The 57,671-nt window shown below is 50.2% G+C and carries 53 protein-coding genes and 1 tRNA gene (1 of these 54 running past the window's edge); 51 read left to right on the top strand and 3 right to left on the bottom strand.

From position 1 onward, the window contains the following. On the top strand, positions 1-723 hold the 3' portion of the coding sequence (locus EKM91_RS03020; RefSeq protein WP_125749588.1) for a glycosyltransferase family protein. It extends 147 nt beyond the left edge of the window; the window shows 723 of its 870 coding nt (coding positions 148-870); its start codon lies beyond the left edge, outside the window; its stop codon occupies positions 721-723. Between the two features lie 70 nt (positions 724-793). Here the strand turns inward: EKM91_RS03020 and EKM91_RS03015 are convergent, their stop codons facing one another. Beyond that, positions 794-1,798 carry a glycosyltransferase gene (locus EKM91_RS03015; RefSeq protein WP_125749585.1) on the bottom strand — a complete coding sequence of 335 codons (1,005 nt, stop codon included), beginning with the start codon at positions 1,796-1,798 and terminating at the stop codon, positions 794-796. Between the two features lie 145 nt (positions 1,799-1,943). Between EKM91_RS03015 and EKM91_RS03010 the strand changes: the two genes are divergently transcribed. The 5 genes from EKM91_RS03010 to rfbD all read left to right on the top strand — a co-directional run bounded on the left by EKM91_RS03010 (position 1,944) and on the right by rfbD (position 6,937). Further along, positions 1,944-3,374 carry a flippase gene (locus EKM91_RS03010; RefSeq protein ID WP_125749582.1) on the top strand — a complete coding sequence of 477 codons (1,431 nt, stop codon included), beginning with the start codon at positions 1,944-1,946 and terminating at the stop codon, positions 3,372-3,374. Positions 3,375-3,492: 118 nt separating this feature from the next. Next, entirely contained in the window at positions 3,493-4,368 is an 876-nt protein-coding gene (gene rfbA / locus EKM91_RS03005; protein WP_125749579.1) for a glucose-1-phosphate thymidylyltransferase RfbA, read from the top strand. Further along, the gene (gene rfbC / locus EKM91_RS03000; protein ID WP_125749576.1) at positions 4,365-4,937 is read left to right on the top strand and encodes a dTDP-4-dehydrorhamnose 3,5-epimerase; all 573 of its coding nucleotides are present in this window, start codon (positions 4,365-4,367) and stop codon (positions 4,935-4,937) included. The genes rfbA and rfbC overlap by 4 nt, the downstream gene beginning before the upstream one ends. 1 nt (position 4,938) lies before the next feature. Next, complete coding sequence (rfbB, locus tag EKM91_RS02995; protein WP_125749573.1) at positions 4,939-5,964, top strand: dTDP-glucose 4,6-dehydratase; 1,026 nt, start codon at positions 4,939-4,941, stop codon at positions 5,962-5,964. Positions 5,965-6,091: 127 nt separating this feature from the next. After that, positions 6,092-6,937, top strand: a complete 846-nt coding sequence (gene rfbD, locus EKM91_RS02990; protein WP_125749570.1) for a dTDP-4-dehydrorhamnose reductase — start codon at positions 6,092-6,094, stop codon at positions 6,935-6,937. Positions 6,938-7,015: 78 nt separating this feature from the next. Here rfbD and EKM91_RS02985 read toward each other — a convergent pair whose 3' ends face one another. Then, positions 7,016-7,648: a YigZ family protein gene (locus EKM91_RS02985; protein WP_125749567.1), complete on the bottom strand. Its 633-nt coding sequence runs from the start codon at positions 7,646-7,648 to the stop codon at positions 7,016-7,018. 12 nt (positions 7,649-7,660) lie between these two features. On the opposite strand from EKM91_RS02985, the gene EKM91_RS02980 reads away from it, so the two are divergent. From EKM91_RS02980 to EKM91_RS02815, 34 genes are all read left to right on the top strand, one after another. Then, positions 7,661-8,911 carry a helicase-related protein gene (locus EKM91_RS02980; RefSeq protein WP_125749564.1) on the top strand — a complete coding sequence of 417 codons (1,251 nt, stop codon included), beginning with the start codon at positions 7,661-7,663 and terminating at the stop codon, positions 8,909-8,911. A gap of 29 nt (positions 8,912-8,940) precedes the next feature. Next, the gene (locus EKM91_RS02975) at positions 8,941-9,570 is read left to right on the top strand and encodes a ComF family protein (protein WP_225419439.1); all 630 of its coding nucleotides are present in this window, start codon (positions 8,941-8,943) and stop codon (positions 9,568-9,570) included. Between the two features lie 135 nt (positions 9,571-9,705). Next, positions 9,706-10,254, top strand: a complete 549-nt coding sequence (gene hpf / locus EKM91_RS02970) for a ribosome hibernation-promoting factor, HPF/YfiA family (protein ID WP_125749561.1) — start codon at positions 9,706-9,708, stop codon at positions 10,252-10,254. A 268-nt stretch (positions 10,255-10,522) separates the two neighbouring features. After that, complete coding sequence (secA, locus tag EKM91_RS02965; RefSeq protein WP_125749557.1) at positions 10,523-12,892, top strand: preprotein translocase subunit SecA; 2,370 nt, start codon at positions 10,523-10,525, stop codon at positions 12,890-12,892. Positions 12,893-12,985: 93 nt separating this feature from the next. Further along, positions 12,986-14,102, top strand: a protein-coding gene (prfB, locus tag EKM91_RS02960; RefSeq protein ID WP_125749554.1) for a peptide chain release factor 2 whose coding sequence is annotated in 2 segments (ribosomal slippage) — positions 12,986-13,057 and positions 13,059-14,102 — 1,116 coding nt in all. Because the reading frame shifts where the segments join, the coding sequence is not laid out codon by codon here. A 115-nt stretch (positions 14,103-14,217) separates the two neighbouring features. Continuing rightward, positions 14,218-14,904 (top strand): cell division ATP-binding protein FtsE, encoded by a 687-nt coding sequence (ftsE, locus tag EKM91_RS02955; RefSeq protein ID WP_125749551.1) that lies wholly within the window; start codon positions 14,218-14,220, stop codon positions 14,902-14,904. Next, a complete protein-coding gene (gene ftsX, locus EKM91_RS02950) occupies positions 14,888-15,781 on the top strand; it encodes a permease-like cell division protein FtsX (RefSeq protein WP_125749548.1) in 894 nt (297 codons plus the stop codon). The genes ftsE and ftsX overlap by 17 nt, the downstream gene beginning before the upstream one ends. 161 nt (positions 15,782-15,942) lie before the next feature. After that, positions 15,943-17,058, top strand: coding sequence for a PDZ domain-containing protein (locus tag EKM91_RS02945; RefSeq protein WP_125749545.1), 1,116 nt, complete (start codon positions 15,943-15,945; stop codon positions 17,056-17,058). Beyond that, complete coding sequence (locus tag EKM91_RS02940) at positions 17,055-17,771, top strand: response regulator transcription factor (protein ID WP_125749541.1); 717 nt, start codon at positions 17,055-17,057, stop codon at positions 17,769-17,771. Before EKM91_RS02945 ends, EKM91_RS02940 begins: the two co-directional genes overlap by 4 nt. Continuing rightward, complete coding sequence (gene pnpS, locus EKM91_RS02935) at positions 17,764-19,416, top strand: two-component system histidine kinase PnpS (RefSeq protein WP_125749538.1); 1,653 nt, start codon at positions 17,764-17,766, stop codon at positions 19,414-19,416. The genes EKM91_RS02940 and pnpS overlap by 8 nt, the downstream gene beginning before the upstream one ends. Positions 19,417-19,613: 197 nt before the next feature. Next, the gene (locus EKM91_RS02930; protein WP_274379971.1) at positions 19,614-20,453 is read left to right on the top strand and encodes a phosphate ABC transporter substrate-binding protein PstS family protein; all 840 of its coding nucleotides are present in this window, start codon (positions 19,614-19,616) and stop codon (positions 20,451-20,453) included. A 9-nt stretch (positions 20,454-20,462) separates the two neighbouring features. Then, positions 20,463-21,383 (top strand): phosphate ABC transporter permease subunit PstC, encoded by a 921-nt coding sequence (gene pstC / locus EKM91_RS02925; RefSeq protein ID WP_125749535.1) that lies wholly within the window; start codon positions 20,463-20,465, stop codon positions 21,381-21,383. Continuing rightward, positions 21,383-22,267, top strand: coding sequence for a phosphate ABC transporter permease PstA (gene pstA, locus EKM91_RS02920; protein ID WP_125749532.1), 885 nt, complete (start codon positions 21,383-21,385; stop codon positions 22,265-22,267). The genes pstC and pstA overlap by 1 nt, the downstream gene beginning before the upstream one ends. Before the next feature lie 23 nt (positions 22,268-22,290). Then, positions 22,291-23,100 carry a phosphate ABC transporter ATP-binding protein PstB gene (pstB, locus tag EKM91_RS02915; RefSeq protein ID WP_125749529.1) on the top strand — a complete coding sequence of 270 codons (810 nt, stop codon included), beginning with the start codon at positions 22,291-22,293 and terminating at the stop codon, positions 23,098-23,100. 17 nt (positions 23,101-23,117) lie between these two features. Then, positions 23,118-23,879: a phosphate ABC transporter ATP-binding protein PstB gene (gene pstB, locus EKM91_RS02910; protein WP_125749526.1), complete on the top strand. Its 762-nt coding sequence runs from the start codon at positions 23,118-23,120 to the stop codon at positions 23,877-23,879. Positions 23,880-23,920: 41 nt separating this feature from the next. Further along, positions 23,921-24,598 (top strand): phosphate signaling complex protein PhoU, encoded by a 678-nt coding sequence (phoU, locus tag EKM91_RS02905; protein ID WP_125749523.1) that lies wholly within the window; start codon positions 23,921-23,923, stop codon positions 24,596-24,598. 212 nt (positions 24,599-24,810) lie between these two features. Next, positions 24,811-25,713, top strand: coding sequence for a phosphate ABC transporter substrate-binding protein (locus tag EKM91_RS02900; RefSeq protein ID WP_125749520.1), 903 nt, complete (start codon positions 24,811-24,813; stop codon positions 25,711-25,713). 313 nt (positions 25,714-26,026) lie between these two features. Continuing rightward, positions 26,027-27,490, top strand: a complete 1,464-nt coding sequence (gene liaX, locus EKM91_RS02895; protein ID WP_125749517.1) for a daptomycin-sensing surface protein LiaX — start codon at positions 26,027-26,029, stop codon at positions 27,488-27,490. A gap of 23 nt (positions 27,491-27,513) precedes the next feature. Next, positions 27,514-27,792, top strand: a complete 279-nt coding sequence (locus EKM91_RS02890; RefSeq protein ID WP_125749514.1) for a hypothetical protein — start codon at positions 27,514-27,516, stop codon at positions 27,790-27,792. Then, the gene (locus tag EKM91_RS02885; RefSeq protein WP_125749511.1) at positions 27,792-28,130 is read left to right on the top strand and encodes a phage holin family protein; all 339 of its coding nucleotides are present in this window, start codon (positions 27,792-27,794) and stop codon (positions 28,128-28,130) included. The genes EKM91_RS02890 and EKM91_RS02885 overlap by 1 nt, the downstream gene beginning before the upstream one ends. A 208-nt stretch (positions 28,131-28,338) precedes the next feature. Further along, positions 28,339-29,274 carry an HPr(Ser) kinase/phosphatase gene (gene hprK, locus EKM91_RS02880; RefSeq protein WP_125749507.1) on the top strand — a complete coding sequence of 312 codons (936 nt, stop codon included), beginning with the start codon at positions 28,339-28,341 and terminating at the stop codon, positions 29,272-29,274. Positions 29,275-29,349: 75 nt separating this feature from the next. Beyond that, positions 29,350-30,177: a prolipoprotein diacylglyceryl transferase gene (gene lgt, locus EKM91_RS02875; RefSeq protein ID WP_125749504.1), complete on the top strand. Its 828-nt coding sequence runs from the start codon at positions 29,350-29,352 to the stop codon at positions 30,175-30,177. Positions 30,178-30,197: 20 nt separating this feature from the next. Further along, positions 30,198-31,238, top strand: a complete 1,041-nt coding sequence (locus EKM91_RS02870; RefSeq protein ID WP_125749501.1) for an NAD(P)H-dependent glycerol-3-phosphate dehydrogenase — start codon at positions 30,198-30,200, stop codon at positions 31,236-31,238. A gap of 48 nt (positions 31,239-31,286) precedes the next feature. Beyond that, entirely contained in the window at positions 31,287-32,234 is a 948-nt protein-coding gene (gene trxB, locus EKM91_RS02865; RefSeq protein ID WP_125749498.1) for a thioredoxin-disulfide reductase, read from the top strand. 143 nt (positions 32,235-32,377) lie between these two features. Beyond that, positions 32,378-34,105, top strand: coding sequence for a phospho-sugar mutase (locus EKM91_RS02860; protein ID WP_125749495.1), 1,728 nt, complete (start codon positions 32,378-32,380; stop codon positions 34,103-34,105). A gap of 155 nt (positions 34,106-34,260) precedes the next feature. Further along, the gene (locus EKM91_RS02855) at positions 34,261-34,905 is read left to right on the top strand and encodes an HD domain-containing protein (protein WP_125749491.1); all 645 of its coding nucleotides are present in this window, start codon (positions 34,261-34,263) and stop codon (positions 34,903-34,905) included. Between the two features lie 103 nt (positions 34,906-35,008). Further along, entirely contained in the window at positions 35,009-37,021 is a 2,013-nt protein-coding gene (uvrB, locus tag EKM91_RS02850; RefSeq protein ID WP_125749488.1) for an excinuclease ABC subunit UvrB, read from the top strand. 1 nt (position 37,022) lies between these two features. Then, positions 37,023-39,887 (top strand): excinuclease ABC subunit UvrA, encoded by a 2,865-nt coding sequence (gene uvrA / locus EKM91_RS02845; protein ID WP_125749484.1) that lies wholly within the window; start codon positions 37,023-37,025, stop codon positions 39,885-39,887. Positions 39,888-40,047: 160 nt separating this feature from the next. After that, positions 40,048-40,587 (top strand): HdeD family acid-resistance protein, encoded by a 540-nt coding sequence (locus tag EKM91_RS02840; protein ID WP_125749480.1) that lies wholly within the window; start codon positions 40,048-40,050, stop codon positions 40,585-40,587. 125 nt (positions 40,588-40,712) lie between these two features. Further along, positions 40,713-41,600: an RNase adapter RapZ gene (gene rapZ / locus EKM91_RS02835; protein ID WP_125749477.1), complete on the top strand. Its 888-nt coding sequence runs from the start codon at positions 40,713-40,715 to the stop codon at positions 41,598-41,600. Beyond that, a complete protein-coding gene (locus EKM91_RS02830) occupies positions 41,597-42,631 on the top strand; it encodes a gluconeogenesis factor YvcK family protein (protein WP_125749474.1) in 1,035 nt (344 codons plus the stop codon). Before rapZ ends, EKM91_RS02830 begins: the two co-directional genes overlap by 4 nt. A gap of 4 nt (positions 42,632-42,635) precedes the next feature. Further along, complete coding sequence (gene whiA / locus EKM91_RS02825) at positions 42,636-43,583, top strand: DNA-binding protein WhiA (RefSeq protein WP_125749470.1); 948 nt, start codon at positions 42,636-42,638, stop codon at positions 43,581-43,583. A gap of 60 nt (positions 43,584-43,643) precedes the next feature. After that, positions 43,644-44,093 carry a MarR family winged helix-turn-helix transcriptional regulator gene (locus tag EKM91_RS02820; protein ID WP_125749467.1) on the top strand — a complete coding sequence of 150 codons (450 nt, stop codon included), beginning with the start codon at positions 43,644-43,646 and terminating at the stop codon, positions 44,091-44,093. A gap of 58 nt (positions 44,094-44,151) precedes the next feature. After that, positions 44,152-44,223, top strand: a tRNA-Arg gene (locus EKM91_RS02815). A gap of 128 nt (positions 44,224-44,351) precedes the next feature. Here EKM91_RS02815 and EKM91_RS02810 read toward each other — a convergent pair. After that, positions 44,352-44,912, bottom strand: a complete 561-nt coding sequence (locus EKM91_RS02810; RefSeq protein WP_125749464.1) for an Ltp family lipoprotein — start codon at positions 44,910-44,912, stop codon at positions 44,352-44,354. Positions 44,913-45,140: 228 nt separating this feature from the next. Here EKM91_RS02810 and clpP point away from each other — a divergent pair, with 228 nt between their 5' ends. From clpP to smpB, 11 genes are all read left to right on the top strand, one after another. Beyond that, positions 45,141-45,731, top strand: a complete 591-nt coding sequence (gene clpP, locus EKM91_RS02805; RefSeq protein WP_125749461.1) for an ATP-dependent Clp endopeptidase proteolytic subunit ClpP — start codon at positions 45,141-45,143, stop codon at positions 45,729-45,731. 395 nt (positions 45,732-46,126) lie between these two features. Next, positions 46,127-47,164, top strand: coding sequence for a sugar-binding transcriptional regulator (locus tag EKM91_RS02800; protein ID WP_125749458.1), 1,038 nt, complete (start codon positions 46,127-46,129; stop codon positions 47,162-47,164). Positions 47,165-47,201: 37 nt separating this feature from the next. Beyond that, a complete protein-coding gene (gene gap / locus EKM91_RS02795) occupies positions 47,202-48,224 on the top strand; it encodes a type I glyceraldehyde-3-phosphate dehydrogenase (protein ID WP_125749455.1) in 1,023 nt (340 codons plus the stop codon). A gap of 218 nt (positions 48,225-48,442) precedes the next feature. After that, a complete protein-coding gene (locus EKM91_RS02790; RefSeq protein ID WP_125749452.1) occupies positions 48,443-49,633 on the top strand; it encodes a phosphoglycerate kinase in 1,191 nt (396 codons plus the stop codon). A gap of 73 nt (positions 49,634-49,706) precedes the next feature. Further along, on the top strand, positions 49,707-50,462 hold the full coding sequence (gene tpiA, locus EKM91_RS02785) for a triose-phosphate isomerase (protein ID WP_125749449.1): 756 nt from the start codon (positions 49,707-49,709) through the stop codon (positions 50,460-50,462). A 117-nt stretch (positions 50,463-50,579) separates the two neighbouring features. Continuing rightward, positions 50,580-51,896 (top strand): phosphopyruvate hydratase, encoded by a 1,317-nt coding sequence (eno, locus tag EKM91_RS02780; RefSeq protein WP_125749446.1) that lies wholly within the window; start codon positions 50,580-50,582, stop codon positions 51,894-51,896. Between the two features lie 103 nt (positions 51,897-51,999). Then, positions 52,000-53,541 carry a ClC family H(+)/Cl(-) exchange transporter gene (locus EKM91_RS02775; protein WP_125749442.1) on the top strand — a complete coding sequence of 514 codons (1,542 nt, stop codon included), beginning with the start codon at positions 52,000-52,002 and terminating at the stop codon, positions 53,539-53,541. Positions 53,542-53,645: 104 nt separating this feature from the next. Beyond that, positions 53,646-53,882: a preprotein translocase subunit SecG gene (gene secG / locus EKM91_RS02770; RefSeq protein ID WP_125749439.1), complete on the top strand. Its 237-nt coding sequence runs from the start codon at positions 53,646-53,648 to the stop codon at positions 53,880-53,882. Positions 53,883-53,926: 44 nt separating this feature from the next. Beyond that, on the top strand, positions 53,927-54,655 hold the full coding sequence (locus EKM91_RS02765; protein WP_125749436.1) for an alpha/beta hydrolase: 729 nt from the start codon (positions 53,927-53,929) through the stop codon (positions 54,653-54,655). Further along, positions 54,656-57,049: a ribonuclease R gene (gene rnr / locus EKM91_RS02760; protein ID WP_125749433.1), complete on the top strand. Its 2,394-nt coding sequence runs from the start codon at positions 54,656-54,658 to the stop codon at positions 57,047-57,049. A gap of 33 nt (positions 57,050-57,082) precedes the next feature. Further along, a complete protein-coding gene (gene smpB, locus EKM91_RS02755; protein WP_125749430.1) occupies positions 57,083-57,556 on the top strand; it encodes an SsrA-binding protein SmpB in 474 nt (157 codons plus the stop codon). Positions 57,557-57,671: the final 115 nt, after the last annotated feature.

Here is a 57,671-nt window from a genome sequence, read left to right as displayed (position 1 = left end):
GTGAGGGTTTTGGCGCTTGGCGGCAATCAAGGGATCGCAGCCGCGCATAATGCCGGGATTGCGGCACTTGCGGCTGCAGGGGTGGCGCAGGCGTTTTTGATGGATCAAGATTCCAGTGCCGACGGAGATTTTTTTACGGCGATGTGGGCGCAATGGCAGACACTGCAGCCCCAAGTGCCTCACTTAGGCATGTTGAGTCCCTTGATCCGCGATGTGCACTTGCAAAAGCGTTTGCCGCTGTTTCAAATCAAAGACCACGCGATCACAACGGTGCATCCGCAACCTGCAAGCGCAGGTTATTTGACAGAGACCTTGCCGATCGCTTCGGGATGTTTAGTCGCGCTGCAGGCTTTTGAAGCTGTTAAGGGTGAAAAGGCCGATTGGTTCATCGATTGGGTGGATTTTGAATTTGCCTTGGCCTTGCGGCAGTGTGGTTGGGCAGTGATCACGACCACTGCGGTGGAAATGGCACACCAGATCGGTCGCACTGAACCGCGACATTTTCTCGGCAAGACGATTTATCCCTCGAATGCCCCGGTGTTTCGCGACTATTATTATGTGCGCAATGGGCTTAAGTTAGCGCGTGCCTATGGTCAAGAAATCACTGGATTGAAGCGGTTTGTCTATAAAAAAATTGCCAACCGCTTCTTGTTTGCTTTTTATGAAGATCAGCCGTTCAAACGGCTTGGACGGCTGATCAGCGGGGTGTTTTCAAGTAAATAATACGGCTAAAAACGGCTCTGCACCACGCATCTTAAAGGGCGTGGTGCAGAGCCGTTTCGGCTGTGAAATTTTAATTTTGAGGCAGTTGATAGGGTTTGGTGACGTTGGTGACCATTAATTTCGCGACGTTCAACCAGGGATGCGGTTGAGAAATGTGGGCTTTGATCATCAATGCTGCCTGCCAGCGCTGCCAGCAATGAGCGGCGTGATAATAAGCCAAGTAATCTGCCATTACCGCCGTTTCATGCGCGGTGCGCAAGCGGAGGTGTTGCCGATGCAAAAATTCGTTGAGCAACACGTTGTTAAAGATCTTTTGGCCAGGAAAAGCAAAGGCACTTTGCCAATGTTCACGCCAAGTTTTATGGTGGCCGGCTGCGCCGACAACATTGTGGGCATGCTGGCGATAGCGCACGAGTGGATCAGCGATCCCAATCAGCTGTCCGCAAGCGGCAATGGTCAAGGCAAAAAATGAATCGTGCATGTTGCTGGCATTGATCTCGGCAATCGAAATCAATGCCAAGAGTTCTTTAGCACGAGCATTAAACGCAAATGCGGCCCCAGTGATCCGATAGTTGAAGGAGAGAAATTCATAATCGATCGTTAACTGTTGCCAGTGCGCGACTTGGCTCATTTTTTGGCCAGTGACTTGGGCGTTTTGATCAGCGACCCAAAGATCTGAATATAAGCCGATCGGCAACGCTTGCGTCGTTTGCGCGTAATATTCAAGAAATACTTGGACCTTGTTTGGTTCCCAAACATCGTCTTGGTCCGCCAAAAAATATAATGCGGCATCATTAGGGGCGTGTTTGACCAACTGTAAAAAAGAAGCGCGCACGCCGGCATTACCCAAATCGTCAGTCAGCAAAAAGACGGTGTCGGGGTGGTCATTTGTTAATTGTTGGATAATTTTGAGGGTGTTATCGCTTGAGCCGTCATCTCTGATGTATATTTGGACAGTGAAGGCGGTGCCTCGTCCTGTTTGTGTCAAAATGCTATGGACTTGTTCGGCTAAGTAATGTTCGCCGTTATAGGTGGAAAGCAAGACGCAGATCTTAAGGGCGGTTGAGCTTGTCATAATGGCTTCCTTTTACATATAAAAGTGACCGCATTGGTCCTCAAATAGCCTAACACAAACTGAATCTGGGTGCACGCTAAGGCGTGCTTTGGTATCATGTAATGCGGTGATATTGCGCCGATTGAAGATAGTTGTGGAGAAGAACATGAAAGTCATCAAAAATTTTTTGTGGAATGCGGGTTATCAAGTCTTTGTCTTGATCGTTCCGTTGATCACAGTGCCATATGTCAACCGCGTGCTTGGCCCGACTGGGGTCGGCATCAACGCGTTTACCAACTCAGTCGTTCAATATTTTATTTTACTGGGTAGTTTAGGGATCAACTTATATGGTAATCGTGAAACCGCGTACCGGCGAGATCGACCGGAACAGCTTGCCAAACTATTTTGGGAGATTGCACTGATCCGGTTCATCTGTATTGGGCTTTCGGTATTGATCTATTTGGCGTTTGTTTTTTCAGTCGATCGCTATCGGGTGTTTTACCTCGCCCAAGGATTGATGTTAGTCGCCGCAGCTTTTGATATCTCTTGGTTTTTTCAAGGCTTAGAAAATTTCAGAGTGACAGTGCTGCGCAATATCTTTGTGCGGTTGGCTTCATTGGTGATGGTGTTTACGTTTGTGAAAACCGCCAATGATACCGGACTTTATATTGTGATCATTGCCGGGTCTCAGCTAGCGGGCAACTTGACTTTTTGGCCATCGATCAGGCGTTATGTGCACGGGTTGCCCAAGCTTTCGGAGCTGCATTTAGTCCGTCATCTTCGACCGTCATTGTTGCTATTGGTGCCGCAGTTGGCGACGCAGATCTATCTGCAGTTGAATAAGACGATGCTGGGGATGTTGCAAGGCGTGACTGCCTCCGGATTTTATGATAACTCCGACAAGATCATCAAAATGTTGTTAGCCATCGTGACCGCGACAGGCACCGTCTTATTGCCGCATGTCGCGCATAGTTTCGCTAATGGGGACAAAGCTGCAGTGCATCGCTCACTAGAGACTTCCATGCATGTGGTCTTAGTGATGGCATTTCCGTTAGCATTAGGGATCTCATCGGTTTCAGATACGTTTACGTATTATTTTTTCAGTGCTAAGTTTATGCCAGTGGCGCAACTGATGGCAGTCGAGTCGATCGTCGTGATCCCGATCGCAATTGCCAGTGCCGTTGGGGTGCAGTATTTGTTGCCAACCAATCAGATGCGCCCGTACACCACCTCTGTGGTATTAGGATCAATCGCCAATATCATCTTGAACGTGCCGTTGATCCTTTTGTGGGGAACCATGGGTGCGGTGATCGCGACGATCTTATCAGAATCGATCGTGACGGGGTATCAAGTGTATTATGTGCGCCGCCAGATCAAGTTAAGGCGGTTGTTTTCTGAAGCGTGGAAGTATTTAGCCGCCAGTGTCATCATGTATGCGGTGATCCGTGTCCTTGATCATGTGCTTGGCCAACGCATTGTGGCGCTGGTGATCGAAGTGCTGGTGGGGATGGGCGTTTACGTCGTGGCGTTGTTGTTATTGCGGCCACGGGTGATCTTGGGTTATGTGCAAGAGTTCATGCATAAGCGGCACGCGTAATTGGCAAAACAAGGTCCCTGTTTTACTGCGAATGTGATAATCTATTAGATGTATGTGCCCGGTGACAATGCATCGTCAAAAGGCATTGCACCTTAGGTAAAGAGGAGGATTTTTCGTTATGAAGGGTATTATCCTAGCTGGTGGTTCTGGTACGCGTTTGTATCCGATCACACGCGCGATCTCGAAGCAATTGATCCCGATCTATGACAAGCCGATGATCTATTATCCGCTGTCCACGTTGATGTTAGCAGGGATCAAAGACATCATGTTGATCTCGACGCCAAAGGATCTGCCAAGGTTCGAAGAATTATTTGGCGATGGTCATGACTTGGGGCTGAATCTGACTTACAAGGTCCAAGAACATCCTAACGGTTTGGCAGAAGCCTTTTTGTTGGCTGAAGATTTTATCGGTCAAGATTCTGTTTGCTTGATTCTAGGCGACAACATCTTTTATGGCGGCGGTTTATCCAAGATGCTCCAGCGCGCAGCTGCCAAGCCTAAAGGCGCAACGGTCTTTGGTTATCATGTCAATGATCCAGAACGCTTTGGCGTGGTGGATTTTGATGAGCATATGCACGCCAAGTCGATCATCGAAAAACCAGCCCATCCTGCCAGCAATTACGCGGTGACCGGGCTTTATTTCTACGATAACAATGTCGTGGAAATTGCCAAGAATATTAAGCCGTCTGCGCGTGGCGAACTTGAGATCACGGATGTCAATCAGGAATATCTGCGCCGCGATCAGCTCGATGTCGAGTTGCTTGGCCGCGGGTTTGCATGGTTGGATACCGGGACGCATGAATCGTTGCAAACCGCATCTGCATTCATCGCTTCGATCCAACACCGGCAAAACCTGCAGATCTCTTGTCTAGAAGAAATCGCCTATCGGATGGGATATATCGATATCGCCCAAGTCGAAAAATTAGCGCAGCCCTTGAAGAAAACCGAATATGGTCAGTATTTGTTGCAATTAGTCAAACAGGAGGCTAAATAGTGGTCAAGATCATTCCCACCAAGTTACAAGATGTGAAGTTAGTTGAAACCGATGTTTTCGGCGATAACCGTGGCTTTTTCACCGAGACTTATACTCGTGAAAAGTTCATTGAAGCTGGGATCACCAACGATTTCAACCAAGACAACCAATCGCTTTCGGCAGAAGCAGGCGTCTTGCGCGGGATGCATTATCAATATGGTGATGCCGCACAAACCAAGCTGGTCCGCGTGGTTACTGGTGTGGTTGAAGATGTCTTAGTCGATATTCGCAAAGGCTCACCGACTTATGGCCAGTGGGAAGGGTATTTGTTGAGCGAATTCAATCATCGTCAGCTGTTAGTGCCAAAGGGTTTTGCGCATGGGTTTATCACCTTAACGCCGAACGTGAACTTCTGCTACAAAGTTGAAGGTTATTACGCGCCTGATGCTGATCGCGGGATCGCGTTTGATGATCCTGATATTGGGATCCAGTGGCCCATGTCTGTCGACCATTTGATCATGTCTGAAAAAGACAAGCATCATCCGCAACTGAAAGATGCGGATAACAACTTCGTTTATGGGGAGATCTAACATGAAACTTATGGTAACCGGAGGGGCCGGCTTTATCGGCTCTAACTTCGTCCATTATGTCTATGAAAACCATCCTGATGTCCAAATCGTCGTTTTGGACAAACTGACTTATGCCGGGAATAAGGCCAACATTGAAAGTATTCTTGGCGACCGGGTCAAGCTGGTAGTTGGGGATATCTGCGATGCGCCGTTAGTCGATCGCCTGATGGCTGATGTTGACGCATGCGTTCACTATGCCGCAGAAAGTCACAATGACAATGCGTTGATCGACCCAAGTCCGTTCTTACATTCCAATGTTGTGGGGACCTACACGTTGTTGGAAGCGGCACGCAAGTATGACGTGCGGTTCCACCATGTTTCGACGGATGAAGTTTATGGCGATCTGCCATTGCGTGAAGACTTGCCGGGACATGGCGAAGGCGTCGGTGAGAAGTTCACTACCGAAAGCCGCTATAACCCATCCAGCCCATATTCTTCCACGAAGGCCGCCAGCGATATGCTGGTTCATGGCTGGACGCGTTCTTTTGGGGTGCGGGCGACGATTTCTAATTGCTCGAACAATTATGGCCCGTATCAACATATCGAAAAATTTATCCCACGGCAGATCACCAACATCTTATCGGGGATCCGGCCAAAGTTATATGGTACCGGCAAAAACGTGCGCGACTGGATCCATACCACGGATCATTCCGCCGCAGTTTGGACCATTTTGACCAAGGGCAAGATCGGTGAAACCTACTTGATCGGTGCTGACGGTGAACAAGACAATAAGACCGTCTTAGAAATGATCCTGCGCTTGATGGGCAAAGACCCTCAAGATTACGATCACGTTAAAGATCGTCCTGGCCATGACCTGCGTTATGCGATCGATGCCACTAAGCTCCGCACAGAACTGGGCTGGGCCCCGCAATACACCGATTTTGAAACCGGCTTGAAGCATACGATCGATTGGTATACGGCCAATCAAGACTGGTGGCAAGCTGAAAAAGCAGCTGTCGAAGCCAAGTACGCCAAGAGCGGGCAGTAAGCGACTTAATGATGCGATCAATTGGCGAAGTTAGGCAGTTGCGCCATTAAGGTGGCAATTACTGGAATCATGACGCACAAAGGCGTGCGACTTTTGTCGCACGCCTTTGTGTCAAACGGAGGGAAACATGAAGATCTTAATCACAGGCGCCAATGGGCAGCTTGGGACTGAATTGCGGCATTTACTCGACAGCCGCGGGGTGAGTTATCGGGCCACAGATGCCAAAGAACTCGATATTACCGATGAAGCGGCGGTGGCCGCATATCTGAAGGACTATCAACCAGACGTGGTGTATCATTGCGCCGCTTATACTGCCGTTGATAAGGCTGAAGATGAAGGCAAGGCCATCAACCAGCTGGTTAATGTTGACGGTACGCGTCATTTGGCCAAGGCAGCAGCAGCCGTGGATGCGACTTTGATTTATATCAGCACGGATTATGTGTTTGATGGTGATACTAAAGAAATCTATACTGTCGATGACCAACCAGCGCCGCGCAACGAATACGGCCGGACTAAATACGAAGGCGAACTGGCTGTCCAAAAATATGCCAAGAAATACTACATCATTCGGACGAGTTGGGTCTTCGGTGAGTTCGGACATAATTTTGTCTATACTATGTTGAACTTAGCCAAGACTCATGATACCTTGACTGTGGTCAATGATCAATATGGACGCCCATCATGGACGAAGACGTTGGCAGAATTCATGACGTTTGCAGTGGATCAGCAGTTAGCTTACGGGATCTATCATTTATCAAACGATAACAGCTGCAATTGGTTTGAGTTTGCCACTGAGATCCTTAAAGACACAGATACCAAAGTCTTGCCTGTCACCAGTGCGGAATATCCGCAAAAAGCTTGGCGGCCGCGCCATTCGTTGTTAGACCTCAGTAAAACCAAGGCCACGGGGTTTGAATTGCCCACATGGCAAACCGCATTGCATGACTTTATGGCTCAAATCGAAACCAAGTAGTGATCAAAAAAACACCTTTTGCGACTGCGGCCGCAAAAGGTGTTTTTGATTTGGGGGAAATGCGGTGCCAGAAAACAATTAAATCGGCACTGGTACTTCGACAAATAGGCGCTCGCCCAGCTTGAAGGTGAGCTGGCCGCTTAACAAATCAGTCAACGCCGCTTGCAGCGGTGCAACCTGAGTTTCGTTGACATTGAGGTGAAGCGTGACATCAACGGCGTAATCTATATGCTGTACCGGTTGGTGTTGCGCTTGCAGATAATTTTGTACGGCGCCAAGTTGGGCATAAGTGATTTGAATGGTGACCGCTTTTTGCCATTGGCGTGCGACGATACCAACACTGTGGACCGCTTCTTGAACGCTGTTGCTATAGGCACGGATCAAGCCGCCGGCACCCAGCTTGGTGCCGCCAAAGTAGCGGGTCGTGATCGCCAAGACATCATGTAAGCCCATTTGCTGTAAGGTTTGCAACATTGGGACGCCAGCTGTGCCAGAAGGTTCGCCATCATCATTGGCGCGCTGGATGTGATCATCGTCACCCAGCAAATAGGCAGGGACATTGTGGTTGGCTTTGTAGTGGGTCTTGCGTACGGCTTGGATGATATTTTGGGCATCGGCTTCTGTGTGGATGCGGGCGATGCGGGTGATGAAGCGCGATTTTTTGATGATCAGTTCATGTTCACCATCGGCTGCAATTGTGTGATACGTCATGGAGGGGCTCCTTTGTGGTATTCAGGAATGCAATTATTGGATTCAGAAGTAGATTTTGATACTAGTGTAGCACAGGCGGTGCCGGGATTGGCCGCTGGCCGCTGTCAGCGCTGCGGCCAAAAAGGCTTAGTGGAACTGCCCAGCGGAGATGACTATTGTCCGCATTGCATCAATCTCGGGCGAGTGTCTAGCCAAACGACCCTTTATCGCTTTGCGGCACCACCGTTGCCGCCAGTTGAACAACCGTTGACATGGCAAGGAGAACTGACGCCGGCACAAGCAAGGATCGCAGCGGAATTAGTGGCTGCGGTGCAAACCAAAACAGAGCACTTGTTATGGGCAGTAACCGGAGCTGGCAAGACCGAGATCTTGTTTCCGGCAATCGCCAGTGTGTTGACTGCCGGCGGCCGCGTCGGCGTCGCCACCCCGCGGTTGGATGTGGTCCGCGAATTGGCTCCGCGCTTGCAGGCAGCTTTTGCCCATACTGCCATGGCGGTGCGGTATGGCGGTGTTTCTTGGCCGCAAACGACGGTAGCGTTGACCGTCATGACGACCCATCAGCTGTTAAGGTATTATCAGGCGTTTGATCTGTTGGTCATTGATGAAAATGATGCTTTTCCATTTGTTCATGACCCGGCACTTTGGCATGCCGTCAGCGCGGCCAGCCGCGGGGCAAAATTATGGTTAAGCGCAACGCCGCCGAAGCGATTGCAACAAGCGGCTAAGCACGGGAAAATCGGCTTGAGTATTTTGCCGCGGCGTTTCCATGGTCAGCCGCTGCCAGTGCCTCAGGTGCAGATCCGCAAAGGACAGTTGCCGCATAAAATTCCATCGAAGTGGGTCAAAGCGCTCCAACAGATCATGACGACACGCCAATGCTTGCTGTTTGTCCCAGACATTGCTTGGTTGGCGCCTATTGTCCAGCAACTCAAAGTCGCAGTGACCCCAGCGGTTAGCAGTGTGCATGCAGCTGATCCAAACCGCGTAGAAAAAGTCAGTGCCTTTCGCCAAGGACAGTTGCGCTTATTAGTGACAACAACGATCTTGGAGCGCGGCGTGACGATCCCGCGGTGTGCGGTGGTCGTGTTAGGGGCTGATTCGCAGCGGTTTGATGCGGCTGCCTTGATCCAAATGGCCGGGCGCGCCGGTCGGGCAGCCGACAGTCCTGATGATCCCGTATGGTTTTATGCCCGCCATGATACTTTAGCGCTGCATCAAGCGGTGCATACGATCAGGCAATTGAATGCGAGGAAAAGCCAGTGAAGTGTGTGTGGTGCCAGCAACCGATCCAAATGAATTGGACATTATCGCAGTTATTTGGGCGCCGGCCGTTACAGGTACCACAGTTGTGTGCGGCGTGTTTGCGCACGTTTGCGCCGATTGATGCGGCAACGGCATGCCCAGGATGTGGCCGGCAAGCATCACCAAAATTGTGTTTTGATTGTCAACGCTGGCAGCAACAAGGACCGCTGCTGCATCACCAAGGGGTGTTCGCGTATAATGCGGCCATGAAAGCCTTCATCCAGCGCTACAAAGGCTTGGGGGATTGGCGCTTGCATCGGGCATTTCAAGCGCAATTGATCCCATCAAAACGCGGGGTCTTCGTGCCTTTGACCAGTGAGCCAAAGCATTTTGCCTCAAGGGGATTTGACCCGGTATTAGGCTTATTTGCGCATTTGCCGTTACGGTTATGGCTGCAAAAAGCGGATACGCCGACCCCTCAGGCAAAAAAAGATCGCACCGGCCGGTTGGCGACACCGCAAAGTTTCACCGTACGTGCAGGGGTGGTGTTTGGCCAGGCGAAACGGGTGATCTTAGTCGATGATCTCTACACGACTGGTAGGACTTTTTATCATGCGGCCGCGGCTTTGCAGGCGGCAGGATTTCAAGGTGAGATCACGAGCTTTTCGTTAATTAGGTGAATTATTCACAGTTAAGGGTTTGTGTCTAATGCATCAGTTCGGTATAATGGGTTTAGAGGGATGGAAGGGTTTTATATCCTGCCGACCCGCGTGTTTCCTGAATTTTAGGAGCACGGATGAAAGGGGAGAAGTGTCATGCTAACATACAACGTTCGTGGCGAAAACATCGAGGTCACCGATGCCATTCGGTCTTATGTCGAAAAGCGCATCAGCAAACTGAACAAGTTCTTTGATAACTCGGTTCAAGCGATCGCGCATGTGAATCTGAAAGTTTACCCCGACAAGACGGCCAAGGTTGAAGTAACGATCCCGTTGTCTTATCTGACACTGCGGGCTGAAGAAACCAGTCCGGATCTGTATGCCAGCATCGATCTGGTGACCGACAAGCTGGAACGGCAGGTGCGCAAGTACAAGACCAAGATCAACCGCAAGTCCCGTGAAAAGGGCTTAGAACCGATCCAAGTTGCCGCACCTGATGCCGTGGATGACACGGAAGAAGATTCTTTACAAGTTGTACGGACCAAGCGGGTTTCCTTGAAGCCGATGGATTCTCAAGAAGCCATCTTGCAAATGGACATGCTGGGTCACAACTTCTTCATCTTCGAGGATGCTGAAACCTCCGGGACCAGCATTGTGTACAAGCGTCGCGATGGCCGTTATGGCTTGATCGAAACCGACGAATAATTCAAATTCGAAAGGCTGGCCCAAGCGCCAGCCTTTTTTTGATCGACAAATCGATGACGACTGTGCTCAGAGAATCTCCGGAGATTTAGGGCCACCAGTTTTCAAGCGGCACAATCAATGCTAGAATATATAAGATATTGTCCGGTCGTGGCGCTTTTTTCTATTAGCTGCGACCTGCTGGAGTAGGCTCTCAAGGGCCTCGCGTCATTGGGTACCGAAGTGATCAGCACTTGATCACACAGTTTATGACAAGAAGGGAAATTAATTAATGGCAAATCCACTAAAAAAATGGGTCGAAAACGATAAACGTGAAGTTAAGCGTTTAGGCAAGATCGCCGATGAAGTCATTGCATATGAAGATGAATATGCAGCGTTGAGCGACGAGGAATTACAAGCCAAAACACCAGCGCTCAAAAAGCGTTTGGAAAACGGTGAAACTTTAGATGATATTTTACCTGAAGCCTTTGCGGTTGCCCGTGAAGGCGCCAAGCGGGTCTTAGGCTTATTCCCGTTTCGGGTGCAGATCATTGGCGGGATCACTTTGCATGAAGGGAATATCGCCGAGATGAAGACTGGTGAAGGGAAAACCTTGACTGCCACCATGCCGGTATATTTGAATGCGTTAGCCGGAGAAGGCGTGCATGTTGTCACCGTCAACGAATACCTGAGTGCGCGTGATGCAACTGAAATGGGTGAACTCTATAATTGGCTTGGCCTTTCAGTTGGGCTGAACACCCATGACAAGTCCAGTGATGAAAAGCGTGAAGCCTACAATGCCGACATCACTTATTCGACTAACTCGGAACTTGGGTTTGATTACCTGCGGGATAACATGGTCGTTTACAAGCAACAGATGGTTCAACGCCCGTTGAATTATGCCATTGTCGATGAAGTGGATTCGATTTTGATCGATGAAGCGCGGACACCGTTGATCATTTCTGGCGGTGCTGAAAAGTCCAATGGCTTGTACATCCGAGCGGATCGTTTTGTGAAGACGTTGAAAGAAGACGACGATTATAAAATCGATTGGCCGACCAAGACGATCAGCTTAACAGAACAAGGGATTCGCAAAGCGGAAAAAGCTTTCGGGTTAAAGAACCTTTATGATACTGAAAACACCGCGCTGACGCACCACATGGACCAAGCGTTGCGGGCGAATTACATCATGCTCAAAGATATCGACTATATGGTCAAAGATGGTGAGGTCTTGATCGTTGATTCGTTTACTGGGCGGGCCATGGAAGGCCGGCGTTTTTCAGACGGGTTGCATCAAGCGATCGAAGCCAAAGAAGGCGTTGAGATCCAAGATGAAAACCAAACCATGGCGACGATCACTTATCAGAACTTCTTTCGGATGTATAACAAGCTGTCGGGGATGACTGGGACGGCGAAAACAGAAGAAGAAGAGTTCCGCGAAATCTACAACATGAACGTCATTTCTATCCCGACGAACCGCCCGATCGCCCGGGTCGATGCGCCAGATATTTTATATCCAACATTGGAGTCCAAATTCAAAGCCGTTACCGCTGATATTAAAGCGCGCCACGCCAAAGGCCAACCGATCCTAGTTGGGACTGTTGCGATCGAATCATCTGAGCGCTTGTCCAAGATGCTCGATGAAGAAGGCATTCCGCATTCAGTGTTAAACGCCAAAAACCATGCGCGCGAAGCTGAAATCGTGATGAACGCCGGTCAACGCGGAGCAGTTACTATTGCGACCAACATGGCTGGGCGGGGGACTGATATCAAACTGGGCCCTGGCGTTAAAGAAGTTGGCGGCTTAGCCGTGATCGGGACCGAGCGGCACGAGTCGCGGCGGATCGACAACCAGTTGCGTGGCCGTTCTGGCCGGCAAGGGGATCCCGGCTCAACTCAGTTCTACTTGTCTTTGGAAGATGATTTGATGAAACGGTTCGGTTCAGATCGAATCAAGGCAATGCTTGATCGCTTTAAGCTGGAAGATGATGAACAAGTTATCCGCAGCCGCATGATCTCACGTTCCGTTGAATCCGCCCAAAAACGGGTCGAAGGGAACAACTACGATACGCGTAAAAACACCTTGCAATATGATGATGTGATGCGTGAGCAACGTGAAGTCATTTACAAGCAGCGTCAACAGGTGATTAACGAAGAAGATTCGCTCAAGCCGGTCTTGATGTCGATGATCGATCGCTGCATTACCCGGATCGTCCAGTTGCACACCCAAGGCGATAAGAGCCAATGGCAGCTGGATAAGATCTATGATTACGTCACCAGCAATATGGTCAGCCCGGACACATTGAAGTTAGCAGATCTGGCTACACGCAACCCCACACAAGAAGGGTTGATCAAGCGGATCGAAGAACTGGCTGAAGCCAATTATGAACAAAAACTCAAGCAGCTGGGCGATCGCGCACAGATGCTGGAATTTGAAAAAGTGGTGATCCTGCGAGTCGTTGATTCGCTTTGGACCGATCATATCGATGTGCTCGATCAACTGCGGCAATCTGTTGGCCTGCGCGGCTATGGGCAGATGAACCCGTTGGTCGAATATCAAGAAGAAGCTTATCGGATGTTTGAAGAAATGATCGCGCACATGGATGAAGATGTGACCCGTCTGTTCATGAAGGCTGAAATCCGGCAAAATATTCGCCGCTAGTACCGATCAGCGGTGATCAGGCGCAACCAATCGGTAGAAGACCGGGCTTAGGCTCGGCTTTTTGCTTGTTTAACGAAAATGAAGGAGGCTGTCATGGAAGCAGCAGAAGCGCGCAACACATTGGCGCAATTAAGGACCAAAATAAATCAATTTAGGGGGTCTCTTTGACCTCGATGCCTTGAATGAACGTATCGCTGAAAACGAAGGCCGCATGGCAGAGCCTGGGTTTTGGGATGATCAAGCGGCCGCCCAAAAGGTGATCAATGCGAACAATGTCTTGAAGCACAAGCATGATCAATTTTATGCTTTAAGCGATCAGTTAGATGACTTGCAAGTTTCATTTGAACTGTTACAAGATGAGCCGGATGCGGAAATGCAAGCAGATTTTGAACAGCAGATCGTTGCTTTGCAAACGCAAATGAACAATTATGAAATGGCGCTGTTGTTAAATGGCAAATATGACGCCAACAATGCCATCTTAGAAATCCATCCTGGTGCTGGCGGCACTGAATCACAAGACTGGGGCAGCATGTTGTTGCGCATGTATCAGCGTTGGGCCGATCAAAACGGGTTCAGTGTGGCAGTTGCCGATTATTTAGCTGGGGATGAAGCTGGCATCAAATCCGTCACGTTGTTGATCAACGGAGAAAATGCGTATGGCATGTTGCGCAGCGAAAAAGGCGTGCATCGGCTAGTGCGGATCTCACCATTTGATTCAGCCGGACGCCGGCATACCAGTTTTGCTTCGGTCGATGTGATGCCTGAGTTAGACAACAGTATCGATATCGATATTCGACCAGATGACATCAAAATGGAAGTCTTTCGTTCGAGCGGGGCTGGCGGCCAGCACATCAATAAAACCAGTTCAGCGGTGCGCTTGATCCACATTCCCACAGGCATCGTGGTTTCCAGCCAAGCCCAGCGGAGCCAATTTCAGAATAAAGATACAGCGATGGGCATGTTGAAGGCAAAACTGTATCAACGGGAACAAGAGAAAAAAGCCCAAGAAGCCGCCGCGATCCAAGGACAACAATTGGATGTCGCGTTTGGCTCGCAGATCCGTTCGTATGTTTTCCACCCCTATACGATGGTCAAAGATCATCGCAGCAATTACGAAACCGGCAATGGCCAAGCGGTGATGGATGGGGACTTGAATCCGTTTATTTATGCGTATTTGCAGTGGCAATTAGCGAGTGAAAATCCGGAGTAGCTAAGGTGATAGCGACAACCGCAATGTTACGCGGTCATTTTGTAATCTGTCTGCAATCGTTCTGTTGTATCCGGCTGTTATACTGGACGCAGTTTGAAAAAAGGAGACCATCGACATGATCCAGATGAAAAACGTGATGATGAAGTATGACAATGGCGTCATCGCGATGAAGGACTTGAATCTCACCGTTGAACCCGGTGAGTTTGTCTACGTGATCGGTCCCAGTGGGGCCGGCAAATCAACGTTTATCAAATTACTCTATCATGAACTGACCCCGACTGAAGGCAGCATCAAGATCAATAACTTTGATTTCAGCACCATGAAGCCCAAAGAGGTTCCATTTATGCGGCGGCAGATCGGGATCGTGTTCCAAGACTTTAAGCTGTTACCACGCTTGACCGTGTATGAAAATGTGGCTTATGCGATGCAAGTCATCGAAACGCCGGAAAAAGACATCCGTCCTCGGGTGTTAGAAGTGTTGAAAATGGTCGGTTTGGAGCAAAAGTTGCGGCGTTTTCCATCTGAATTATCGGGTGGCGAACAGCAGCGGGTGTCGATCGCGCGGGCGATCGTCAACAAGCCGCAAGTCGTGATCGCAGATGAGCCAACCGGGAACTTGGATCCTGAAACGGCTGAAGGGATCATGGACATTTTAGACCGGGTCAACAAAACAGGGACCACGGTCATTATGGCGACGCATAATCAGCAGATGGTCGATGAGCACACCCACCGCGTCTTAGAAATCGCGGGTGGGCGTGTGATCCGTGACGAAAAGGAAGGGAGTTATGGTCGTGAAGCCTAATGTATTGAAGCATCACCTCAAAGACTCCTGGAAGAGTCTCCGGCGTAATGGCTGGATGTCTGTCGCCGCGGTTTCTGCAGTGACGGTCACCTTATTGTTGGTAGGGATCTTCATGGCCTTGCTGCTCAACGTCAATCGGATCTCGTCACAAGTCGAAAACGACGTCCGGGTACGGGTCTATGTTGAGCGCGGCACGACCAAGAAGCAAGAAGCCAAGCTGCAAACAGAACTTAAGGCCCTCAAAAATGTCAAAAAGGTCAGCTATCGATCCGCTAAAACGGAACTTGATACGATCGTTGGCAGTTATGGGAGCCAGTGGAAGATGTTTTCAGGGGATAAGAACCCCTTGAATAACGTGTTCATGGTCGATACCAAAGATCCTAAGGCGACGATCAGCGTCGCCAAGCAAGCTGAAAAGCTGAAGCGTGTTGCCGAGGCGTCCTATGGCGGAAGTACTGCCAAGAAGCTGTTTAAGACGGTTGATACCATTCAGCGCTGGGGCGTTGGGTTTACGATCTTATTGCTGTTTGTGGCCGTATTCTTGATCTCAAACACCATCCGCATCACGATCTTGTCGCGTGCAGACGAAATTGGGGTGATGCGCTTAGTGGGGGCGACTAACGGCTATATCCGTTGGCCATTCTTGCTGGAAGGCGCATGGACTGGCTTGTTAGGGGCGTTGATCCCGATGTTGGTCGTTGATATTGGCTACTCGTTAGTTTATCGTAATGCCGGCTTGACCACAGCCGCTAACGGCTACTCACTGTACGCATCAGTACCGTTTTTGATCTGGTTAGACTTGGCTTTGGCGGCGATCGGCGTTGTGATCGGGGCCTTAGGGGCGGTCGTATCAATGCGGCGCTTCTTAAAAATTTAAAGAGCATCAAAGCGGCGCGCCAAAATGGTGCGTCGTTTTTTTACAAAGATTTTACGTCTAAAGGGCAAATGTATCCGCTGTCATTGTGCTAGCGGCAGTGTCGTGCGTTCGGTAAATCACCGTTACATGCTATACTGGGAAAGAACAGGAAGGTGAACCAAGTGCGACTATTAATGACCATATTCGGCCCAGTAACAGGAGTCGGCTTCATCATCGCGATTTTTTGGCAGTGGCGGCGTTTGACCCATGAGCGCAAGGTTTTTTTGACGGCGATCGACCGTTCTGCAATGGGGTTGTGGGCAGGGTTGATCGGCGGCGTCGGCAGTGCGATCGTTGTCAGCTTGATCAGCATCGGGGCAGGCTTGCTGCTTCCAGCAAGCGTCTTGTTGAGCTTGACGCTGTTATCAATCGTGGCCTTGCTGTTATCAGGCTTAGGCTACGCGCCTTGGTGGCTGGCTTTGGCCGGCATTGTAGCGGCACCGCTGGCAAGATGGCAACATTGGCCAGTGACTGCACCGAGTGAATGGGCTTGGCGGCTGTTGGCGTTGATCGCGATCGTGTGGCTGATCAATGCGTTGTTGTTAGCCGTGATCGATCCGCCGATCGATGTGCCCACGATCAAGATGGGTAAGCGCGGTGCAAAGATCGCGGTGTATGATCATCGGCAATTTTACTGGCTGCCTTTGGTCATGCCGGTGAGCGGCGGGATGTTGGCGGCTTTGCCTTGGTGGCCGACGCTTGCGATCGGGGCGACGCATTTTAGCTTGATCGGCTTGCCATTGATGCTAGGCGCAGCGCTGCGGACTAAAAAACAATTACCTAAGCACGTTTTACGACGCTGGGCATGGCAATATTTGGCGGCTGGCGGCGTGACGCTGTTAGCTGCCATCGCCGCTTGGGTCACCCCTGATTTTGCGCAAACCTGGTTGCTGATCTTGGCTGGCAGCGGCATTATTTTAGGGCTCGTCAACGCTTTGACGACGCGCGGCGGCATCAATTACGTTTCACAAACCGGGACAGGCGTGCGGATCGTCGCCGTGCAGCCGCAAACGCCGGCAGCGAAAATGGGACTGTTGGCAGGGGATGTGGTGTTGCAGTGCAATCAACTGGCAGTGCACAATTCGGCACAACTTTACGCTGCGATCCAGCTGCATCCCACATATTGTCGCCTGCGAGTTTCAGGGTTGGATGGTGAGATCCGATTATGTGAAACAGCGATTTATGAAGGGGCCCCACATGAATTGGGCATGATTACTTTTGCGGAGGAACTCGAATGAAAAAGATCCTTGTGGTAGACGATGAACCAGCGATCGTGACGCTGTTGCAATATAATCTCGAAAAAGAGCATTTTGCAGTGACGACAGCTGGTGATGGCGAAACAGCGTTGACCTTAGCCTTACAAGAGCCGTTTGATTTCATTATTTTAGACTTGATGCTGCCGAAACTCGATGGTTTGGAAGTGACCAAAAAGATCCGCCGTGCCGATATTGCCACGCCGATCATGATCTTGACCGCCAAGGACTCTGAAACCGACAAAATTGTCGGCTTGGAGCTAGGCGCAGATGATTACGTTACCAAACCGTTTTCACCGCGCGAGATCGTTGCGCGGATCAAAGCCATCGAGCGGCGGGTGAATGGGCAAGACTCGCCATCAGCAGCTGCCCCAACGCCTACTGCCAGCGCCATGTTGACTGTCGGTGAATTACAGATCGACGCCGACAATTATCAAGCGACCAAACGCGGCCAACGCCTGTCTTTGACCCCTAAGGAGTTTGAATTGCTGGCTTTTTTTGCCAAACGAGTCGGGAAGATCTTGTCTCGTGATGCGTTATTGAATGGCATCTGGGGGTTTGAATATCCTGCAGAAACGCGCATGGTCGATATTCAAGTGTCCCATTTACGCGATAAGATCGAAGATGATCCCAAACATCCGGTTTATATCAAAACTGTCCGGGGTTTTGGTTATCAAATGGAGGTTCCTCATGAGTAGTCGCATAAACCGTCAAGTGATCTGGTCAAGCCTGCTGGCAATAGCAGGCTTTTTCATCATCATCGTTGGCGTCGACCGGTTGTTGTATCATCAACAAACGGCACATCTCAAAGCGGTGTATCAAACCTATTTAGATCTGGATGAAAAAGCCTCTGCGACTTTAGCCAAGGATCAAGCGGTGGTGATCACGCCATTAGTGGGCAAACCGCAAACGCAACGGCAAAAGTTGATGCAAGACTTGATCGATCGCGAACGGACGATCGTCGGCCGGCAGCCAGTCGTCGTGCGGGTGGGTCAAACCAATGAGCAGCTTTACATCGCTGAGCGGCAACACAACCACTTTGTTGGGTTGTGGCAGCCCAAAGCAACATTGGCGCGCGTTGCGCCCACGACTATGGTGTGGTTTACTTCTGGGTACTGGCTGGTGATGTGCGGGTTGTTGGTGTGGAGTTTGCGCCGGCATCGGTATTGGACCGGGCATGTGGCGACGATGACGCATAATATTGCGCGCATTCGGACAGAACATAATGTCAGCCCGATCATCTTGACCCCAGGCTCACCGTTTTTGGCGATGGGCACAGAGATCAACCGCTTGGAGCAAACCGTTGCCCATTTGCGCCAAAAAGTGCTGCTGCGTCAGGCCAGCTTTGACCGGTTGATCGATCATTTACCCCAAGGGGTCATGTTGATCGATGCGGACCGCAATGTTTTATTGAGCAACCAAGCAATGGCGACGTTTGTGGGCCATCCGATCGCCCCAGATGAACATAATTATCTTGATGATGTCAAAACGTATGGTCTGGCGCGGATGATCGAACATACCTTCCGCAATCAAAAGAGCCATCATAAAGAAATGACCATGTTAAACACGCAGCTGTCCGTTGATGCCAATGTGATTGCCTTAAAGGCGCATGCCGATCGTGAACAAGTCTTGGTGATCTTGTATGATGTGACCTATTTGCGGCAAGTCGAACAAATGCAATTAGATTTCGTCGGCAATGTCAGTCATGAACTCAAGACACCAGTGACGGCTATTTCTGGGTTTGCCGAAACCTTATTGGCAGGCGCCAAGGATGATCCTGCCACGTTAGAGCAATTTTTGACGATCATTCATGATGAAAGTACGCGCTTGACGCAGTTGATCACGGATATCTTGACGTTGAGCCGGCCTTCAGACGCACCGGCCAAGCATACCGCAGTTGATCTTGCTGGGTTGGTCAAGCAAGCGCTGACGAGCCTTGCAGAGCCGATCGCAGAAAAAGCGTTGACCGTTGATGTGGCGATCCCTGAAACGCTGACCATTCAAAGCGATGATGTGAAGTTGTCGCAAGTGGTCCGGAATCTGCTGAATAACGCCGTCTTTTATAATCGCGAACAAGGTACTGTGACCGTCACGGCCACCACTGCGGACCATCAATTGACCCTCAAGGTGGCGGATACCGGCATCGGTATCGCAACCGATGATCAACAACGGATCTTCCAGCGCTTTTATCGTGTGGATAAAGCCCGCAGTCGGCACAATGGCGGCACCGGGTTGGGCTTGGCGATCGTGGCTGAAATGGTGCAGCAGCTAGGCGGCGACATCGACTTACACTCGCAAGTCGGGGTGGGCACGACCTTTACGGTGACCTTGCCGTTAGCATGACTTTAGACTCGCGTTTTGCGTTGGTTGGGCGTAAGCTAAGGTTGGGAAACGCTTTCATTTAGGCGAAAGGCGTGTTTTTCACCCAAAAAGGTGGGTTTTACGCCTTTTTTACACACGCCGACGTTAACATTTACAGTGGCTTGGTACACTGAGTGACGATATCGATACGGAGGTACGACGTGAAAAAACTTCTCGGCATTTTCTTCGCCGCCTTGAGCATGGTCACTCTTGCGGCGTGTGGCGCACAAGATAGTAGTGGTGAATCGATCACCGCAGTAGGTTCGTCTGCGTTGCAGCCATTAGTCGAGGCTGCGGCAGAACAATATCAAAGCGATCACCTCGGGGTCTTCATCAACGTCCAAGGCGGCGGCAGCGGCACCGGCTTAAGCCAGATCCAACAAGGCGCTGTTGAGATCGGAAATTCTGATCTGTTCGCTGAAGAAAAGCCGGGGATCAAAGCAAAATCATTGGTCGATCATCGCGTTGCGGTGGTCGGTATCACCCCCATCGTCCATCGAGGGGTGGGGGTCAAAAATTTGACGGTGACTCAGCTGCGGCAATTATTCACCGGTGAGATCACGAATTGGAAGCAAGTAGGCGGCAAAGACCTGCCAGTCGTTGTGGTCAACCGCGCGCAAGGGTCAGGGACTCGTGCCACGTTTGAAAAATGGGTGATGAATGGGCGCCAACCATTAGCGGCGCAAGAACAAGATTCGACTGGCATGGTCCGCTCGATAGTTGCCAGCACGCCAGGGGCGATTTCTTATGTGGCGTTTTCGTATGTGGACAAGACAGTCGCCACATTATCGCTTGCCGGCGTTGCGCCAACGGAAAAAAACGTCACCACCAATGCCTGGCCGATCTGGTCCTATGAACATATGTACACCAAAGGCCAGCCCACTGGATTGACGCACAAGTTTTTGACATATATGCAATCTGAGCAAACACAACAACGCTTAGTCGCTAAAATGGGTTATATTCCCATGACCGCGATGCAAGTGGCACGTGACGCTCAAGGTAACGTGGTTCGCAAGTAGGAGGCGCTCATGGATCCCATTAAAGAAGCAATGCTGCACCGTTCCCATTCAGCTAAATTAGAGCGTCGCGGTCATTTGATCAGTTTGGCCTGTATCAGTTTGATCGTGGTGGTCGTTTTGGCGATCTTTTTCTTCGTTGCTTCGCGCGGCTTGGCGACTTTTTTTACGAATAAGATCAACCTCTTCACTTTCTTGACCAAGAGTACTTGGGCCCCGGCAGTCAAAGATGCCCATGGGATCCCGCAAGTAGGGGCGTTGCCGATGATCGTCGGCAGTTTTGGGGTCACGTTCTTATCAGCGGTGGTGGCAACGCCATTTGCTGTCGGCGCGGCGATTTTTATGACAGAGATCTCCCCAAACTTAGGCAAGAAGATCCTCCAGCCGGTCATTGAGTTATTGGTGGGCATTCCCAGTGTGGTTTATGGGTTCATCGGCTTATCTGTGATCGTACCGGTGATCCGAACGGTTTTTGGCGGTACCGGATTTGGGATCTTAGCCGGGACGTTTGTGTTATTCGTCATGATCTTGCCTACGGTCACGTCGATGACTGTAGATGCCCTCAAAGCAGTGCCGCGGCATTATCGCGAAGCCAGTTTGGCACTTGGCGGCACCCGATGGCAGACGATTTCGCGCGTCGTTTTGCGCGCGGCGATGCCTGGGATTTTAACCGGGATCGTTTTTGGGATGGCCCGAGCTTTTGGGGAAGCCTTAGCGGTCCAAATGGTGATCGGCAATGCCGCATTGCTGCCGAAAGATCTGATCAGTCCAGCGTCGACTTTGACTTCGGTGTTGACGTCGGGGATCGGGAATACGGTGATGGGTTCGCTGGAAAATAACGCCTTATGGTCGCTAGCGCTGCTGCTGTTACTGATGTCTTTGGCGTTTAATCTGTTGATCCGCTGGATCGGGAAGAAAGGGGAGATGAAATAATGTCTGCAAAAGCCATTGATAAAATGATGACAGGCGTGTTGTACTTGATCGCAGGCATTATCGTCTTACTCTTAGCCGGATTGTTGGGTTATATTTTGGTTCAAGGGCTGCCGCATGTCTCTTGGCATTTCTTGACCAGTCCGGCCAAGTCTTTTGAAGCTGGCGGCGGCATCGGCATTCAGCTGTTCAATTCGTTTTATCTGTTGCTGTTGTCGATGGTGATCTCAGTGCCGCTGGCATTAGGTGCAGGGATCTATTTAGCTGAATATGCGAAGAAAAATTGGCTCACCGATGTGGTGCGGACTGCGATCGAGATCTTGAGCTCTTTGCCTTCTGTGGTCGTTGGGTTATTCGGTTTTTTGGTATTCGTGCTACAATTCAAATTTGGTTTTTCGATTCTTTCAGGCGCGTTGGCGTTAACGATGTTTAACTTGCCATTGTTGACGCGCAATGTTGAAGACTCCTTGCGCCAAGTTGGGTTTACGCAACGCGAAGCGGGTTTGGCATTGGGGTTATCCCGCTGGGAAACCGTTGTGCATGTCGTGATCCCAGAAGCATTGCCAGGGATCTTGACCGGGATGATCTTAGGTGCCGGGCGAGTCTTTGGTGAAGCGGCGGCGTTGATCTATACAGCAGGGCAAAGCGCTCCCGCACTGAATTTTGCTGATTGGAATCCGCTGCACATCGCCAGTCCTTTGAATCCCTTTCGGCCGGCAGAAACGTTAGCCGTCCATATCTGGAAGATCAATTCTGAAGGGATCCAGCCCGATGCGGCTGCCGTTTCTGCCGGGGCATCTGCCGTTTTGATCTTGGCCGTGCTCGCCTTTAATCTTTTGGCGCGTTGGGGCGGCAACCGGTTATATAAGCGGATGACTGCAGGCTAAACACCATTGCAAAAGGAGCAATCATGCAAAATTATTCACTCGATGATACCTATATCAAAACGCTTGATCCGCAGACGCATGAATTAGCCGTCACGACCAAAGACCTGCGCGTCTTTTACGGGGATAATGAAGCGGTCCATGGCGTTTCGCTGCCATTTGAGCGCTATAAGATCACGGCTTTGATCGGGGCTTCTGGGTCAGGCAAGTCGACATTTTTGCGCTCATTGAACCGGATGAATGACAACATTGAAGGCAGTCGAGTGACTGGCGAGATCATGTATCGCGGCGTAGACATCAACAGCCAAGCCGTTGATGTCTACGAAATGCGCAAGCACATTGGCATGGTGTTTCAGCGGCCAAATCCGTTTGCCAAGTCGATTTATGACAACATTACCTTCGCACCGCGGCGGTTTGGCGAAAAACGCAAGGAAGTGTTAGATGAACTGGTGGAAACCAGTCTGAAACAAGCCGCTTTATGGGATCAAGTCAAAGACAACTTGTATCAAAGCGGGTTATCGTTGTCTGGCGGCCAGCAGCAACGGTTATGTATTGCCCGCGCGATCGCCATGAAGCCTGACGTGTTATTGATGGATGAGCCGGCGTCAGCGCTGGACCCGATTTCAACGTCTACCGTTGAAGACACGCTGATGGCATTAAAAGAGCATTTCACGATCATCATTGTGACCCACAACATGCAACAAGCGGCGAGAATCAGCGATTATACGGCGTTTTTTTACTCAGGTCAGGCGATTGAATTTGATGAGACGCGCAAAATCTTTACACGCCCGAAGATCAAGGCAACAGACGACTATGTTTCGGGCCATTTCGGCTAGTGGCTAAGGGGTAATTTATGGCAAAAGAAAAAGTGATCACCAGCAATGACGTGCACTTATATTATGGTGATTTTGAAGCGCTCAAAGGGATCGACCTAGACTTCAATAAAAACGAGATCACCGCGCTGATCGGCCCATCTGGTTGTGGGAAGTCCACTTATTTGCGCACCTTGAACCGGATGAATGATCTGATCCCAGGGGTGAAGATCACCGGCGATATTCGGTTGCGCGGTCAAGATATCTATGCGTCTTCGCAAGACGTGGTGCAGCTGCGCAAGCAAGTTGGCATGGTCTTTCAACAACCGAACCCATTTCCTTTTTCGATCTATGACAACGTGGTCTACGGGTTGCGGCTAGCAGGGGTCAAAGATCGCGCAGTATTAGATGAAGCGGTTGAAACTAGCTTGAAACAAGCGGCAATTTGGGATGAAGTCAAAGATAAGCTGCACGAATCCGCCTTATCATTGTCTGGCGGTCAACAACAGCGCGTGGTGATCGGCCGGGTACTGGCGGTGCAGCCAGAAGTGATCTTGATGGATGAGCCGACCAGTGCGTTGGATCCGATTTCAAGTACCCAAATCGAAAATATGTTGTTGGAATTGCGCGGCCAATACACCATAATATTAGTAACACACAACATGCATCAGGCTTCGCGGATCTCCGATAAAACGGCTTTTTTCTTACAAGGACGCTTGATCGAGTTTGCTGAGACCAAAACGATCTTTTTGGATCCCAAAGAGCAAGAAACGTCAGATTACATTAGCGGCCGTTTTGGCTAGCCGGCTGACGATGCGCCTGGTGCGCCAAAGGAGGAATTATCATGCGGCGGTTATTCGAAGACGAGCTCAATGACCTGCACGTCCGCTTTTCAGAGATGGGGATGATGGTCAATGAGGCCATTTTCAAATCTGTCAGTGCGTTCATCAACCATGACAAAGCCATGGCGCGTAATGTGATCGCAGAAGACAAGCATATCAATAAACGCGAAGTCGACTTAGAAAAGCGCAGCTTCGAGATGATCGCCTTGCAACAGCCAGTCACGACTGATCTGCGGATGATCGTCACGGTGATGAAGGCTTCTTCAGATTTGGAGCGGATGGGCGATCACGCGGTATCGATCGCTAAGTCAACGATCCGGGTCAAAGGCGAGACTCGAGTCCCGGAAATCGAAAAAGAGATCGCGGCTATGGCGGCAGCCGTCAAAGAAATGGTTGCCGAAGTCTTGGATGCGTATGTGAAAGAAGATGTGCAGCGCGCCCGTGAAATTGCGACAGAAGATCACGGGATCAATGATTTTTCCAAGCGGATCTATGCTGATTGTATCCAACGGATGCGAGAGGATTCAGAAACGATCGTTGGGGCAATGGATTATATGCTGGTTTCGTCATACCTCGAGCGGATCGGAGATTATGTGACGAATATTTGTGAGTGGATCTTGTATTTGCGGACAGGAAAATTATTGGAATTAAATTCCAATGCGAGCGAAGATGGTTTTTAAATAGCTGTCCCTAATTGCAAATTTAAACAGTGCCTCCTGACGACTCTAAATAAGTCGTGAGGGGGCACTGTTTTTGCCTGGCTGGCTTTACAACTTATTTGCAATATATACCGAACGATGACCGTATCTTTACACAAAAACGTCCGATATTTTTACGCAAAACGATTAAGCTATGAAGTGTACCAAGGATGACAGGACAAGGGGAGATTAACATGAAAAAAACAGTATGGCTGACACTCGCATTAGCAACCACCGCAGCGGTGACGCTGCTTGCCGGGTGCGGTGGGCAATCTGCCACTAAGTCGACTGATGCGGCTGCAAAATCAAGCAGCCAGTCGGCAAAAATCGTTGCTGTGGGCTCTACTGCCTTGCAACCATTGGTAGAACAAGCCGCCAGCGCTTATCAAAATGATCATCCAGAAGTGAAGCTGACCGTGCAAGGCGGCGGCAGCGGCACTGGCTTGAGTCAAGTGGTCCAAGGCGCGGTGACCATCGGCAACTCTGACATTTTTGCCGAACAAGGCAAAGGCGTGGATGCCAGCAAGCTGGTCGACCACCAAGTCGCGGTGGTTGGCATGGCCCCAGTGACCAACAAAGACGTCGGCATCAAGGATCTCAAGATGAGTCAACTCCGTGATATCTTTACCGGCAAGGTGAAAAACTGGAAGCAAGTAGGCGGTAAGGATGAAGCCATCACCGTGGTCAACCGCGCGCAAGGTTCAGGCACGCGGGCAACGTTTGAAGCAGCAGTGCTTGACGGACAAACTGCTTTGACCTCGCAAGAACAAGATTCTAATGGTACCGTTCAAAAAATTGTGGCGCAAACCCCAGGGGCGATCAGCTACCTCGCATTTTCTTATGTGAAGTCTGATGTGCAAGCATTGCATATTGATGGGGTCGCACCAACGGCTAAGAACGTGGCGACAAATGCTTGGAAAATCTGGTCGTATGAGCATATGTATACCAAAGGCAAACCTGATCAAGCAACGGCTTCATTCCTGAAGTATATCAATTCTTCGGCGGTGCAAAAATCGTTAGTGACGAAATTAGGTTATATCTCCATCCACGATATGCAAGTGCAAAAATCCGCAGACAATCAAGTGACAAAGAAGTGATCTGAGGAGGTGAGGACATGACTGTCCTTATCTGGATCGGCGCGGCGATCATCGCTGCAGCCATCACTTATTGGGCGATGCTAGGCAAAGCCCAGCAATTGATCGCCCGCAAACATCACCGCTAAGCTTGCGACTCTGGCTGACAAGCCACTAATTGTCAGCTAGAGTCGTTTGTTTTTGCGCTTGGCCAATGGGGTATCAGTCGTCTGTCCGATGTGCCTAGAGCAAAATCAACCTTAGGACCTATGCAATCAAATCGGGAAGCAGTCATACTAGACTTACACAAGCAAGCCAATTAGGTGGAGGTAATCTCATGAATGAACGTGAACGGATTCTCGATTTGGTTAAGCAAGGCGTGATTACAAGCGAAGAGGCCTTGGTCCTTTTAGAGAACCTGGCGAAGGCAAAGACCTCTCAAGAAGATCAAGCACATCCTGACCAATCACAGGCTGATCGTGACCAGCCTCAACCACAGCCACGATCGCAAGCCGATGATGAAGCGGCTTTGACGGCATTGAACACTCAGATCGCTGAAGTGGCAGGCAGTTTAGATGCTGCAGTGGCGCAAGATAAAAGCATCGCCGCCAAAATCACAGCCAATGACGAGCAGATCATTGTGCTCGACACCATGGAAGATTTAGACACGCTGACCGAAGCAAAATACCAAGAACGCGGTGAGCTCAAGCAAGAAAATCAAAAATTACAAGCACAACGCGAGGCATTGACCGCGCAAATTACCGACTTGAAGACGCAACTGGCAGACCTTAACCGGCAAAAACGGCAATTGACTAAGCAGCGTTTTACCGACAAAGTGTTACCAGACGATTGGCAAGACCAAGCCAAAGATGCGCTGAACGATTTAGGCAAAACAATGGAAAGCGCCACTGGGCAGATTTCCAGTTTGATGAAAAAGACGATGAACAACGTCTTGGATAATGTTGATTGGAAAGATGTCACGGTCAAAGTCCCAGGCTTGGCAACGGAGAAGTTGACGCACACCTTCACGTATCTCAACTCGCAAGCCAGTGTTTTGGATTTGAAGGTTGCCAATGGGGATGTGACGTTGCGTACTTGGGAGCAAAATGATATTCAAGTCGATGCCACGATCAAATTATTTGGCAAGATGCCAGCCGACACCCCGCTGGATGCTTTCATCGACCGCAGCCGGATCGATGTGAATGATGATCATTTCGTCTTTCAGGTGCCGAATCGGCGGATCCAAGCTGATTTAGTTGTTTCCTTGCCCAAGCGGGTCTATGATCATGTGACGGTCCGACTGCTCAATGGCGGCGTCCAAATGCAAGGGGTCGAAGGCAAAGATTTCTATGTCAAAAACGCCAATGGCGACATGAACTTCGCCGGTGTCAAGGCGACGATGCTAGAGACTCAAGGCGTGAATGGGTCTTTTAAGGTCAACGGCGGCGACATCCATGAGCTGCTGATAGAAACCGTCAATGGGGATATCAAAGTCCACACCACCCCGGACACGCAGTCTTTGCAAACCGTGAATGGCACGGTGAGGATCACCTTGGATCATGATTTTGAGAAGCTGACTGCCAGTTCGGTTAACGGCAATGTTAAATTAGCGGTACCGCAAAGCATCGCCTTGAATGGTGATGTGAAGACCCGTTTTGGCAGCGTTAAAAGCCGCATGAGCGGGTTGGCTGCGCCGACGAAAAGCAAGCATGTGACGCTAGATCGACCAGGGACTGGCGAAGGGGTCGTGACGATCACCACAACCAGCGGCAACATCCAGCTCAAGGATGCTGACGACTAAGGATTAAGTGAAGGAGAACGACTATGCCATTTTTATTGATCCCGATCTTTTTGATCATCATTGGCATTGTGATGTTGATGATCATTGCGATAGTCTTAGGCTTGATCCATCTGCTGTTTTGGCCGGTGGTGATCGGGTTGCTGATTTGGTGGCTGTTGCGGCGTAAGCATCGCCAAGGCTATCGTGCGCACACGCGCACGCATGCGGATTGGCAAACGGGTTTGCATCAGCGTAAAGAGGCCCATAACGTCCATGAAGAGACGCAACGGTCACACCATGATGATGATTGGAGCGATTTTTAGTGACGTTTATCCGTAAAGTTTTACTCACCACGATCGTCTTTGTGTTATATGCCCAATTCTTCCCAAGCCAACTGTATGTTGCGGGTTGGGCAACGGCACTGGTCGGTGCATTAGTGCTAGGGGTGCTTAACGGGTTGATCCGCCCGATCATCAAATTGCTGTCACTGCCTTTGACGATCTTGTCTTTTGGATTGTTTCTCTTTGTGATCAATGGGTTTATGCTGGAGATGATGACCTGGTTCGTCGGTGGGATCGCGTTTTCTGGCTTTGGCAGTATGATGCTGTTAGCCTTGGTGATCAGTTTGGTGAACTTATGGTTTGGCGAATCAAGCGACTAAGCGACTGGCTCAAACAAGCGACTCAGCAAGCTCACTGGATGGTGAGTAAAGCTGAGCCGTTTTTTTGATGAAGCGCAAAGCACGGCGGCTTGCCGTGAGCGCCGTAATTGGAATGAGGAGGCAAAGCGGCTTGCAACCGGTTGCCTCTGTTAAGTCGCCGCCAGGGATGGTAAAATTGAACTAACTATGGGAAAGACAGGTGGAGACGATGGCAGATAGTGTAACGGTCGCGCAGCTGGTGACCGACGCGCACCTCAATGTGCTAAGCGGTGAAGAGTATCTGGAAGAGCGTCGAATCGTCGTGAGCGATATTTCACGTCCGGGACTGGAGCTGACTGGTTATTTTAACTACTATCCGCATGAACGGATCCAGCTTTTTGGCCGTACGGAAAATGCGTTTGCCGGGAATATGACCTCAGAAGAACGTTTGACGATCTTGAAGCGGATGTGCGCAGAAGACACGCCAGCGTTTGTTGTTTCGCGAGGAATGGCGCCTTTGCCTGAAATGACGACTGCTGCGGCTGCCGCGCATATTCCGGTTTTAGGCTCCAAGCTGCCGACGACGCGATTATCCAGTTTGATCACTGACTATCTGGATGGCCGCCTGGCAGAACGGCGCAGCATGCACGGGGTCTTGACGGATATATACGGCCTTGGGGTGTTGATCACGGGTGATTCTGGCGTTGGCAAGTCGGAAACAGCCTTAGAGCTGATCCAGCGCGGACATCGCTTGATCGCTGATGATCGCGTGGATGTCTATCAACAAGATGAACAGACGATCATTGGTGAAGCGCCACAGATCTTATCGCATCTGTTGGAGATCCGCGGCTTAGGGATCGTCGATGTGATGAACCTCTTTGGGGTCGGTGCCGTTCGGGAAAAAACCTCTATCGATTTGATCGTGCACTTAGAAGCATGGACGCCAGATAAGCAGTTTGATCGCCTAGGGTCTGGTGAGCAAAGCCAGCAGATCTTTGATGTGGCGGTGCCTAAGATCTCGATTCCAGTGAAGGTCGGGCGCAACCTCGCATCGATCATTGAAGTTGCGGCGATGAACTTCCGGGCGAAGTCCATGGGCTATGATGCGACAAAGACGTTTGAACAGAATCTCAATAGTTTGATTCAGTCCAATTCAGAAGAATGAATTGTATGCGTGGGTGTAAAGCGCGGGTATTAGCCGGCGGTTTTTGCACCCACGTGTGCGTTAAGGAGTGAAGACATGTTAGCAGCGTTGAATCCGATCGCCTTATCGATCGGGGGACTAGAGATCCATTGGTATGGTATTATCATTGCTTGCGGGGTGTTGCTAGCCGTGTGGTTGGCTATGAAAGAAGCCGTGCGGCGCGGGATCAATGATGATCACATTATGAATTTGGTCTTGTGGGCGTTACCGTTTGCCTTGATCGGCGCACGGGCGTATTATGTGGCATTTGAATGGCCTTATTATGCCGCTCATCCCGGCGAGATCATTGCGATCTGGCATGGCGGGATCGCGATCTACGGCGCCTTGATCGCCAGTGTCATCGTGTTTTTGATCTATTGTCGAATCAAGTGGCTGCCAGCTTGGCTGGTGCTTGATATCGCCGCGCCTACCGTGATGATCGCACAAAGTATCGGACGTTGGGGCAACTTCATGAATCAAGAAGCTTTCGGGGCCAAAACGACACTCGCTTATTTACGCGGGTTGCATTTGCCTGAGTTTATCATCCAGCAGATGAATATCGGCGGCGCTTATCGCCAGCCTACGTTTTTATATGAGTCATTATGGAATTTGACTGGGTTTATCTTACTCATGAGCATTCGCCATCATCGCGGGTGGTTCAAGCAAGGCGAGGTCTTTTTGAGCTATGTGATGTGGTATGCGTTTGGGCGCTTTTTTGTTGAAGGGATGCGGACAGACAGCTTGTATTTGATGCCGGGTTTGCGGGTCTCGCAAGCGTTGTCGATCATTTTGTTCGTAGCGGCCTTAGGCTTGGTCATTTATCGGCGCCGCCAAGCGACCGATTGGTATCTTGATGGGGATCCGCTGACGCGGGTCAATGCTTGAAAGTTGAAGGAGGAACGGATTTGGTTAAGAAAATCGCAGTTTTAGGGGCCGGTTCATGGGGGTCTGTGTTGGCCAATTTGTTGGTTGAAAACGGGCAGCAAGTGGCGTTGTGGACGCACGATCCTAAACAGATCCCAGAAATCAATACACAGCATACGAACCAGCACTACTTACCAAATTTTCAGTTTCATCCCGAGCTGCGAGCGACCGTTGATCTCAATGCGGCAGTAGCTGATGCTGATGTGATCTTGTTTGTCGTGCCGACCAATGCCGTCAGAAGCGTGGCCGAGCAGGTGCGCCCGTTATTAGCGGCTAATGGGACGCAACCGATCATCGCCCATGCCGCCAAAGGGTTGGAACGCGGCAGCAAAGCCCGGGTCTCACAAGTGTTGGCGGATGTGCTGCCAGCGTCTTTGCATAGCGGGATCGTGGTGATTTCCGGGCCTAGCCATGCCGAAGATGTCGCGACTAAAGACATCACGACGCTGGCGGCGGCGTCAGAATCACTGGCGGCAGCCACTGCGATCCAAAAGCTGTTTATGAATCCGTATTTTCGGTTGTATACCAATAGCGATGTGATCGGCGTCGAATTGGGCGCGGCGTTAAAAAACGTGATCGCCATTGGTGCCGGGGCCTTGCATGGGTTGGGCTATGGCGACAACACTAAAGCCGCATTGATGACGCGCGGGTTAGCGGAAATGACGCGGTTGGGCGTCAAACTGGGGGCTGATCCGATGACCTTCATCGGCTTGTCTGGCGTCGGGGATCTGATCGTGACTTGTACGAGCGTGCATAGCCGCAACTGGCGAGCCGGCAATGGCTTAGGCCAAGGCCAAACCGTGCAAGCGGTATTGGCCAATATGGGGATGGTGGTTGAAGGTTATTCAACCGCGAAAGTGGTCCATGAACTCGCCGCTGAATTAGGCGTGGAAATGCCGATTTCCGAAGCCATTTATCAGGTCTTATATCAAGACGCACCGATTCGCGAAGTGATCACGAATTTGATGCAGCGTGCAGGCAAGCCGGAGTTTGATTTTCAAGTGACCGGTTTACAAAAGTGAGCATATCGGTTATGATAGCTTACAAAAGGTAAGCAAAGGAGAGATTACATGCCAAAGTCTTATGATGTGATTGTGATTGGTGCAGGTCCTGGGGGAATGACGGCGGCATTATATGCGTCCCGTTCGAATCTCAGTGTGTTGATGTTGGACCGCGGGATCTATGGTGGCCAAATGAATAATACTGCGGAGATCGAGAATTATCCGGGGTTCAATTCGATCCTTGGGCCAGATCTTGGTCAAAAAATGTATGATGGGGCGACCCAATTTGGGGCTGAGTATGCATATGGCAACGTCACGGCCATTCGGGTCAACGGTGATTTGCGTGAAGTGGATACTGATGAAGGCAACTATGTGGCCAAAGCGGTAATCATTGCGACAGGCGCGGAACATCGCAAGCTCGGGATCCCGGGAGAAGAAGATTACAGTGGGCGCGGGGTTTCTTACTGTGCGGTATGTGATGGCGCCTTTTTCAAGGATCGCGAAGTGGTCGTGATCGGCGGTGGTGATTCGGCGATCGAAGAAGGGACTTATCTGGCACAATTAGCCAGCAAAGTGACGATCGTTCATCGGCGCGACAGTTTGCGGGCGCAACAGATCCTGCAAAAGCGGGCTTTTGCCAATCCGAAGATCAATTTTGTTTGGAATGCAGATACAAAAGCCATTCTCGGTGATGAGAATAAAGTCACCGGCGTGCAGTATACCGATAAAGAAACCGGCGAAACCCATGTGATCCCTGCCAGCGGGGTGTTCATCTATGTCGGCATCATGCCATTGACTGAAGGCTTTGAATCTGTTGGCATCTTGGATGAAGCCGGCTGGATCCCAACAGACGAAACCATGGCGACTAAGGTGCCAGGGATCTTTGCGATTGGTGATGTGCGGGCGAAAACGCTGCGGCAGATCACGACCGCTGTTGGTGATGGCGGCCAAGCAGGCCAAAGTGTCTTTGATTATATCCAATCGTTACAAGACGCAGATCTAAAAGTGAACGCATAAGCTTGAATGGCCATCTCCCGTGGCAAACGGGGGATGGCCGTTTTTTTTACGGATGTTTAAGCGTTTTCGGACGTATTTAGCCGATAGATATAGTACAATTAGAGCGATTGGAACCAGACAAATATGAAATGGAGCTGAGTGCAATGGGTTATCAACAAAATTACCAACAATGGGTGAATGAGCCGAGCCTGACGCCTGACCTCCAGGTTGAACTCCAAGCCATGGCTGACTCAGCCACCGAGCAAGAAGAAGCATTTGCCGCCCCAATGGCGTTTGGGACTGCAGGAATGCGCGGGGTGATCGGGGCTGGGATCAACCGGATGAATATTTACACCGTTCGGCAAGCGACTGAAGGTTTGGCCCGTTTTATGGATACCTTGCCAGAGGCACAAAAGCATGCCGGAGTGGCGATTGCTTATGATTCTCGCTATATGAGCCAAGAATTTGCCCACGAAGCCGCTGCTGTATTAGGGGCACATGCGATCCCAAGTTTTGTGTTTGATGCCTTGCGACCAACACCAGAATTGTCGTTTGCGGTGCGTTACCTGAAGACCTACGCCGGGATCATGATCACGGCGAGCCATAATCCGAAACAATATAACGGCTACAAGATCTACGGTCCTGATGGCGGCCAGATGCCGCCTGAAGAATCAGATCGCATCACCGAATATGTGCGCGGGGTCACAGATATTTTCCACATCGAAACCCTGACGACGCGCGAATTACGGGATCAAAATTTGATGACGCTGATCGGCGAAGATGTGGACGAGGCTTATTATCAAGCCGTTGCCACCGTCACGATCGATCACGACTTGATCAAGACCGTCGGCAAAGACATGTCCTTGATCTATACGCCGCTGCATGGGACTGGCCGCATCCCTGCCCAAATGGTATTGCGCAATGCCGGCTTTGAACACTTCCAACTGGTAGCCAAGCAAGCCGTGGCGGATCCAGAATTTGCAACGGTACCATTTCCTAATCCAGAATTCGCACAAGCTTTTGATATGGCGATCGATCTCGGCAAGCAGTCGCATGCTGATGTGCTGATCGCGACTGATCCGGATGCTGATCGGCTGGGTACTGCGGTTTGGGCAGGGGATCATTATCAGCTGCTGACCGGGAATCAAATCGCAAGTCTGTTGCTGCACTATATTCTTGAAGCCCGCAAACAAGCCGGCACCTTGCCAGCCAATGGGGCAGTGGTCAAATCCATTGTTTCCACTGAATTGGCGACAGCAATCGCCAAAGACTATGGCGTGGCCATGATCGATGTGGAAACCGGCTTTAAGTTTATTGGCGATCAGATCAAGCAGTATGAAGAAACCGGGAGCCACGAGTTCTTATTTGGTTTTGAAGAAAGTTATGGCTATTTGATCAAGCCTTTCGTACGCGATAAAGACGCGATCCAGTCGACCGTTTTGTTAGCGGAAGTGGCCGCTTATTATAAGTCCAAGAACATGACCCTTTGGGATGGGATCCAAGCCTTGTATACCCGTTATGGGCATTTTGCGGAAAAGACGGTTGGGGTGGATTTTGAAGGCGTCGATGGCCAACAACAAATGGCGGCATTGATGACGAAGTTCCGTGAGCATCAACCGACTGAATTTGCCGGGGTGGCGGTTGTTCAAGTGCAAGATTACAAAACCCAAACTGCCACCGCAGCTGATGGCACCCAAACGCCGATCGCAATGCCGGTATCAGATGTCTTAAAGTACGTGTTGACCGATGGGACTTGGATCGCGATCCGGCCGTCAGGAACTGAGCCAAAAGTGAAGTTTTATGTGGGCACTAGTGCCGATAGTGAAGCGGCTGCTGATGAGAAGTTAGCCGCATTTGAAGCGGCGCTGCACGCTTTTCGGACTGAAGCTTAGCCAGTTGTACAGTTAAAATCAGGCGTGCAAGCCGATTCAGGGATAGAATCGCGCTTGCACGCCATTTTTGTGGTTTGGCGGAGTTGCTTGTATTTAAGCGATATTCGTGCTACCATTGGTCAAATTTTAACCCGAGGTCATAGGAGGTATGTGCGATGGGAATGCATCAATTTATTCAAGGACTGAGTAATTTAGAGACATTGCGGCGGGCACCAGGATTCTTCAAGTATGCCGAACATAGCGTTGCCGCGCATAGCTTCAAGGTCGCAGAAATCGCGCAATTATTAGGGGATATCGAAGAACATGCCGGCAATACGGTGAATTGGCAGCGATTATATGAAAAAGCATTGAATCATGATTATACCGAGCGCTTTATTGGCGATATCAAAACCCCGGTCAAGTATGCGACGCCTGCTTTACGCTCGATGCTGGCGGATGTCGAGGAATCGATGACTGAAAACTTCATTCAAAACGAGATCCCAGAAGACTATCAAGCGATTTATCGGCGGCGGTTAGGCGAAGGCAAAGACGATACCTTAGAAGGGCAGATCTTAAGCATCGCCGATAAGATCGACCTTTTGTATGAATCCTTTGGTGAAATCGAAAAAGGCAATCCTGAGCGTGTCTTCGTCAATATCTATACGGAAAGCTTATCGGTGGTGATGTCGTTTGAAAAACGGCCGAGCGTGCGGTATTTTCTTGATGAGATCTTACCGGATATGCTGAATGAGGAATTTGCGGATCGGGACATGCTGACCAAGTTGACCCGGGCGATCATGGCCCAAGCTGACCAATCTTGAGGAAAGTAGCGAAAGTGTGTTCGCTATGCTATAATCGTTGCAGGTAAAAGTTGGGATCTCGGTTCCAACTTTTTTATTGGCACATGTTTAGGAGGTAATCCTTTTGATCGAACGAATGGCAGATCGCAAATTTGATTTAGTCTCACCGTATGCCCCAGCAGGCGATCAACCGCAAGCCATCAAGAAGCTCACGCAAGGGTTCTTGAATGGTGAAAAAGAACAGATCCTGCTTGGCGCCACAGGGACTGGCAAGACGTTTACGATGAGTAACGTCATTGCGAATCTGAATAAGCCGACTTTGATCTTGTCGCATAACAAGACCTTAGCGGGCCAGTTGTACGGTGAATTCAAAGAGTTTTTCCCGCACAATGCGGTGGAGTATTTTGTGTCTTATTATGATTACTACCAACCTGAAGCTTACGTGCCGAGTTCGGATACTTATATCGAAAAAGATTCTGCGATCAACGATGAAATCGATAAGCTGCGGCATAGCGCCACATCAGCGTTATTGGAACGTAATGATGTGATCGTGGTGGCGTCGGTGTCGTCGATTTTTGGTTTGGGCAGTCCGACCGAATATCGTGATCACGTGTTATCCCTGCGCGTTGGGATGCAGATCGATCGCAATACGCTGCTGCGGCAGTTGGTCGATATCCAGTTTGACCGTAATGATATTGACTTCCAACGCGGCCGGTTCCGTGTTCGCGGCGATGTCGTCGAGATCTTTCCAGCCAGTCGCGATGACCATGCGATCCGGGTGGAGTTTTTCGGCGATGAAATCGACCGGATCACCGAAGTAGATGCCTTGACTGGCGAAGTGGTGGGAAACCGCGAACATGTGGCTATTTTCCCAGCGACGCACTTCATGACGTCTGATGATCAGTTGGAAGAAGGGATCCGCCGCATCAGTGCCGAATTGGATGAACGATTGGTCGAATTGCGCGATCAAGGGAAATTGCTTGAAGCGCAGCGGCTGGAGCAGCGGACCAATTATGATCTTGAAATGCTTAAAGAAATGGGCTATACCAACGGCATCGAGAATTATTCCCGGCATATGGAAGGCCGCAAGCAAGGCGAGCCGCCATTTACGCTGTTGGACTTTTTCCCCAAGGACTTCATGATCATGGTGGATGAATCTCACGTGACCATGCCGCAAGTCCGCGGGATGTATAACGGCGACCGGGCGCGTAAGCAGACGCTGATCGATTATGGGTTTCGCTTGCCCAGTGCTTTGGACAATCGCCCGCTGATGCTGCCTGAATTTGAAAAACATGTGCATCAGATCCTCTATGTGTCGGCGACGCCAGGGCCTTATGAAATGGATCGCGTCCCGAAAAAAGACGTGGCTGAACAGATCATTCGGCCAACTGGGTTGCTGGATCCGCTCATCGAGGTGCGCCCGATCATGGGGCAAATCGATGACTTGGTTGGGGAGATCAACCAGCGCATCGAGAAACACGAGCGGGTCTTCGTGACGACTTTGACCAAGAAAATGGCGGAGGATCTGACCGATTACCTCAAGGAAATGGGGATCAAAGTGCGTTATTTGCACTCGGATATCAAGACGCTTGAACGGACTCAGATCATTAGAGATCTGCGGTTAGGCAAATTTGATGTATTGATCGGGATCAACTTATTGCGTGAAGGCATCGATGTGCCTGAAGTGTCCTTGATCGCGATCTTAGATGCGGATAAAGAAGGTTTCTTGCGCGCAGAGCGGTCGCTGATCCAAACCATCGGCCGCGCCAGCCGTAATTCCCATGGGAAAGTGATCATGTATGCTGATAAGATCACCGATTCGATGGAAGGAGCGATTTCTGAAACCAAGCGGCGGCGGCAGATCCAAGAGGCGTTCAACGAAGCGCATCATATCACCCCTAAGACGATCATTAAACCGATCCGGGATGCGATTTCAAGCGTCGATACGAGCAATGTTGATCAAACCGATAAAGATAAAACCTTTGCTGAAGTCGATTTAGCCGATATGACCAAGAAAGAACGGCAGCAATTAGTCGGCAACCTTGAAAAGCAAATGCAAGCCGCCGCCAAGAAGCTTGACTTTGAACAAGCCGCGACCTTGCGGGATACCATCTTAGAACTTAAAGCGGAGATGTAATATGGCAAATGATAAAATTGTGATCCACGGTGCGCGTGCGCATAACTTAAAAGACATTGACGTGTCGATCCCTCGCAACAAGCTGGTGGTCATGACGGGCTTATCCGGCTCCGGCAAATCCAGTTTAGCCTTTGATACGCTTTATGCTGAAGGCCAGCGCCGGTATGTTGAAAGCCTTTCTGCCTATGCCCGCCAGTTTTTGGGGCAAATGGATAAGCCTGATGTGGACTCGATCGATGGCCTCAGCCCGGCAATATCGATCGACCAAAAAACCACGTCGAAAAATCCGCGGTCGACAGTCGGGACGGTCACTGAGATCAACGACTATCTGCGCTTGCTTTGGGCGCGTATCGGCCACCCGATTTGTCCTAATGATGGCACCCCGATCACGAGTCAAAGTGTCGAACAAATGGTCAATCGAGTCCAGCAGCTTGACGAACGAACGCGCATCCAGATCTTGAGCCCGATCGTGCGCCACAAAAAAGGTGCCCACAAGAAAGTCTTAGAAAAGATCATTCGTGAAGGTTATGTGCGCATGCGCGTCGATGGCGAGGTGATGGATGCGACGGCTGATATCGAACTGGACAAAAACAAGAATCACGATATTGATATCGTGATCGACCGGATCGTCGTGAAGCATGATGATACTGACGCACGCAGCCGCTTGTTTGATTCGTTTGAAGCCGCTTTGCGTTTGAGCGAAGGCTACGCCACAGTTGATGTGATCGGGGCAGAACCGCTGATTTTTTCTGAACATTTTGCCTGTCCGCTTTGCGGCTTTACCATTGGCGTTTTGGAACCGCGGCTGTTTTCATTCAACGCGCCGTTTGGGGCATGCCCTGAATGTGACGGCTTGGGGATGAAGCTGGATGTGGATGTGGATCTGGTGATCCCAGATCCTGCGTTAACGATCGCGCAAGGGGCAGTGGCGCCATGGAGCTCGGCGACGGCTAATTACTATCCGTCGATGTTGCGCCAAGCATGTGAGGCATTTGGTGTGCCCATGGACAAGCCTTGGCAAGACTTGACTGCTAAGCAACAGGACTTGGTTTTATATGGCAGTCAAGGCAAGGAATTCCATTTTCATGCAGATAGTGATTTTGGCGTGCGTGACGTGGATGCGCCTTTTGAAGGGGTCATGAATAACGTCGAGCGGCGTTATCACTCTAACAATTATGCCTTCGGGTCTGATCAAATGCGCCAATATATGACTGCCTTGACTTGCCCGGTATGCCATGGGAAGCGGTTGAACCGGCAGGCGTTGGCAGTTAAGGTCCAAGGACGCGATATTGCCGAAGCGTCCAACTTATCGATCAAAGAGGCCTTGCCGTTTTTCCAAGGGATCAGTTTGTCGGAAAATGAACGAGTGATCGCCCAGCCAATCGTGAAGGAAGTGAATGACCGGCTCACGTTCTTAGAAAACGTTGGGTTGGATTATTTGACCTTATCGCGTTCTGCAGGGACCTTGTCTGGTGGCGAAGCCCAACGCATTCGCTTGGCGACGCAAATCGGGTCAAACCTCAGCGGGGTTTTGTATATTCTCGATGAGCCTTCGATCGGGTTGCATCAGCGGGATAATGATCGCTTGATCCGTTCCTTGAAGAAAATGCGCGACTTAGGCAATACCTTGATCGTGGTCGAACACGATGAAGACACCATGCTGGCTGCGGATTATCTCATTGATGTGGGCCCAGGTGCAGGGGACAATGGCGGCCAGATCATGGCGGCTGGGACGCCAAAGCAAGTGATGCGTTCACGCAAGTCGCTGACAGGGCAATATTTGGCAGGGAAGAAATTTATCCCTGTGCCCACGTCCCGCCGTCCTGGTAATGGCAAAACGATCCGGATCGTCGGGGCTGCCGACCATAATCTCAAAGCGATCGACGTTGATTTTCCCTTAGGCAAGTTCATCGCCGTTACCGGCGTGTCTGGGTCAGGTAAGTCGACGTTGGTGAACTCGATTTTAAAGCGGGCCTTGGCGCAAAAACTGTACCGCAACTCGAACAAACCGGGGAAATTCAAACAGCTGCTCGGATGGGAAAACATCGAGAAGCTCGTGGATATCGATCAAAGTCCGATCGGCCGCACACCGCGTTCGAATCCGGCGACTTATACCGGGGTGTTCAATGATATTCGTGCGCTTTTTGCCCAAACTAACGAGGCCAAATTGCGCGGTTACACCCAAGGACGATTTTCCTTCAACGTTAAAGGCGGCCGCTGTGAAAACTGTAAAGGTGACGGTATCATCAAGATCGAGATGAACTTCTTGCCTGATGTTTATGTCCCTTGCGAAGTGTGTCATGGCAAACGGTATAACTCTGAAACCTTGGAAGTGACTTACAAAGGCAAGAGCATCGCAGATGTCTTGGATATGACGATCGATGAAGCCGTGCAGTTTTTTGCCCCGATCCCCAAGATCGCCCGGAAGCTTCAGACCATCATCGATGTTGGCTTGGGTTATGTGACGATGGGGCAAAGTGCCACGACATTGTCCGGCGGCGAAGCGCAACGGATGAAGTTAGCCTCTGAGCTGCAAAAATTATCGACTGGGAAGAATTTCTATATTCTTGATGAACCCACGACTGGCTTGCATACCGATGATATTCGCCGGTTGTTAGATGTTTTGCAGCGGTTGGTGGATGAAGGCAACACCGTGTTGGTGATCGAACATAATTTAGATGTGATCAAGACGGCAGATTGGCTGATCGATCTTGGCCCTGAAGGCGGCGACGGTGGCGGTACGGTGATCGCAACCGGCACGCCTGAAGCGCTGGCGAAAGTGCCAAACAGTTACACCGGCCAATATCTGGCCCCGATCTTGGCGCGCGATAAAGCACGGATGGCGGCACAAAGCACGCATCACTAAATTGAAGCAAAAGACAGCGGGTGAGTCAGCAATGACTGACTCGCTATTTTGTTGCTTCGCGTGACTGCCCTGGCAGGCTTGATCATGATCAAGACCGAAGAGGTTTGTATCCGGTTAAGAGATTGGGTATGATGAAAGGGTAAAAGAAAGCAGGGATATGATGTTTAAAACAACACATTTTGGGTTTGACTGGGGCGAATTTATTACTGGGATCGCCTTATTGATCGCCGCGGTCGTCATGTTGCGGCATCCAGGGGCGACGATGCTGACATTGAGTTTTATCTTTGCCATTATCGCGATCATTCGGGGGATCGCCACTCTGGCTGCTTTCAGTAAGCTGCATGAGCTGACTGGGGTGCGGGCATGGGTTTCGCTAGTTGCCGGGATCATCGATCTGTTAGTCGGCGTCTTGTTCTTGTTTGATCTGGAGTCGGGCGTGATGGCGTTAGCGTACTTTTTTGCCACCTGGTTTTTGATCGACAGCATCGCCAACTTGCTTAATGCCAGTCATTTACGTGATGCCGGCTTGCCTTGGCTGATCTTGAATATCTTATTTGATTTGCTGGCCATCTTGATCAGCTTGTTGTTGTTCATGCAGCCGGTTTTATCAGCAGTGGGGATCGTCACGATCTTAGCGATGTTCGTGGCAGTTTGGGGCGTCAACGCGCTGGTGCTCGCGTTTGGCCGCCGATACTTATAAACCTGATGCGGCATGTCGGAAGCGACATTGCCGCTTTTTTTACATGCCGGGCGTATCAATGACACGCCCGGCATGTTATACTAGGCACATTACCTAAGGCGAGTCGCCTAAAAAGAGGAGATAATATGACAGATCAACCATTAAACCTCGTTGTGATCACCGGGATGTCTGGTGCCGGGAAGACGGTGGCGATCCAATCGTTTGAAGATTTAGGTTATTTTTGCGTTGACAACATGCCGCCTGCATTACTGCCTAAATTCGGTGAGTTGTTGAAAGAATCAGGTAAGATCACCAAGGTGGCTTTAGTCGTGGATCTGCGCAGTCAGGCGTTTTATGACCAAATCATCGATATGCTGGCCAATCTTGACAGCACTGCCTTTGTCACGACGCAGATCTTATTTTTAGATGCCACCGATGCGGAATTAGTTTCCCGCTACAAAGAAACGCGGCGCAGCCACCCATTAGCAATGGAAGGACGTTTGATGGATGGGATCAAAAAGGAGCGGGCATTGCTCACTGAGCTGCGCAACCGCGCGCAGGTGGTGATCGATACGACCAATCTCAGCCCGCGCCAATTGCGTGAGAAGCTTTTTGTCACCTTTAAATCAGCCAGCCACCCGACGTTTCATTTGGAAGTGATGTCATTTGGGTTTAAATACGGCTTGCCGATCGATGCCGATATCGTCATGGATGTGCGCTTTTTGCCCAATCCTTATTATGTGCCAGAATTTCGTGAACAAACCGGTAAAGATCAGCCTGTGTATGATTACGTCATGAGCAAACCGGAGGCGGAAAGTTTTTACGCGAAATTCTATGGCATGTTGACGGAAATCATGCCGCAATACCAAAAAGAAGGCAAGACCAGTGTCACGATCGCCATTGGCTGTACCGGCGGCCAGCATCGCAGTGTCGCCTTTGCAGAGCGTTTAGGCCATGATTTTGAAGCCGCCTATCCAGTCGATATCACGCATCGCGACATCAACAAGCGTAAAGCGACGGTGAATCGCTCATGAGCGCGAATACGAATAAGATCATTCGAGTGATCCGTGGCCGCCGGCCGAAAGTCGTGGTCATCGGCGGCGGCACGGGCTTACCGGTGATTGTCAAGAGTTTGCATGAACAAAATGCGGATATCACTGCGATCGTCACGGTTGCCGATGACGGCGGCTCAAGCGGCGTGATCCGCGACTACATCAACGTGGTGCCGCCTGGCGATATCCGCAATGTGTTAGTGGCATTAGCCGACATGCCAGGATTGCAGCGGGATGTGTTTCAATATCGGTTTGATTCCAGTGACAGCTTCTTCGCCGGGCATGCGATCGGCAATTTGATCATTGCGGCCTTATCTGAGATGAAAGGCGGCATTTTCCCAGCGATTCAAGCCCTGTCGCAGATGCTCAATGTGGATGGCCACATTTATCCGGCATCTAATACCCCATTGACGCTGCATGCCGATTTTGCCGATGGGACGAGTTTGACCGGTGAAGCGGAGATCACAGCAGCAGGCAAGCAGATCAAACGCGTTTCTGTTGGCCAAACCGATCCGGCAGAGACTCACGAGCCAGAAGCCGAACAAGCGGTCATTGATGCGATCATGGCAGCAGATGTCGTGGTGTTAGGGCCAGGGAGCTTATTCACCAGTATTTTGCCTAACTTGATGATCCATAACTTAGGCGAAGCGGTGAAAAAGACGCGCGCCGAAGTGATTTATATCGTGAATATCATGACGCAAAAAGGTGAAACTGAACATTTTACCGATGCCCAACACGTCCAAGTCTTGCATGATCATCTTGGAGAGCCTTTCGTGGACACGGTATTAGTGAACATTGCCCCAGTACCAGCAGATTATTTGGATCATCAAAAATATAACGAGATCTTAAGCCCAGTCGAATCGGATTATCAAGCGTTGCGGCAAATGGGGTGTCGGGTGATCTCAGCTGATTTCTTGCAGCTGCGTGACCACGGCGTCTTCCACGATGGCGATAAGGTGGCTGCTGAGATCTTAAATCTCGCGTTTCAAGTCGGTACCATGAAAAAGAGGTGACATTATGGCCAGCTTTGCCAGCCTAGTTAAAAAAGAACTGACGCAACTCGAAGTCCATCCAGAACACGCCAAAGCAGAATTGTCGGCGCTGATCCGGATGAATGGCAGCTTGGGCATCCAAAACCATCAATTTGTGTTGAATGTGCAAACTGAAAATCCAGCGATCGCACGGCGGATCTATGCCCTTTTGCGGCAAGTGTATGCTGTTGAAGCGAATTTGATCGTCCGCCGTAAGATGAAACTAAAGAAGAATAATCAATATGTCGTGCGGCTGGCGGCAAAGGTCAATGCGGTATTAGCTGATCTGGACATTTTGGATGCCAGCGGCTTGTCGATCCAAACGGCGGTAGGCCCTAAAGTGATGGACGAGCCGCAACGATGCCGCTCGTATTTGCGCGGGGCGTTTCTTGCCGGCGGGTCCGTCAACAACCCGGAGACGTCACGCTATCACTTAGAGATCTACTCCTTGTATCAAGACCATAATCAAGACATTTTGACCATGATGAATGGTTTTGGGCTCAATGCCCGCACCGTCGAACGCCGCAGCGGCTACATCGTTTATCTCAAAGAAGCCGAAAAGATCGCTGATTTTCTGCAGGTGATCGGCGCGACGAATGCCATGTTGAAATTTGAAGATGTCCGCATCGTTAGGGATATGCGCAATTCAGTGAATCGCTTGGTCAACTGTGAAACTGCCAACTTGAATAAGACAGTCGATGCGGCCCAGCGCCAAATCGAAAATATCAATTATCTCAAAGACCATGGCACCTTAGACAGCTTGCCGGAAAAGCTGCGGGAAGTGGCCATGCTGCGGTTGGAACATCCAGACGTATCGTTGAAAGAATTAGGCGAAATGGTGCCAAGCGGGGCGATTTCTAAGTCTGGGATCAACCATCGTCTGCGCAAATTGAACCAAATCGCAGAAGGCTATCAACAGCCGCAAGACGCGTAGTGTTTGCACAAGCAAAATAATCGTGTACAATAATATTGATCTTTGAAGGAGGCTTTGGGTATGGTGAAACCGATTCATTTAGATGAACAGTTGTGCTTTTCGATCTATAAAGCACAAAAGCAGTTCAATCATTTTTATGCACAGGCGCTAGCGCCGTTTAAGCTAACGTACCCGCAATACATCACCTTGTTGTCGCTGTATGAACATGGGACGATGTCAGTCAAAGAAGTCGGCCAGACTTTAGCATTAGATAGCGGGACCTTGACACCGTTAATGAAGCGTTTAGAAAAAGATGGTTGGATCACCCGCAAACGTTCTGCAGTCGATGAACGCCGCGTGGATGTGAGTTTGACTGCCAAAGCCTTGTCTTTGCGTGACGAGATATACGAGCACGTCGGGTCTTGTGTCAGTGCCATCGATTTGTCGCATGATGAGTTTGAAGCAGTCAAAACCGGCGTTGATAACGTGGATGCCAAGCTAACTGCCGCTATTACCCAGCCAACACGTTAAGAAATCACAGAATATACTTGCATTGTGGCCCCTAATCACGTAAGATAATTAGGTACTTGCGCGGTTAGTGTAATGGATCGCACGTGAGATTCCGGTTCTCGAAATCCGGGTTCGACTCCCGGGCTGCGCAGAATGCCCTGCAATTGGGGCAAATAGGGAACAACAAACGCCTAGAAATAGGCGTTTTTATTTTGCGGAAAAGTGGGGAATTTTAAAAAAGGTGGCAGTTCTGGCAAGATCTTTGCGAACATCGGTTTGTTAATAATCTAAATGAGCAATGGCATACTCGGCTTCTGCTGGGGTAAAACCTTCACCATATTCGGAAACAAGTTGCGCATAGATTTTTGCTTGGGACATGTTCATGCTGCTTTGGTAGGTGCGTGCTGTGGCTAAAGCGTTGGCATTGTAGTCAACACTGATATGCGCCAAAGCATAATTGGCGGCGTCTGCGGAGAATTGTGCCCCATATTCTGAAGTGAGTTGTTTGTAAGGGCGCGTTTTAGACATGTGCATCATATCTGCATATCTTTGTGCCGTGATCACAGCATTTTGGTATTCTATAGGAATACTGGAGCTGCTGGATTGCACAGAGGTGGGTGCATCAATTGTGTTTTGTGTATCTGTGTGATCACTTGGCGCATCGCTGGCGGCTGTCTCGGCTTCATTGTTGCTTTGATCGGCTGCTTTAGCGAGCTTTTGCGTTGGCGCGGGTTCAGGCGCCGGTTGGTTGAGCTTGGACCAAGGGGTACCCGCCAAGCCCAAGCCGATGACTGCACCAACTACCCAAAACCAAACGCGCCTGTAAAACGGTTTTTTCATCTTAGCCCTCCGCTTGAATCTTCACTGAAGCATCATTCAGCTGCTTGAATGTTAGATACGCAAAAAATCGCGTTGCCGCTTCTTTGTGCAAAAAATTGAATGAATGTGCTATGCTTAATTCGAAAAAAAGTCGATCTTAACGTTTGACCTTTTTTGACTTTTGACGTATGCTTAGCACTGTAATTAATTGAGTGCTAATTTGGATGACGCACTATAGGAGGTTTCTCTATGCTAGTACCGACAGTCGTTGAACAAACCAGCCGTGGCGAACGCGCCTACGACATTTATTCTCGCTTACTCAAAGACCGGATCATCATGTTATCCGGTGAGATCAATGATCAAGTTGCCAACTCCATCATCGCCCAATTGCTGTTTTTGGACGCACAAGATTCCGATAAGGATATCTATTTGTATATCAACAGCCCAGGTGGTGTGATCACTTCTGGATTAGCGATTTTAGACACCATGAACTTGATCAAGTCTGATGTGCAAACCATTGCCATTGGGATGGCTGCCTCGATGGCATCCGTACTGTTGGCTTCCGGGACGAAAGGCAAGCGCTTTGCGCTACCACATTCTGAAGTCTTGATCCATCAACCTTTAGGCGGGGCACAAGGGCAACAGACCGAAATCGAAATCGCTGCGCAACAGATCTTAAAGGCGCGTGAAAGCTTAAATGGGATCTTATCTGCCGCCACTGGCAAAGACGTTGAGACGATTAAGGCCGACACCGAACGCGATCATTATTTGACTGCGCAAGAAGCTAAGGATTACGGCTTGATCGATGACATCTTAGTGCAAAAAGCAGATCAAAAGTAAAACTAGCATCACGGCGGGCCGATTTTCGGCCTGTTTTTTTTGGTTCAAGCGGTTCAAGGCGACGGAGCGCTTGGCAAAATGCTGGACAAAACCGCGTTAAAATGAAAATTCAGTGAGCTTTAAGCCGAACGCTTTCATGAAATTAAAGCTCAACCACGAAAACGAAAGCCTTTGCAACGCGAATGGTCAGCCTGGGTCTAAACAAAACATTCCATTGTAGCAAAAGCGTGCGTATTCTAAGGCAAAAAACTTGCGCGGGTTTTCAGGGATTGCTATAATAAGAATCGTTGGTAAGGAAGAACAGTCACTCACTGGAATTCCTAATTTTTTTGCCCAGCATGGGTCGCTTAGCGACACAGGTGGACATATAACGACCCACTGAAGAAGGATACAACATGCAATCTGAATTCGCCTGGATCGAAGCAATCGCGCCTGACTTGGTTGGTGTCGTGACCAAACGGTACCAGATCCTCCAATACATCAGCTGGTTAGCCCCAGTTGGTCGTAGGACGCTGGCTGACCAACTGAAGATCTCTGAACGGGTATTGCGGACTGAAACTGATTTTCTGCGGCAACAAGGGTTGCTGGAAAGCTCAAAATCGGGAATGGTCTTGACCGCTAAGGGAATCGACGTTTTTCAAGGACTCGAACAGCTGATGAATCAACTGCTGGGCTTTAAGGAAGACGAAAAACGGTTAGCCGCCAAATTAGGGATCGAACATTGCATTATCGTCAACGGGGACGCCGATCAAAGCGTGCGCGTGTTAGACGAAATGGGTAAGGTCTTGGATGACACCTTGCAAGTCTTGTTACCTGCTGGACGGTTGACCATTGCCGTAATGGGTGGCAGCACGATGGCGCGCGTGGCCGGACAGTTGACGTATAAACTGTCCACGGGTCGGGAATTAACGTTTGTGCCTGCCCGCGGCGGCGTTGGTGAAGCTGTGGCGATCCAAGCAAATTCGGTTGCTGCAAGTATGGCGGAAGCGACTGATAGCCGCTTCCGCGTACTATACATTCCTGAAAACGTGAGTGCGGAAACTTACCAGCCATTATTGAAAGAACCAGCCGTTCAAGAAGTCTTACAAATGATTGACAACGCGCAGGTCGTGATTCATAGTATAGGTGACGCACTGGTGATGGCTAAGCGCCGTTCAATGTCACCGCAGGCCTTACAGAAACTCAAAGCACAACAGGCAGTTTCTGAAACCTTTGGCACGTTTTTCAACGCCCAAGGAGAGGTCATTTACAAGATCCCAAGAATCGGTTTGACGATCCCGGATCTTGATCATATTCCGTATGTCTTTGCCGTTGCCGGTGGCCGCAGTAAGGCCCAAGCAATTGCCGCATACATGCACAACGCACCAACTCGTACGTGGTTGATCACGGATGTTGGTGCTGCAAACTCGATTTTAACTGGGGAGACCCGTTAGAATAAAACTCTTATTTCCTAAAGGAGGAAATTTTAGCATGACTGTTAAAATTGGTATCAATGGTTTCGGCCGCATCGGTCGTTTGGCTTTCCGCCGCATCTTCGAATTAGGCGCACAATCTGGCGACATCGAAGTTGTTGCGATCAACGACTTGACAAGCCCAGCTATGTTGGCTCACCTGCTGAAGTATGATTCCACTCATGGCACTTTCCCGGGCGAAGTTAGCGCGACCGACAACGGTATCGTTGTTAACGGTAAGGAATACCGCGTTTATGCTGAACCTCAAGCTCAAAACATTCCGTGGGTTAAGAACGACGGCGTTGAATACGTCCTCGAATGTACCGGTTTCTACACCTCTGCTGAAAAGGCCCAAGCTCACTTGGACGCTGGCGCACAACGTGTTCTGATCTCCGCCCCAGCCGGCAAGATCCGTACCATCGTTTACAACGTCAACGATGACACTTTGACCGCTGATGACAAGATCGTTTCCGCCGGTTCTTGCACAACCAACTGCCTTGCACCGATGGCTTACTTCCTGAACAAGGAATTCGGTATCGAAGTTGGTACCATGACGACGGTTCACGCTTACACCTCCACACAGATGCTGCTTGACGGCCCTGTTCGCGGTGGTAACCTCCGTGCTGCTCGTTCCGCTGCTGTGAACACTATTCCTCATAGCACCGGTGCTGCTAAGGCTATCGGTATCGTTATCCCAGAACTTAACGGCAAGCTCCAGGGCCACGCACAACGTGTCTCTGTTGTTGATGGTTCTTTGACCGAATTGGTTTCCATCTTGAAGACCAAGAACGTTACTGCTGACCAAGTCAACGAAGCGATCAAGAAGCACACTGAAGGTAACGAATCCTTCGGTTACAATGCTGACCAAATCGTTTCCTCTGACGTTATCGGCACGACTTATGGTTCGATCTTTGATCCTACCCAAACTGAAGTTACCACCGCTGGTGACTTCCAATTAGTTAAGACGGTTGCTTGGTACGACAACGAATACGGCTTCACTTGCCAAATGATTCGTACCTTACTGAAGTTTGCTACCCTGTAATCTCTGATTACGAGTAACTTCTTCTGAACCGCATGAAGAGGGCGGAGGGAGTTTCTCCCTCCGCCCTTTTTCTAAGCGGTGGCATCGTGACTGATGGCTTAGTCGCGGTGTTTAAATGAGCGCGCACTGGCGTAAACGTTCATTTAAGCACCGCGGTTTGGTCATGAGTTTGGCTTAACATACAAAGTATTCCAACTTTATTAGGAGGGTTTTATTCAATGGCGAAATTAATCGTTTCCGACTTGGACGTTAAGGACAAAAAGGTCCTAGTTCGTGTCGACTTCAATGTGCCGATCAAAGACGGCGTCATCGGTGATGACAACCGTATCGTGGCGGCATTACCAACGATCCAATATATCATCGACAATGGTGGCAAAGCGATCTTGCTTTCTCACCTTGGCCGGGTAAAGACTGAAGAAGACAAGGCTAAGTTGAGCCTGCGTCCAGTGGCAGAACGCCTTAGCGAACTGCTGAAAAAGCCGGTTACCTTCGTTCCTGCAACTCGTGGCGCAGAACTCGAAGATGCGATTGCTAAGATGAATGACGGCGATGTCTTGGTTATGGAAAACACCCGTTTCGAAGACCTTGACGGCAAGAAAGAATCTAAGAACGATCCAGAATTAGGCAAGTACTGGGCTTCTTTAGGCGATCTGTACGTGAACGATGCGTTCGGTACCGCTCATCGTTCCCATGCGTCTAACGTTGGGATCTCTTCTAACATGCCACAAGCAGCTGCTGGCTTCTTGATGGAAAAAGAAATCAAGTTCTTAGGCGATGCAGTTGAAAACCCTAAGCACCCATTCGTTGCGATTTTAGGCGGCGCCAAAGTTTCTGATAAGATCGGCGTGATTTCTAACTTGATCGAAAAAGCGGATAAGATCATTGTCGGCGGCGGCATGACTTATACCTTCTACGCTGCTAAGGGCTTGTCTATCGGTAAGTCTTTGGTTGAAGCAGATAAGATCGACTTAGCCAAGCAGATCATGGCTGAAGCTGGCGACAAGTTAGTCTTGCCAGTTGACAACGTGGTTGCCACCGAATTCTCCAACGACGCCCCGCATAAGGTTGTCGAAGGTGACATTCCTGACGGCTACATGGCATTAGATATCGGCCCGAAGTCTGTTGAAGACTTCAAAGCGGTATTGAAGACTGCTAAGACGGTGGTTTGGAACGGCCCGATGGGTGTGTTCGAAATGCCTAACTATGCCAAAGGCACGCTTGAAGTCGGCGAAGCCCTCGGCGACTTGACGGATGCTACCACGATCATCGGTGGTGGGGACTCGACTGCTGCTGCTAAGCAACTTGGCATCGCCCCTAAGATCACCCATATCTCCACTGGTGGCGGCGCTTCGCTTGAATACCTTGAAGGTAAGGAATTACCTGGTATCGCTGCGATCACCAACAAATAATCATTGCTGATGCGTCACTGATTGACGCTGTGATGATGCTATTGGATCCGTTCAATATCAAAGGAGATAAAACATGCGTACACCGATTATGGCCGGGAACTGGAAAATGAATAAGAACCCGGAAGAAACCCAAGCGTTCTTAGATGGCGTCAAGGGCAAGTTACCAGAAGCCAGCAAGGTCGAAACTGTGATCGCAGCCCCTGCGATCGATTTGACGACTTTAGTTGCCGGCGCACAAGGCACACCGTTGAAGACTGCCGCTGAAAACTGCTACTTCGAAAACGAAGGGGCCTTCACTGGCGAAACCAGCCCTAAGGCATTAAAGGAAATGGGCCTTGACTATGTGGTCATCGGCCACTCCGAACGCCGCGGCTATTTCCACGAAACTGATGAAGACATCAACAAAAAGGCTAAGGCAATCTTAGCCAATGGGTTGTTGCCGATCATCTGCTGTGGTGAAAGTCTTGAACAACGCGAAGCTGGTCAAACCAATGACTGGATCGCTTATCAAGTTGCCGGCGCATTAGTGGGTTTGTCTGCTGATGACGTGAAGAAGAGCGTGATCGCTTACGAACCAATCTGGGCGATCGGCACCGGCAAGACCGCTTCTGCTGATCAAGCACAAGCAGTGGTGGCACACGTGCGGGCAACCGTGAAGAAGCTTTATGATGCAGAAACTGCAGATGCTGTCCGGATCCTTTACGGCGGCTCGGTCAAGCCTGCTAATGTGAAGGAATTAATGGCCAAAGAAGACATCGACGGCGGCTTAGTCGGCGGCGCTTCGATGGATCCTGAATCCTTCATCGCCTTGGCGAACTACCAAGATTAATTGCCAGCTGTTGCTGACTGTTTCGCGCACCATTTGACGCTTTTGCCAGAGTCGCGAATCTGGCAGTTGAATCGTTGAATATACGCAAATTTTCCAACCATAAAAGGAGAGAAATTTATGTCTATCATTACTGACGTTTTAGCCCGCGAAGTCTTGGACTCCCGTGGCAACCCTACTGTTGAAGTTGAACTTTACACTGAAGATGGCGGCTTTGGCCGTGCATTAGTGCCATCAGGTGCATCTACTGGTGAACACGAAGCCGTTGAATTACGTGACGGTGACAAGGATCGCTTCGGCGGCAAAGGCGTCTTGAAGGCCGTTGGCCATGTCAACGACGACATTGCTAAAGCTGTGATCGGCTTAGACGTAACCGACCAACGCTTGATCGACAAGACCATGATCGACTTAGACGGTACCCCTAATAAGGGCAAGTTCGGCGCCAACGCCATTTTAGGTGTTTCCTTGGCTGCTGCGCGTGCCGCTGCTGCTGAAGTGGGCTTGCCATTGTACGAATACCTTGGCGGCCCTAACGGCCATGTGCTTCCTACTCCGATGATGAACGTTATCAATGGTGGCGCTCACTCTACTAACACGATCGATTTCCAAGAATTCATGATCATGCCTGTTGGTGCCAAGACGGTTCGCGAAGCCATCCGCATGGGTTCCGAAACTTTCCACGCCTTACAAGCCCTCTTGAAGTCTAAGGGTGACATCACTTCCGTCGGTGACGAAGGTGGTTTCGCACCTAACTTGAAAGACAACGAAGAAGCTTTTGAATTCTTAGTTGAAGCGATCACCAACGCCGGCTACAAGCCAGGTGTCGATGTTGCCATCGCCTTTGACGTGGCTTCTTCTGAATTCTACGATCCAGAAACCAAGCGTTACACCTTGAAGTGGTCTGATCCTGACACTTCCTACAGCACTTCCGAATTTATCGACTTGATTGCAGGCTTTGTTGCTAAGTACCCAATCGTTTCGATCGAAGATCCTATCGACGAAAACGACTGGGAAGGCTGGCAGGAAATCACCACTAAGTTGGGCGACAAAGTGCAACTTGTCGGTGATGACTTGTTTGTTACCAACACCGATTACCTGAAGAAGGGGATCGACATGGGCGTGGCCAACTCCATCTTGATCAAGCTCAACCAAATCGGTACCTTGACCGAAACCTTCGAAGCTATCGAAATGGCTAAGGAAGCCGGCTACTCTGCCGTTGTTTCCCACCGTTCTGGTGAAACCGAAGACACCACGATCGCTGACTTGGTGGTTGCAACCAACGCCGGCCAAATCAAGACTGGTTCCATGAGCCGTACCGACCGGATCGCGAAGTACAACCAACTCATGCGGATCGAAGACGAACTGGGCTCCTCTGCACAATACAAGGGTCGCCAGTCCTTCTACAACGTTAAGGAAGTTAAGAACTACAAGGGTTAATACCCAAACTTTCGCTGAAGCACTTCTCTGGACGCAGAGAAGTGCTTTTTTTCATGCCCTTTCGCCGCTATAATGGAAGTAGTTTGTTCGATGGGGGAAAAGTATGCACAGTCATTTGCCAAAAATCGATACCACACGATTGAAATTTGTGATCCAAGGGCTAGGCGTTGGCTTATTGACCGGGGTCGTGATCAGTTTGTTTCGCTTATCGATCGAAAAGATCCTGGCTTTCATGCAAAGTGTCTACGCCCAACCGACCCCGATGCGGCTTTTGTTGGTGGCCGGCGGCAGTGTGGGGTTGGCGCTGGTGGTGGCATATCTGTTGCATGCTGAACCGAATATCTCCGGTTCTGGGATCCCTCAAGTTGAAGGCCAACTGCAAGGCGAGCTGGAATTTCACTGGTGGTCGATCTTGTGGAAAAAATTCGTCGCTGGCATCTTAAGCATTGGCCCAGGGCTGTTTCTCGGTCGTGAAGGGCCATCGATCCAGCTTGGCGCGGCAGTGGGTCAAGGGGTCGCAGAAGGCTTGCATCGACATGGCAGTGATCGCCGGATCTTGATCGCTTCCGGATCTGCGGCGGGGTTGGCGGCGGCGTTTAATGCGCCGATCGCCGGGACCTTGTTCGTGTTGGAGGAAGTGTATCATAATTTCAGCCCATTGGTTTGGATCACGAGTTTGGCCTCCGCTTTAGGCGCTGATTTTATTTCGTTGAATGTCTTTGGTGAAGTCCCAGTGTTGCACCTGACTTATACGCGTAGCATGCCGGTGGCTTTATATTGGCATTTGTTATTATTAGGTATTTTGCTCGGGGTTTTGGGGTATGCGTATCAGCGCGTTTTATTGGCCATGCCTCAGCTTTATGCCAAAACGCATCTGCCGCGGTATTTGCAAGGGGTGGTGCCGTTTTTGTTGGTCATTCCCATCGGCGTCATGGCCCCTGGGATCTTAGGCGGCGGCAACGGGATGATCATCGGTTTCGGCAAATTGGTGCCGAGTCTGGGGATCTTATTGGCCATTTTTGCCACGCGCTTTGTTTTTTCGATGATCTCCTATGGTTCCGGTTTGCCAGGCGGGATCTTCTTGCCGATCTTGAGTTTAGGGGCGGTGATCGGGGCGATCTATGCGGTCTTTATGGTGCAGATTGGCTGGCTGCCACCGGTATATGTGATGAATTTGATCATTTTCTCAATGGCAGGGTACTTTGCCGGAATCGGCAAAGCGCCGTTTACGGCGATCTTGTTGATCACAGAAATGGTTGGGAATTTAACGCATTTGATGCCGATGGCAGTCTTGGCGTTAGTGGCGTATGTCGTCGTGGATCTATTGGGCGGCGCCCCGATCTACGAATCCTTATTACGCCGGATGACGGTTCCTAAGCAAATCGAAGCGATCCATCGGATGGATCGCCTCGAGCTGCCAGTATTTGCTGGCAGTCCGTTAGAAGGCTTGCAAGTTCGGGATTTTTCTTGGCCGAAACAGACGTTGTTGATCGGCATCAACCGCGGTGAAGATCAAGTGATCCCCCATGGCGATACCGTGATCCGCGCAGGGGATACGCTGGTGTTATTGACCGATGCGGCCAAGCGTGCGCAAGTGCGCCAACAGATCCATCGCCTGGCGGCAAAGTTGGCGCGGCGAGGGTGAGACCCATCGATTTTCGGCCAGGTGCTAGTCACCGGCTGTGCTTTGTGATACCCTACTATTAGTAGTCTATCCGCGCGGGCACACCGCGCATAGGAGGAAATAACTTGCAAGGTCTATTCACAAATTTGCTTATCATTGACTCGATCTTGATCGTGATCGCGACTTTGATGCAACCAAGTAAGCAACAAGATGCCCTGAGTGCGTTATCTGGTGGGGCGACCGACTTATTCGGGAAGCAGAAGTCACGGGGATTTGAAGCCTTCATGGAGAAAGTGACCGTGGTTTTAGGCGTCTTATTCTTCGCCTTCTCGTTGGTGTTGGTGTACCTATCATCTCATTAACGAAAGTCTCCTAACTATGGGAGACTTTTTTTACAGTTAGGAGGATGCGCGTGTTCAGACAGCCGCAATCATTCGAAGAAGCAGGGGCCGATGTCGGGATCGTTTTATTGCATGCCTATACTGGCAGCCCTAATGATATGCGTTTATTAGGAGCCGCCTTGGCACGGGCTGGTTATGGGGTGTATGCGCCGAAGTTTACGGGGCATGGCACCATTGACCCGCAGCAGGTATTGGCGGCCACACCGGCGCAATGGTGGGCAGATACGCAAGCAGCAGTTGCCCATATGGCGGCGCAATATCCGCGAGTCGCGATTTTTGGCTTATCGCTAGGCGGGATGTTTGCCATGAAGGCCTTGCAAGAGCTGCCTGCCGTTGCCTTAGGCGGCGTGTTATCGTCGCCGATCGTGGCAGGGAAGCAAAATATCGTGCCGAATTTTTTGAAGTATAATCGCTACATGCGGCGCTTGGCAGAATTGCCGGATAACAGTGAGCGCGTTAAGCCGCAAGTACAAGCGCAGTTAGCGGAGATCGCTTTGTTTGCCAAACCGGTGGCAGCGGCGTTAGCCACCGTGAAAAAGCCGGTGTTTATTGGCCAAGCCGGGGCAGATCAAATGATCGACCCTAACCGGGCGGTGGCGTTGCGCAAGCAGCTGGTCAATGCTTCGGTCAGCTGGCATTGGTATGCTGGCGTCGATCATGTGATCACCGTCAACGCCGCCCACCATCAATTAGAAACTGATATTATTGAATTTATGAAAACGAGGGACAAATAAATGACCACAGTCGGCCACATGAGAAATGAATTACTCGCCGCTTTTAGGCGCAACCCGCAAATCGCCTTTAGTACCGCCAGCTTGAATCGGGCCTTAAAATTGACCGGGGCAGAAGACTTCAAAGTGCTGGTACAAGCGTTGACGGGATTAGAAAATGATGATCTGATCCATGCCACCGGGGAGAGTTTGTATCAATTAGGCGCGAAACCGCAAGCGTTAGAAGGCGTTTTTCATGGGAATGAAAAAGGCTTTGGATTTGTTGCGGTTGAAGATCAAGAAAATGATTATTTCATCGCGCCGCCAGCGACGCACTTTGCCTTAGACGGCGATACGGTTGAGATCCAAGTGACGCGCCAAGCGCGGCCAGGCGATTCCCGCGGCTCTGAAGCGCAAGTGGTCAAGATCATTGAGCGCAAGCTGAGCCGCTTAGTCGGCGAATATACCCCGTTAGCTGATGCTGAGGCACAGCGGACCGGGTTTATTGGCATGGTCATCAGCCATGAAAAGAAGTTGAAGAACTTCCCAGTATTGATCAAAAATACTGGCATGATCCCAGAATTGGGCGACATGCTGATGGTGGAGATCACTGATTATCCTGATGCGGATCATCCCAAGCAAATGCGCGGGATCGTCAGCGAAAACCTAGGGAATAAAAATGCCCCAGGGGTAGATGTGATGGCATTGGTTTTGGCCAATGATATTCATACCGAATACCCTGAAGACGCAATGGCCCAAGCCAATGCGATCCCAGATCACGTGACCGATGAAGACCGGAAGAACCGGCGTGACATCACCGATCAGCCAGTGGTCACGATCGATGGCGATGACTCAAAAGACTTTGACGATGCGGTTGTCGCTTGGCAGCTGCCCAATGGCAACTATCATCTTGGCGTCCATATTGCCGATGTGTCCTATTATGTGACAGAAGGCTCACCGCTCGATCATGAAACTTATGAACGCGGGACGAGTACTTACTTAACCGATCGCGTCATCCCGATGCTGCCTTTCCGGTTGTCTAACGGGATCTGTTCGTTGAACCCGGATGTCGATCGCTTGGCGATGTCGTGTGATATGGAAATCACCCCTGACGGCAAAGTGGTCAATCATGATATTTACCAAAGTGTGATCCGCTCACATGGACGTTTAACTTATAACAACGTCAACAAGATCTTGACGGACAAAGATGAAGCGGTCCGGGCCCAATACAAAGACTTGGTGCCAATGTTAGAGCTGATGGGCGATTTGCATCAGATCTTGTATAAAATGCGGCATGATCGCGGCGCCATTGACTTTGAAGAAAATGAAGCCAAGATCATCGTGGATGAAAATGGTCATCCCACAGACATTGTGCTGCGCGAGCGCGGCTTGTCTGAACGCATGATCGAATCCTTCATGCTGGAAGCCAATGAAACCGTTGCGGAACACTATAACAAGCTGCATCTGCCATTCTTATACCGGGTGCATGAAACACCAGATGACGATCGGATCAAAGACTTCATGGAATTTCTTGCCACCTTCGGGATCCAGATCCCGATCAAAAAAGGCGCCAAGCTGACGCCTAAGATGCTGCAAGAAGTCAATACTTCTGTTGCCGGGACACCAGAAGAAATGATGGTCAATGTGAAGATGCTGCGGAGTTTGAAGCAGGCGCATTATTCTGATGATCCGCTTGGCCATTTTGGGATCGCGGCGCCTTATTATTGTCACTTTACCAGTCCGATCCGGCGCTATCCGGATCTGATCGTGCATCGCTTGATCCGCAGTTATGCCACACAAGGGGCTGGTGAAGACGTCCAAGCAGCTTGGGCGGAAAAGCTCCCTGACATTGCCGTGCAAACTTCTGTGCGTGAGCGGCATAGCGTCGACGCCGAACGCGCAGTAGACGACTTGAAGAAGGCTGAATTCATGGCCGATAAAGTCGGTGAAGACTTCGATGCCGTCGTGTCTGGCGTCGCTGGATTTGGGATGTTTGTCGCCTTACCGAATACGGTTGAAGGTTTAGTGCATATTTCGCGGATGAAAGATGACTACTATGCGTTTGTTGAAAATCAAATGGCGTTAGTCGGCGAACGGACGCACAAGACCTTCCGGATCGGCCAAACTTGTCGGGTACATTTAGACAACGTGGATGTCGAACAACGGCAAATCGATTTTTCTTTGATCCCAACAGATGATATCCCAACCAGTGATATCGAAGTCAAGCGCGAAACGCGCAGCCGCGGGCAAAAGCATAGCGATGGACCGCGGAACAACCAGCGCGGCGGCCAACATGGCAACAATAATAATCACAACAGTCGCGGCAACAATAAGCCGTTTAACGGCTTAAGCAGCCAACTCAAGCAAAATCACGGCGGCAACCGCAAACGCTATAACGGCAAGCGCGATCCAAAGTAACCTGCGGCGGCCAGTTGGAAAAGAGGGGTCCTCATGGCAAAGAAAATGAAACCAAAGCCCGATAACCTTTTGGCCCAAAATAAAAAGGCCGGCCACGATTATAATATTCTGGAAACTTATGAGGCAGGGGTCGCATTGACTGGGACCGAGATCAAATCGGTCCGTGCCGGCAAAACGACCTTGCGCGACGGCTTCGCACGGATCCGCAATGGGGAAGCTTGGCTGGAAAATGTCCATATTACCCCGTATAAGGAAGGCAATCAGTTCAACGTCGATCCATTGCGCAACCGCAAGCTTTTGCTGCACAAAAAAGAAATTCGCAAGCTAGAAGAAGCGCTGACGCAAAAAGGGCTGACGGCAGTCCCTTTGCGGATGTATCTTAAGCATGGCTATGCCAAAGTCTTGATCGGCGTCGCGCAAGGGAAAAAGAATTACGACAAGCGTGAAAGCTTAAAGCGCAAAGATCAAGAACGCGACATTCAACGGGCGATGAAAGAACGTTATTGAGCGCAAAAGATGGGCATGCTGCCCATCTTTTTTTGTGCGACGAATTGTCAACTCAAGTGCAACTTTTTGCCTAGGTAAACCTCAGATGGTGTCTTCCAGCCTAAGACCTTGCGTG

The organism is Lacticaseibacillus baoqingensis (assembly GCF_003946165.1).
Lineage (GTDB): Bacteria > Bacillota > Bacilli > Lactobacillales > Lactobacillaceae > Lacticaseibacillus > Lacticaseibacillus baoqingensis.
Note: the sequence above shows the minus strand (reverse complement) of the source record. Positions and strands in the feature narration are given on the sequence as shown.

Excerpts from the sequence above, each read along its gene's own strand:
- EKM91_RS02860 (WP_125749495.1), top strand. The coding sequence starts at position 32,378 with ATGGGTTATCAACAAAATTACCAACAATGGGTGAATGAGCCGAGCCTG.
- EKM91_RS02855 (WP_125749491.1), top strand. The coding sequence starts at position 34,261 with ATGGGAATGCATCAATTTATTCAAGGACTGAGTAATTTAGAGACATTG.
- gap (WP_125749455.1), top strand. The coding sequence starts at position 47,202 with ATGACTGTTAAAATTGGTATCAATGGTTTCGGCCGCATCGGTCGTTTG.
- EKM91_RS02800 (WP_125749458.1), top strand. The coding sequence starts at position 46,127 with ATGCAATCTGAATTCGCCTGGATCGAAGCAATCGCGCCTGACTTGGTT.
- EKM91_RS02840 (WP_125749480.1), top strand. The coding sequence starts at position 40,048 with ATGTTTAAAACAACACATTTTGGGTTTGACTGGGGCGAATTTATTACT.
- rfbB (WP_125749573.1), top strand. The coding sequence starts at position 4,939 with ATGAAACTTATGGTAACCGGAGGGGCCGGCTTTATCGGCTCTAACTTC.
- trxB (WP_125749498.1), top strand. The coding sequence starts at position 31,287 with ATGCCAAAGTCTTATGATGTGATTGTGATTGGTGCAGGTCCTGGGGGA.
- secA (WP_125749557.1), top strand. The coding sequence starts at position 10,523 with ATGGCAAATCCACTAAAAAAATGGGTCGAAAACGATAAACGTGAAGTT.
- rnr (WP_125749433.1), top strand. The coding sequence starts at position 54,656 with ATGACCACAGTCGGCCACATGAGAAATGAATTACTCGCCGCTTTTAGG.
- EKM91_RS02765 (WP_125749436.1), top strand. The coding sequence starts at position 53,927 with ATGCGCGTGTTCAGACAGCCGCAATCATTCGAAGAAGCAGGGGCCGAT.
- EKM91_RS02810 (WP_125749464.1), bottom strand. The coding sequence starts at position 44,912 with ATGAAAAAACCGTTTTACAGGCGCGTTTGGTTTTGGGTAGTTGGTGCA.
- smpB (WP_125749430.1), top strand. The coding sequence starts at position 57,083 with ATGGCAAAGAAAATGAAACCAAAGCCCGATAACCTTTTGGCCCAAAAT.
- pstB (WP_125749526.1), top strand. The coding sequence starts at position 23,118 with ATGGCAAAAGAAAAAGTGATCACCAGCAATGACGTGCACTTATATTAT.
- whiA (WP_125749470.1), top strand. The coding sequence starts at position 42,636 with ATGGCCAGCTTTGCCAGCCTAGTTAAAAAAGAACTGACGCAACTCGAA.
- ftsX (WP_125749548.1), top strand. The coding sequence starts at position 14,888 with ATGGTCGTGAAGCCTAATGTATTGAAGCATCACCTCAAAGACTCCTGG.
- eno (WP_125749446.1), top strand. The coding sequence starts at position 50,580 with ATGTCTATCATTACTGACGTTTTAGCCCGCGAAGTCTTGGACTCCCGT.
- phoU (WP_125749523.1), top strand. The coding sequence starts at position 23,921 with ATGCGGCGGTTATTCGAAGACGAGCTCAATGACCTGCACGTCCGCTTT.
- pstC (WP_125749535.1), top strand. The coding sequence starts at position 20,463 with ATGGATCCCATTAAAGAAGCAATGCTGCACCGTTCCCATTCAGCTAAA.
- rfbA (WP_125749579.1), top strand. The coding sequence starts at position 3,493 with ATGAAGGGTATTATCCTAGCTGGTGGTTCTGGTACGCGTTTGTATCCG.
- EKM91_RS02830 (WP_125749474.1), top strand. The coding sequence starts at position 41,597 with ATGAGCGCGAATACGAATAAGATCATTCGAGTGATCCGTGGCCGCCGG.
- EKM91_RS02890 (WP_125749514.1), top strand. The coding sequence starts at position 27,514 with ATGCCATTTTTATTGATCCCGATCTTTTTGATCATCATTGGCATTGTG.
- rapZ (WP_125749477.1), top strand. The coding sequence starts at position 40,713 with ATGACAGATCAACCATTAAACCTCGTTGTGATCACCGGGATGTCTGGT.
- pnpS (WP_125749538.1), top strand. The coding sequence starts at position 17,764 with ATGAGTAGTCGCATAAACCGTCAAGTGATCTGGTCAAGCCTGCTGGCA.
- hpf (WP_125749561.1), top strand. The coding sequence starts at position 9,706 with ATGCTAACATACAACGTTCGTGGCGAAAACATCGAGGTCACCGATGCC.
- liaX (WP_125749517.1), top strand. The coding sequence starts at position 26,027 with ATGAATGAACGTGAACGGATTCTCGATTTGGTTAAGCAAGGCGTGATT.
- pstA (WP_125749532.1), top strand. The coding sequence starts at position 21,383 with ATGTCTGCAAAAGCCATTGATAAAATGATGACAGGCGTGTTGTACTTG.
- EKM91_RS02940 (WP_125749541.1), top strand. The coding sequence starts at position 17,055 with ATGAAAAAGATCCTTGTGGTAGACGATGAACCAGCGATCGTGACGCTG.
- EKM91_RS02775 (WP_125749442.1), top strand. The coding sequence starts at position 52,000 with ATGCACAGTCATTTGCCAAAAATCGATACCACACGATTGAAATTTGTG.
- EKM91_RS02820 (WP_125749467.1), top strand. The coding sequence starts at position 43,644 with ATGGTGAAACCGATTCATTTAGATGAACAGTTGTGCTTTTCGATCTAT.
- pstB (WP_125749529.1), top strand. The coding sequence starts at position 22,291 with ATGCAAAATTATTCACTCGATGATACCTATATCAAAACGCTTGATCCG.
- hprK (WP_125749507.1), top strand. The coding sequence starts at position 28,339 with ATGGCAGATAGTGTAACGGTCGCGCAGCTGGTGACCGACGCGCACCTC.
- rfbD (WP_125749570.1), top strand. The coding sequence starts at position 6,092 with ATGAAGATCTTAATCACAGGCGCCAATGGGCAGCTTGGGACTGAATTG.
- EKM91_RS02790 (WP_125749452.1), top strand. The coding sequence starts at position 48,443 with ATGGCGAAATTAATCGTTTCCGACTTGGACGTTAAGGACAAAAAGGTC.
- EKM91_RS02985 (WP_125749567.1), bottom strand. The coding sequence starts at position 7,648 with ATGACGTATCACACAATTGCAGCCGATGGTGAACATGAACTGATCATC.
- EKM91_RS03010 (WP_125749582.1), top strand. The coding sequence starts at position 1,944 with ATGAAAGTCATCAAAAATTTTTTGTGGAATGCGGGTTATCAAGTCTTT.
- EKM91_RS02975 (WP_225419439.1), top strand. The coding sequence starts at position 8,941 with ATGAATTGGACATTATCGCAGTTATTTGGGCGCCGGCCGTTACAGGTA.
- EKM91_RS03015 (WP_125749585.1), bottom strand. The coding sequence starts at position 1,798 with ATGACAAGCTCAACCGCCCTTAAGATCTGCGTCTTGCTTTCCACCTAT.
- ftsE (WP_125749551.1), top strand. The coding sequence starts at position 14,218 with ATGATCCAGATGAAAAACGTGATGATGAAGTATGACAATGGCGTCATC.
- lgt (WP_125749504.1), top strand. The coding sequence starts at position 29,350 with ATGTTAGCAGCGTTGAATCCGATCGCCTTATCGATCGGGGGACTAGAG.
- uvrA (WP_125749484.1), top strand. The coding sequence starts at position 37,023 with ATGGCAAATGATAAAATTGTGATCCACGGTGCGCGTGCGCATAACTTA.
- clpP (WP_125749461.1), top strand. The coding sequence starts at position 45,141 with ATGCTAGTACCGACAGTCGTTGAACAAACCAGCCGTGGCGAACGCGCC.
- EKM91_RS02900 (WP_125749520.1), top strand. The coding sequence starts at position 24,811 with ATGAAAAAAACAGTATGGCTGACACTCGCATTAGCAACCACCGCAGCG.
- tpiA (WP_125749449.1), top strand. The coding sequence starts at position 49,707 with ATGCGTACACCGATTATGGCCGGGAACTGGAAAATGAATAAGAACCCG.